66 protein-coding genes (1 of these 66 cut by a window edge) are annotated in these 52,909 nt (G+C 60.0%); 39 read left to right on the top strand and 27 right to left on the bottom strand.

Annotated features, from left to right (window positions below; genetic code table 11):
• From arsH to HKD21_RS12565, 7 genes are all read right to left on the bottom strand, one after another.
• Nucleotides 1-500, bottom strand: partial view of an arsenical resistance protein ArsH gene (gene arsH, locus HKD21_RS12595; protein WP_010505757.1) — the 5' portion only. 199 nt of this gene lie to the left of the window's left edge; 500 of the gene's 699 nt are visible here — the first part of the coding sequence; its start codon is at nt 498-500; its stop codon lies beyond the left edge, outside the window.
• Between the two features lie 21 nt (nt 501-521).
• Entirely contained in the window at nt 522-1,817 is a 1,296-nt protein-coding gene (locus HKD21_RS12590) for an arsenic transporter (protein WP_288144835.1), read from the bottom strand.
• Nucleotides 1,817-2,239 (bottom strand): arsenate reductase (glutaredoxin), encoded by a 423-nt coding sequence (gene arsC / locus HKD21_RS12585; protein WP_062499621.1) that lies wholly within the window; start codon nt 2,237-2,239, stop codon nt 1,817-1,819. Before arsC ends, HKD21_RS12590 begins: the two co-directional genes overlap by 1 nt.
• The gene (locus tag HKD21_RS12580; protein ID WP_194255977.1) at nt 2,236-2,589 is read right to left on the bottom strand and encodes an ArsR/SmtB family transcription factor; all 354 of its coding nucleotides are present in this window, start codon (nt 2,587-2,589) and stop codon (nt 2,236-2,238) included. The genes arsC and HKD21_RS12580 overlap by 4 nt, the downstream gene beginning before the upstream one ends.
• 118 nt (nt 2,590-2,707) lie before the next feature.
• Nucleotides 2,708-2,953, bottom strand: a complete 246-nt coding sequence (locus HKD21_RS12575; protein ID WP_099282474.1) for a hypothetical protein — start codon at nt 2,951-2,953, stop codon at nt 2,708-2,710.
• Nucleotides 2,946-3,374 (bottom strand): type II toxin-antitoxin system VapC family toxin, encoded by a 429-nt coding sequence (locus HKD21_RS12570; RefSeq protein ID WP_194255976.1) that lies wholly within the window; start codon nt 3,372-3,374, stop codon nt 2,946-2,948. The genes HKD21_RS12575 and HKD21_RS12570 overlap by 8 nt, the downstream gene beginning before the upstream one ends.
• Nucleotides 3,374-3,628, bottom strand: coding sequence for a type II toxin-antitoxin system Phd/YefM family antitoxin (locus HKD21_RS12565; protein WP_062106886.1), 255 nt, complete (start codon nt 3,626-3,628; stop codon nt 3,374-3,376). The genes HKD21_RS12570 and HKD21_RS12565 overlap by 1 nt, the downstream gene beginning before the upstream one ends.
• A gap of 161 nt (nt 3,629-3,789) precedes the next feature.
• Between HKD21_RS12565 and HKD21_RS12560 the strand changes: the two genes are divergently transcribed.
• Nucleotides 3,790-3,978, top strand: a complete 189-nt coding sequence (locus tag HKD21_RS12560; protein ID WP_194255975.1) for a hypothetical protein — start codon at nt 3,790-3,792, stop codon at nt 3,976-3,978.
• Nucleotides 3,979-4,117: 139 nt separating this feature from the next.
• The gene (locus HKD21_RS12555; RefSeq protein WP_228121456.1) at nt 4,118-4,771 is read left to right on the top strand and encodes a hypothetical protein; all 654 of its coding nucleotides are present in this window, start codon (nt 4,118-4,120) and stop codon (nt 4,769-4,771) included.
• Nucleotides 4,772-4,845: 74 nt separating this feature from the next.
• On the opposite strand, the gene HKD21_RS12550 is transcribed toward HKD21_RS12555, so the two are convergent.
• On the bottom strand, nt 4,846-5,292 hold the full coding sequence (locus HKD21_RS12550) for a hypothetical protein (protein WP_194255974.1): 447 nt from the start codon (nt 5,290-5,292) through the stop codon (nt 4,846-4,848).
• A gap of 112 nt (nt 5,293-5,404) precedes the next feature.
• Between HKD21_RS12550 and HKD21_RS12545 the strand changes: the two genes are divergently transcribed.
• Together HKD21_RS12545 and HKD21_RS12540 are read left to right on the top strand one after the other, a co-directional pair.
• Nucleotides 5,405-6,853, top strand: a complete 1,449-nt coding sequence (locus HKD21_RS12545) for a site-specific integrase (RefSeq protein ID WP_194255973.1) — start codon at nt 5,405-5,407, stop codon at nt 6,851-6,853.
• A gap of 457 nt (nt 6,854-7,310) precedes the next feature.
• Entirely contained in the window at nt 7,311-8,246 is a 936-nt protein-coding gene (locus HKD21_RS12540; protein ID WP_081105731.1) for a replication protein RepA, read from the top strand.
• Between the two features lie 355 nt (nt 8,247-8,601).
• On the opposite strand, the gene HKD21_RS12535 is transcribed toward HKD21_RS12540, so the two are convergent.
• A complete protein-coding gene (locus HKD21_RS12535; RefSeq protein ID WP_062499868.1) occupies nt 8,602-9,264 on the bottom strand; it encodes a ParA family protein in 663 nt (220 codons plus the stop codon).
• A gap of 638 nt (nt 9,265-9,902) precedes the next feature.
• Between HKD21_RS12535 and HKD21_RS12530 the strand changes: the two genes are divergently transcribed.
• Nucleotides 9,903-10,280: a hypothetical protein gene (locus HKD21_RS12530; protein WP_062499591.1), complete on the top strand. Its 378-nt coding sequence runs from the start codon at nt 9,903-9,905 to the stop codon at nt 10,278-10,280.
• Nucleotides 10,277-10,597: a tRNA lysidine(34) synthetase gene (locus tag HKD21_RS12525; protein ID WP_228121454.1), complete on the top strand. Its 321-nt coding sequence runs from the start codon at nt 10,277-10,279 to the stop codon at nt 10,595-10,597. Before HKD21_RS12530 ends, HKD21_RS12525 begins: the two co-directional genes overlap by 4 nt.
• 10 nt (nt 10,598-10,607) lie before the next feature.
• On the opposite strand, the gene HKD21_RS12520 is transcribed toward HKD21_RS12525, so the two are convergent.
• Nucleotides 10,608-11,794 (bottom strand): IS3 family transposase gene (locus HKD21_RS12520; protein ID WP_194255972.1). Its coding sequence is split into 2 segments (ribosomal slippage): nt 10,608-11,524 and nt 11,524-11,794, totalling 1,188 coding nucleotides; the frame shifts between segments, so codons are not numbered across the junction.
• Nucleotides 11,795-11,972: 178 nt separating this feature from the next.
• Between HKD21_RS12520 and HKD21_RS12515 the strand changes: the two genes are divergently transcribed.
• Complete coding sequence (locus HKD21_RS12515; RefSeq protein WP_407646575.1) at nt 11,973-12,563, top strand: phosphoadenosine phosphosulfate reductase domain-containing protein; 591 nt, start codon at nt 11,973-11,975, stop codon at nt 12,561-12,563.
• A 2-nt stretch (nt 12,564-12,565) separates the two neighbouring features.
• Here the strand turns inward: HKD21_RS12515 and HKD21_RS12510 are convergent, their stop codons facing one another.
• On the bottom strand, nt 12,566-13,078 hold the full coding sequence (locus tag HKD21_RS12510) for a MucR family transcriptional regulator (RefSeq protein ID WP_062499595.1): 513 nt from the start codon (nt 13,076-13,078) through the stop codon (nt 12,566-12,568).
• A gap of 363 nt (nt 13,079-13,441) precedes the next feature.
• Between HKD21_RS12510 and HKD21_RS12505 the strand changes: the two genes are divergently transcribed.
• From HKD21_RS12505 to HKD21_RS12495, 3 genes are all read left to right on the top strand, one after another.
• Nucleotides 13,442-13,705 carry a hypothetical protein gene (locus HKD21_RS12505; RefSeq protein ID WP_062499596.1) on the top strand — a complete coding sequence of 88 codons (264 nt, stop codon included), beginning with the start codon at nt 13,442-13,444 and terminating at the stop codon, nt 13,703-13,705.
• Nucleotides 13,706-13,827: 122 nt separating this feature from the next.
• Nucleotides 13,828-18,924: a DEAD/DEAH box helicase family protein gene (locus tag HKD21_RS12500; protein ID WP_194255971.1), complete on the top strand. Its 5,097-nt coding sequence runs from the start codon at nt 13,828-13,830 to the stop codon at nt 18,922-18,924.
• Between the two features lie 225 nt (nt 18,925-19,149).
• Entirely contained in the window at nt 19,150-19,767 is a 618-nt protein-coding gene (locus HKD21_RS12495; protein ID WP_194255970.1) for a hypothetical protein, read from the top strand.
• 190 nt (nt 19,768-19,957) lie between these two features.
• Here the strand turns inward: HKD21_RS12495 and HKD21_RS12490 are convergent, their stop codons facing one another.
• Together HKD21_RS12490 and HKD21_RS12485 are read right to left on the bottom strand one after the other, a co-directional pair.
• Complete coding sequence (locus tag HKD21_RS12490) at nt 19,958-20,371, bottom strand: hypothetical protein (RefSeq protein WP_228121452.1); 414 nt, start codon at nt 20,369-20,371, stop codon at nt 19,958-19,960.
• On the bottom strand, nt 20,368-20,622 hold the full coding sequence (locus HKD21_RS12485) for a type II toxin-antitoxin system prevent-host-death family antitoxin (protein WP_016738627.1): 255 nt from the start codon (nt 20,620-20,622) through the stop codon (nt 20,368-20,370). The genes HKD21_RS12490 and HKD21_RS12485 overlap by 4 nt, the downstream gene beginning before the upstream one ends.
• A gap of 221 nt (nt 20,623-20,843) precedes the next feature.
• On the opposite strand from HKD21_RS12485, the gene HKD21_RS12480 reads away from it, so the two are divergent.
• The 9 genes from HKD21_RS12480 (at nt 20,844) to HKD21_RS12440 (ending at nt 26,177) form a co-directional block, all read left to right on the top strand.
• Complete coding sequence (locus HKD21_RS12480) at nt 20,844-22,706, top strand: ParB/RepB/Spo0J family partition protein (RefSeq protein ID WP_194255969.1); 1,863 nt, start codon at nt 20,844-20,846, stop codon at nt 22,704-22,706.
• Nucleotides 22,707-22,894: 188 nt separating this feature from the next.
• Nucleotides 22,895-23,575, top strand: coding sequence for an LPD29 domain-containing protein (locus HKD21_RS12475; RefSeq protein WP_194255968.1), 681 nt, complete (start codon nt 22,895-22,897; stop codon nt 23,573-23,575).
• 71 nt (nt 23,576-23,646) lie between these two features.
• Nucleotides 23,647-24,054, top strand: coding sequence for a hypothetical protein (locus tag HKD21_RS12470; RefSeq protein ID WP_194255967.1), 408 nt, complete (start codon nt 23,647-23,649; stop codon nt 24,052-24,054).
• Between the two features lie 195 nt (nt 24,055-24,249).
• Nucleotides 24,250-24,378: a hypothetical protein gene (locus HKD21_RS14540; protein WP_263595676.1), complete on the top strand. Its 129-nt coding sequence runs from the start codon at nt 24,250-24,252 to the stop codon at nt 24,376-24,378.
• 54 nt (nt 24,379-24,432) lie between these two features.
• The gene (locus HKD21_RS12460; protein ID WP_194255965.1) at nt 24,433-24,783 is read left to right on the top strand and encodes a hypothetical protein; all 351 of its coding nucleotides are present in this window, start codon (nt 24,433-24,435) and stop codon (nt 24,781-24,783) included.
• Nucleotides 24,780-25,301 (top strand): hypothetical protein, encoded by a 522-nt coding sequence (locus HKD21_RS12455; protein WP_194255964.1) that lies wholly within the window; start codon nt 24,780-24,782, stop codon nt 25,299-25,301. Before HKD21_RS12460 ends, HKD21_RS12455 begins: the two co-directional genes overlap by 4 nt.
• A gap of 26 nt (nt 25,302-25,327) precedes the next feature.
• The gene (gene ssb, locus HKD21_RS12450) at nt 25,328-25,678 is read left to right on the top strand and encodes a single-stranded DNA-binding protein (protein ID WP_172493778.1); all 351 of its coding nucleotides are present in this window, start codon (nt 25,328-25,330) and stop codon (nt 25,676-25,678) included.
• 92 nt (nt 25,679-25,770) lie between these two features.
• The gene (locus HKD21_RS12445; RefSeq protein WP_061500341.1) at nt 25,771-25,992 is read left to right on the top strand and encodes a hypothetical protein; all 222 of its coding nucleotides are present in this window, start codon (nt 25,771-25,773) and stop codon (nt 25,990-25,992) included.
• Entirely contained in the window at nt 25,989-26,177 is a 189-nt protein-coding gene (locus tag HKD21_RS12440) for a hypothetical protein (RefSeq protein ID WP_194255963.1), read from the top strand. Before HKD21_RS12445 ends, HKD21_RS12440 begins: the two co-directional genes overlap by 4 nt.
• A gap of 33 nt (nt 26,178-26,210) precedes the next feature.
• Here the strand turns inward: HKD21_RS12440 and HKD21_RS12435 are convergent, their stop codons facing one another.
• Nucleotides 26,211-26,489, bottom strand: a complete 279-nt coding sequence (locus tag HKD21_RS12435) for a helix-turn-helix domain-containing protein (RefSeq protein ID WP_010505506.1) — start codon at nt 26,487-26,489, stop codon at nt 26,211-26,213.
• A complete protein-coding gene (locus HKD21_RS12430) occupies nt 26,458-26,760 on the bottom strand; it encodes a BrnT family toxin (protein WP_228121449.1) in 303 nt (100 codons plus the stop codon). Before HKD21_RS12430 ends, HKD21_RS12435 begins: the two co-directional genes overlap by 32 nt.
• A 668-nt stretch (nt 26,761-27,428) precedes the next feature.
• Here HKD21_RS12430 and HKD21_RS12425 point away from each other — a divergent pair.
• The 7 genes from HKD21_RS12425 to HKD21_RS12395 all read left to right on the top strand — a co-directional run bounded on the left by HKD21_RS12425 (nt 27,429) and on the right by HKD21_RS12395 (nt 33,179).
• Nucleotides 27,429-28,409, top strand: a complete 981-nt coding sequence (locus HKD21_RS12425) for a DUF3991 and TOPRIM domain-containing protein (RefSeq protein ID WP_194255962.1) — start codon at nt 27,429-27,431, stop codon at nt 28,407-28,409.
• A complete protein-coding gene (locus HKD21_RS12420; RefSeq protein ID WP_194255961.1) occupies nt 28,406-29,077 on the top strand; it encodes a hypothetical protein in 672 nt (223 codons plus the stop codon). Before HKD21_RS12425 ends, HKD21_RS12420 begins: the two co-directional genes overlap by 4 nt.
• Entirely contained in the window at nt 29,074-31,122 is a 2,049-nt protein-coding gene (locus HKD21_RS12415; protein WP_194255960.1) for an ATP-dependent helicase, read from the top strand. Before HKD21_RS12420 ends, HKD21_RS12415 begins: the two co-directional genes overlap by 4 nt.
• A 282-nt stretch (nt 31,123-31,404) precedes the next feature.
• Entirely contained in the window at nt 31,405-31,896 is a 492-nt protein-coding gene (locus tag HKD21_RS12410) for a MucR family transcriptional regulator (protein ID WP_194255959.1), read from the top strand.
• A gap of 86 nt (nt 31,897-31,982) precedes the next feature.
• Nucleotides 31,983-32,354, top strand: coding sequence for a hypothetical protein (locus HKD21_RS12405; RefSeq protein WP_061500330.1), 372 nt, complete (start codon nt 31,983-31,985; stop codon nt 32,352-32,354).
• Nucleotides 32,354-32,746 carry a hypothetical protein gene (locus HKD21_RS12400; protein ID WP_062273651.1) on the top strand — a complete coding sequence of 131 codons (393 nt, stop codon included), beginning with the start codon at nt 32,354-32,356 and terminating at the stop codon, nt 32,744-32,746. Before HKD21_RS12405 ends, HKD21_RS12400 begins: the two co-directional genes overlap by 1 nt.
• 67 nt (nt 32,747-32,813) lie before the next feature.
• Nucleotides 32,814-33,179: a hypothetical protein gene (locus tag HKD21_RS12395; RefSeq protein WP_194255958.1), complete on the top strand. Its 366-nt coding sequence runs from the start codon at nt 32,814-32,816 to the stop codon at nt 33,177-33,179.
• Between the two features lie 12 nt (nt 33,180-33,191).
• Here the strand turns inward: HKD21_RS12395 and HKD21_RS12390 are convergent, their stop codons facing one another.
• Together HKD21_RS12390 and HKD21_RS12385 are read right to left on the bottom strand one after the other, a co-directional pair.
• On the bottom strand, nt 33,192-33,785 hold the full coding sequence (locus tag HKD21_RS12390; RefSeq protein ID WP_194255957.1) for a nuclease-related domain-containing protein: 594 nt from the start codon (nt 33,783-33,785) through the stop codon (nt 33,192-33,194).
• A gap of 221 nt (nt 33,786-34,006) precedes the next feature.
• Complete coding sequence (locus HKD21_RS12385) at nt 34,007-34,360, bottom strand: hypothetical protein (RefSeq protein ID WP_194255956.1); 354 nt, start codon at nt 34,358-34,360, stop codon at nt 34,007-34,009.
• Between the two features lie 255 nt (nt 34,361-34,615).
• Here HKD21_RS12385 and HKD21_RS12380 point away from each other — a divergent pair, with 255 nt between their 5' ends.
• Nucleotides 34,616-35,425, top strand: a complete 810-nt coding sequence (locus tag HKD21_RS12380; protein WP_228121447.1) for a hypothetical protein — start codon at nt 34,616-34,618, stop codon at nt 35,423-35,425.
• 160 nt (nt 35,426-35,585) lie between these two features.
• On the opposite strand, the gene HKD21_RS12375 is transcribed toward HKD21_RS12380, so the two are convergent.
• Complete coding sequence (locus HKD21_RS12375; protein WP_194255955.1) at nt 35,586-35,936, bottom strand: hypothetical protein; 351 nt, start codon at nt 35,934-35,936, stop codon at nt 35,586-35,588.
• 239 nt (nt 35,937-36,175) lie between these two features.
• Between HKD21_RS12375 and ssb (HKD21_RS12370) the strand changes: the two genes are divergently transcribed.
• The 6 genes from ssb (HKD21_RS12370) (at nt 36,176) to HKD21_RS12350 (ending at nt 39,844) form a co-directional block, all read left to right on the top strand.
• Nucleotides 36,176-36,670 carry a single-stranded DNA-binding protein gene (ssb, locus tag HKD21_RS12370; protein ID WP_194255954.1) on the top strand — a complete coding sequence of 165 codons (495 nt, stop codon included), beginning with the start codon at nt 36,176-36,178 and terminating at the stop codon, nt 36,668-36,670.
• A gap of 27 nt (nt 36,671-36,697) precedes the next feature.
• A complete protein-coding gene (locus HKD21_RS12365; protein WP_194255953.1) occupies nt 36,698-36,976 on the top strand; it encodes a hypothetical protein in 279 nt (92 codons plus the stop codon).
• Nucleotides 36,969-37,094 carry a hypothetical protein gene (locus HKD21_RS14535; protein WP_255494207.1) on the top strand — a complete coding sequence of 42 codons (126 nt, stop codon included), beginning with the start codon at nt 36,969-36,971 and terminating at the stop codon, nt 37,092-37,094. Before HKD21_RS12365 ends, HKD21_RS14535 begins: the two co-directional genes overlap by 8 nt.
• A 151-nt stretch (nt 37,095-37,245) precedes the next feature.
• Nucleotides 37,246-37,479 (top strand): hypothetical protein, encoded by a 234-nt coding sequence (locus HKD21_RS12360; protein WP_194255952.1) that lies wholly within the window; start codon nt 37,246-37,248, stop codon nt 37,477-37,479.
• Between the two features lie 708 nt (nt 37,480-38,187).
• Nucleotides 38,188-38,856 carry a hypothetical protein gene (locus HKD21_RS12355; protein WP_062028005.1) on the top strand — a complete coding sequence of 223 codons (669 nt, stop codon included), beginning with the start codon at nt 38,188-38,190 and terminating at the stop codon, nt 38,854-38,856.
• Nucleotides 38,857-39,169: 313 nt separating this feature from the next.
• Nucleotides 39,170-39,844, top strand: coding sequence for a hypothetical protein (locus HKD21_RS12350; protein ID WP_194255951.1), 675 nt, complete (start codon nt 39,170-39,172; stop codon nt 39,842-39,844).
• Nucleotides 39,845-40,389: 545 nt separating this feature from the next.
• Here the strand turns inward: HKD21_RS12350 and HKD21_RS12345 are convergent.
• Nucleotides 40,390-41,865, bottom strand: a complete 1,476-nt coding sequence (locus HKD21_RS12345) for a Fic/DOC family protein (RefSeq protein WP_194255950.1) — start codon at nt 41,863-41,865, stop codon at nt 40,390-40,392.
• Between the two features lie 7 nt (nt 41,866-41,872).
• Complete coding sequence (locus HKD21_RS12340) at nt 41,873-42,088, bottom strand: antitoxin VbhA family protein (RefSeq protein ID WP_061489988.1); 216 nt, start codon at nt 42,086-42,088, stop codon at nt 41,873-41,875.
• Nucleotides 42,089-42,214: 126 nt separating this feature from the next.
• Between HKD21_RS12340 and HKD21_RS12335 the strand changes: the two genes are divergently transcribed.
• Complete coding sequence (locus HKD21_RS12335; RefSeq protein WP_194255986.1) at nt 42,215-42,493, top strand: hypothetical protein; 279 nt, start codon at nt 42,215-42,217, stop codon at nt 42,491-42,493.
• 108 nt (nt 42,494-42,601) lie between these two features.
• Here HKD21_RS12335 and HKD21_RS12330 read toward each other — a convergent pair whose 3' ends face one another.
• The 4 genes from HKD21_RS12330 to HKD21_RS12320 form a co-directional block, all read right to left on the bottom strand.
• Nucleotides 42,602-43,003: a hypothetical protein gene (locus tag HKD21_RS12330; protein WP_062501853.1), complete on the bottom strand. Its 402-nt coding sequence runs from the start codon at nt 43,001-43,003 to the stop codon at nt 42,602-42,604.
• 22 nt (nt 43,004-43,025) lie between these two features.
• Nucleotides 43,026-43,835: a hypothetical protein gene (locus HKD21_RS12325; RefSeq protein WP_194255949.1), complete on the bottom strand. Its 810-nt coding sequence runs from the start codon at nt 43,833-43,835 to the stop codon at nt 43,026-43,028.
• Nucleotides 43,836-43,943: 108 nt separating this feature from the next.
• The gene (locus HKD21_RS14530; protein ID WP_265588988.1) at nt 43,944-44,072 is read right to left on the bottom strand and encodes a hypothetical protein; all 129 of its coding nucleotides are present in this window, start codon (nt 44,070-44,072) and stop codon (nt 43,944-43,946) included.
• Nucleotides 44,073-44,153: 81 nt separating this feature from the next.
• The gene (locus HKD21_RS12320) at nt 44,154-47,129 is read right to left on the bottom strand and encodes a Tn3 family transposase (protein ID WP_029605691.1); all 2,976 of its coding nucleotides are present in this window, start codon (nt 47,127-47,129) and stop codon (nt 44,154-44,156) included.
• A gap of 139 nt (nt 47,130-47,268) precedes the next feature.
• On the opposite strand from HKD21_RS12320, the gene HKD21_RS12315 reads away from it, so the two are divergent.
• Together HKD21_RS12315 and HKD21_RS12310 are read left to right on the top strand one after the other, a co-directional pair.
• Nucleotides 47,269-47,853 (top strand): recombinase family protein, encoded by a 585-nt coding sequence (locus HKD21_RS12315; protein ID WP_010516174.1) that lies wholly within the window; start codon nt 47,269-47,271, stop codon nt 47,851-47,853.
• Nucleotides 47,850-48,629: a helix-turn-helix domain-containing protein gene (locus HKD21_RS12310; RefSeq protein ID WP_035979553.1), complete on the top strand. Its 780-nt coding sequence runs from the start codon at nt 47,850-47,852 to the stop codon at nt 48,627-48,629. Before HKD21_RS12315 ends, HKD21_RS12310 begins: the two co-directional genes overlap by 4 nt.
• An 85-nt stretch (nt 48,630-48,714) precedes the next feature.
• Here the strand turns inward: HKD21_RS12310 and HKD21_RS12305 are convergent, their stop codons facing one another.
• A complete protein-coding gene (locus tag HKD21_RS12305; protein WP_194255948.1) occupies nt 48,715-50,169 on the bottom strand; it encodes a hypothetical protein in 1,455 nt (484 codons plus the stop codon).
• Between the two features lie 132 nt (nt 50,170-50,301).
• On the opposite strand from HKD21_RS12305, the gene HKD21_RS12300 reads away from it, so the two are divergent.
• Nucleotides 50,302-50,745, top strand: a complete 444-nt coding sequence (locus tag HKD21_RS12300; protein ID WP_194255947.1) for a hypothetical protein — start codon at nt 50,302-50,304, stop codon at nt 50,743-50,745.
• Nucleotides 50,746-50,951: 206 nt separating this feature from the next.
• Here the strand turns inward: HKD21_RS12300 and HKD21_RS12295 are convergent, their stop codons facing one another.
• Entirely contained in the window at nt 50,952-51,473 is a 522-nt protein-coding gene (locus tag HKD21_RS12295; protein WP_228121445.1) for a helix-turn-helix domain-containing protein, read from the bottom strand.
• A 248-nt stretch (nt 51,474-51,721) separates the two neighbouring features.
• Nucleotides 51,722-51,985 (bottom strand): hypothetical protein, encoded by a 264-nt coding sequence (locus tag HKD21_RS12290; RefSeq protein ID WP_194255946.1) that lies wholly within the window; start codon nt 51,983-51,985, stop codon nt 51,722-51,724.
• Between the two features lie 236 nt (nt 51,986-52,221).
• Between HKD21_RS12290 and HKD21_RS12285 the strand changes: the two genes are divergently transcribed.
• The gene (locus HKD21_RS12285) at nt 52,222-52,401 is read left to right on the top strand and encodes a CopG family transcriptional regulator (protein ID WP_228121443.1); all 180 of its coding nucleotides are present in this window, start codon (nt 52,222-52,224) and stop codon (nt 52,399-52,401) included.
• Between the two features lie 2 nt (nt 52,402-52,403).
• Nucleotides 52,404-52,682, top strand: coding sequence for a type II toxin-antitoxin system RelE/ParE family toxin (locus tag HKD21_RS12280; protein WP_322782933.1), 279 nt, complete (start codon nt 52,404-52,406; stop codon nt 52,680-52,682).
• Nucleotides 52,683-52,909 lie beyond the last annotated feature (227 nt).

Raw genomic sequence — 52,909 nt, 5'->3', positions numbered from 1 at the left:
GGGATGGTGAACATCCGCATCCACCGGCCCAGCACCCGCAGGCCATTGACGGAATTGAAGCTCTGCGATCCACCCGAAACCTGCATGACCGCCAGCGTACGGCCCTGCGTCGGGCGGATTGAGCCTTCGGACAACGGCAGCCAGTCGATCTGGTTCTTGAACACGGCAGTGATGTTGCCGTGCCGTTCGGGGCTGCACCAGACCTGACCTTCCGACCAGATCGAGAGTTTCCGCAGTTCCTGCACTTTCGGATGGGTCGCGGGCACGGAATCCGCTACCGGCAGGTCGGTCGGGTCGAACACCCGTGTCTCGGCGCCGAGGACTTTCAGAATGCGCTCTGCCTCCAGCACCAGCAGGCGGCTGAACGAGCGGGGACGCAAAGAGCCATAGAGCAGAAGGATACGCGGCGGATGGTCCACACGCGGTTGCGGTTCCAGCCGCGCGAGATCGACCGGTTCAAGATACTCCGGATGCAAGGCTGGCAGCTCAGGTTCGGTCATATATATCGGTCCTGTCGTGTATTACGGGTGACTGATCCGGGGCAGCCATAGGGCCAGCGCCGCGAGTGTTGCCAGCAGGACGGGCGGGGTGATCACCAGTCCGACCTTCATATACTGCCTCCATGTGACCCGATGATTTTTGGATGCCAGCACATGCAGCCACAGCAACGTGGCGAGACTGCCGATCGGTGTAAATTTCGGCCCGAGATCGCAGCCGATGACGTTGGCATAGATCATCAGGTCGCGTGTCAGCGGCGTGATGTCGTGAGCCTGCTGGATCGCCAGCGCCCCGACCAGCACACTCGGCATATTGTTCATGATAGACGACAGAACAGCCGCCAGAAAGCCGGCGCCTATCGTGGCAGCGAACGTCCCCTGATGACCAAGCCAGACCAGTGCGGTTGCAAGGTAGTCGGTCAGCCCGGCATTGCGCAGGCCATACACCACCAGATACATACCCAGCGAGAAGATCACGATCTGCCATGGGGCACCCCGCAGCACCTTGAGAACAGGGATGACCCGGCCATATCCGGCGACGAGCAAGAGGATTCCGGCGGCCAGGCAGGCTACGACACAGACCGGGATATGAAACTGTGCGGTCAGGAAATAGGCCGCCAGAACCAGGGCCAACAGCGGAAAGGCCGCCCGGAATACATGGTGGTCACGAATGGCCGTGGTGGGTGCTGGCAGTTCGGCGACGGGATAGGTCGCAGGCACCTGCCGCCAATACCATAGCCACAGGACGGCAAGCGTTGCACCAAGTGCTACCAGATCGACGGGGACCATGATGGCGGCATAGCGATCGAACGCAATGCGGAAGAAATTGGCGCTGACGATGTTCACCAGATTGGAAATCACCAGCGGCAGGCTTGTGGTGTCTGCGACGAAGCCGGTCGCAATGATGAAGGCCAGGGCTGCCGTATGGCTCAGGCGGAGTTGAGTGAAAATGGCAATGACAATGGGCGTGAGCAACAGGGCCGCGCCGTCATTGGCGAAAACCGCTGCAATGGCCGCTCCCAGCACCACGATCAGCGGGAATAGCGTCCGGCCTCGTCCTTTGCCCCAGCGCACGACGTGCAGGGCGGCCCAATGGAAGAACCCGGCCTCATCCAGCAATAGCGAGATGACGATCAGCGCGATAAAGGTGAAGGTCGCGTCCCAGACGATGTGCCAGACGACAGGAATGTCGTGCCAGTGGATCACTCCAGACGCCAGGGCCACGGCGGCACCTGCCATTGCGCTCCAGCCGATGCCCAGCCCCCGAGGCTGCCAGATGACAAAAACCAGTGTAGCAATGAAAATGGCAAGAGCCAGCATCAGACGATCCGTTTTCCGGCTTCATCGACGATCTTCGCGCCGTCTTCCTTGGCGAACGCGTCACGCTGGGGGTTGGGCAGGATGTCCAGAACCGTCTCGGACGGACGGCAGAGCGCAACACCGAGGGGGGTGACGACGATCGGCCGGTTCATCAGGATCGGATGTGCGATCATGGCGTCGAGCAGCGCATCGTTCGTCAGGGTCGGATTATCGAGGCCAAGTTCGTGAAAGGGCGTGCCCTTTTCCCGCAGGACCGAGCGCACCGGAACGCCCATACGGGCGATCAGATCGACCAGTTCCGCACGGCTGGGAGGCTTTTTCAGATATTCGATGATCCGGGGTTCTTCGCCGCTGTTGCGGATCAGTGCCAGAACGTTGCGCGACGTGCCGCAGGCCGGGTTGTGATAGATCGTGATGGTCATGAGCGGGCTTCCGGGGAGGGACAGCAGGAGGACAGGGTCGCGACTAGAGGCGCGCAGAGTTCGGGACTGCCCGCGCAGCAGTCCCTGACAAGGAAAAGCAGCAGGTCACGCAGGCGCGGAAGACAGGCGCGATAGACGATCAGCCGACTATCGCGTTGCGAGGTCAGCAGGCCGGCACGGGTCAGGGTGGCGAGGTGGGCCGAGATCGTGTTCTGTGGGACATTGAGATGCCGCGCGACATCTCCGGCGGGTAATCCGTCCGGCTCGTAGCGCACCAGCAGGCGAAAGATCTCCAGTCTTGTGGATTGCGACAGGGCGCTCAGGGCTGCGAGGGTAGATTCTGTATCCATATATCCGGTATTGTGGATGTATTGTCGTAAGTCAAGCTATCCTGTGTGAGGAAACGGAGATCACGACTGTCGGCTTCCTCAACTTTTCTGCTCAGACCAGACATTCCGCTTACCCCCATTAGCGGACTTTCATTGCCTCATCTGCCCATAGGGCAATCTTACTTGCGGAGGGATTTTCAAGGTTCTCCGCTGCCTCAGCAGCGCTCGCTGCAAGACGATGCATCGTTACTGTCCAGGGGGCGTCTTCCGCTTCGTTCGGGAGGGCGGCGTTGATATACGCGCAGGCATCCACGAACTGCCTCAGTTCCTCGACGAACAGGGCTTCACAATCGGCCATGCTGCAGTCTTGCCGGTGATCAGTCATGCGGTGCTTTCCATGGATTGAGGAGTGGCACCCCCGAATACCGGAAATCATTCGTATTCCGTGTCACAACCGTCATGCCATGTACCAGGCCGGTCGCGGCGATGAGGGTGTCGCGCTCCGGGCCCGGATCCGGAACATGCAGGTGAGCGCAGCGGCGGGCGACCGCCAGATCGATGGGAAGTACCCGCTTCGAAAACTCGGGTAGCACGTAGTTCTCCAGCCAGTTCCGCAGAACGCTTCCCTGGGCGGGATCCCTGCGCTCGATCCGCATGACACCGACATCCAGCTCCATGACGGTGACGGCAGACAGGAAAAGGGTCTCGGCCTCCACCTGCTCTGCCCATCTGGCGACATTAGGGTCGGCCCTGCCCGCCCGCACCTTTCGCAGTTCGGAAACAACGTTCGTGTCCAGCAGGAACATCAGCCAAAGTCCGCGGGACGCAGGCCGAGGGTCATGGGCGTCGGATCGAAGTCGATATCTTCGGCACCAGGCAGGGCGAGTGCATCCGCGATCTTTCGCGGTCTGTGGGTCAGCCGGCGATAGTCGTCGATGCTCAGCAGAACATGCGCCGGCCTGCCGCGGTCGGTGATGAAGACAGGCCCCTCAACGGCAGCTTTTTTCGCCCGGGACGTGTCCTGGTTGAACTCACGACTGGAAAATGTGGTGACAGTCATCTCGGGAGCCTCCTGTTTCTTATGTAGCGACATTACTACAATGAAGCAGGCAGCGCCATGGAAATCGGGCTCTTCCGGTCTGCACTCACAAACGGGCCAGCCAGTGTCCTTCACAGGGCAGGTGCCCGATCTGGAGCTGACATTCTGAACGGAGAAAGCCGATGAACACGATGGAGCATGGTGGTGCAATGGCAGTCGAGCGCGTGAAACGCCTCGTGGCGGAGGCGCGCAGCCGCACAGCCTCTTCGGAAAGCCCGCGGCCGAGGGATAGTTCTGCTGACGCGACTGAGAGAAACGCGAGCGTGGCCCCGACGCGGGAGGGTGATCCGGGGTCGTCCCAGCAGCAATGACGGGATATATCCCGAGCGCCCCGACATTCCCTCTTTCCACGGCGGCCATGCTCGGCCGTCCCTTTTGTGGTGATTGCCTTGACGACACTCATTCCTCTTTGCGTCCCGTTTGAGCGCCGTAAGGAAGCAGCCCGGGGCGGTGCCACGTTCAACGGGGAGCAGAAGTGCTGGATGGCGCACCGGGACAAGCTCGACGCTCTACCGGTATCGGCCGGACCGCAAGGCCCCCTACATCCGCCCGTGGATGGTGCCGCAGGCTCTGTGGGGCTTTAATCTTCGCGCCTTCCTGGCGCCCGAAGACTGGAACCGGATCCGGAAGGATGCCTATGCGCGATCCGGATCCCGTTGCCGGGTGTGCGGAGGACGGGGCCCCCAATGGCCGGTCGAAGCTGACGAAGGATGGGCGTATGACGACGAGCGGCGGATCCAGACCCTCAAAGGGGTGATTTCTCTCTGTCCGGACTGCCATGGCGTGCGTCACTGGGGAAAGACCATGACCGAGGGCCGGCAGGATGCCGCTTTGGCCTGGATGGCAGAGGTGAATGGCTGGAACCACACCGAAGCGGCGCGATGCGGAGAACAGGCCATGAAGCAGTGGCATACGCGCAGCCGCCATACCGACTGGCAGTGCGATATCTCCTGGGCAATCAGAACCTACAGTGCTGTGCCGATCAGGGACGGCGAAACGCTGGCCCGCGAGCTGAACCGGAAATTCGTGCGGCAGGCGCAGACGCGCGTTGGCGTCAGGGCCGGGCACGTTACGCACATTGAACATCTGATCGGTGAGCGATAGGAAACAGATCACTCCCTTCCCCACTCCGGCTGGAGATCAACGTCGCGGCCCAGTCGGGTACCTGATCTGACCCGTTACAGGCGCAGAGGCGGGACCCCGGCCCGATACAGACCTTCGAACAGATCCCCGAGCGCCAGGCGCCGTCGCAAGGTCAGGCGTCGTTGAGCCAGATGATACATCCGGTCGTGCAGCAGATGGCAGCGCTGACACAGCGCGCGCAGATTGCGCCGCCGGTTGCTGGTGGGATCATGATTCAAATGGGCCGCTGCCAAAACCACCTTCGTCTGTCGTATTTGCAGGTGCTCGATCAGGTCCGGAGGCGAGATGCGCCTGCCCCGGCCATTGAACCAGTGCCCCGTCTCCGGATGCTTCCACCGGCCACCCGGCAGCACCTGAAGGTGATGTCCATGCGGCCGGCCGCAGCGCTGACAGACACCCCCTGCCCGCTCGAACCGCACCTGTCGGCTCAGTTCAGGCCAGTTAGAGGGGTAAAGCGGCTTCAGTTCCGGTCGGATCGGCATTCAGTCTTCGTTAACACATTTCCGGCCTGCGTTGGACAGTGTTTGTTCTCCTCTCTGCCCTACCCCGGCTTCGTGCTATCAGAAGTCAGGTTCTGGTTTCGCGGAGGCGTTCATGCTCAGCCATCTTCACATCGCAGGCTCGGCAAAGGCTGCCCGTGAGGCCCTCCTGGACCGGCTGGACCAGAAGACCCGCCAGCAGCTTCCTGCCGGCGATCTGACAGAAGCGGTGGCCCTTCTCTCGACCGGTCGCTTCTCCCCTCATCTCTCTCTGGTCATTCGCGGCATCGAATACCGCGACAACGAATTTGCCGAAGACACGGTCCTGTCCACCGATGTTGAGACGGCAGAGGAGGCACTGGCCATCGCTAATGCCCATCTGACCGCCCTGCCCTCCGGGCACGAACTGGCGATTGCTCTGGATCTCGAACCCGAACCGGTGTTCGTCGCCTGGCTCAGGCCGAAGGCCGCCAGACGGCGCAAGGCGGGATCGCAGGCGGCCACGCTGGCGCCGCAGGCCTCTCCTCTGGGTCAGCAGTCTGGCGCGGTCCTGCAGTGGTTCGATGCCCTGACCGACGAGGCCCTGCCCGATTATGACGGGACGCTGGTGACGGCGGAGCGCGCCTCGAAGACCTATTCCCGGGCGGCGAAGGCAGTGAACACACGCCGGACCTATCGCTCGGCCGTGCGCTCCTGGTGCGCATGGGCGGCAGGACATGGGCTCCCTGCCCTGCCCGCCCGCAGCGAGGACGTCGCCGCCTATCTGGCTGATCTTGCGCTGCAGAAGAAGCGACCCGCGACGGTGGATCTGCACCGTGCTGCACTGCGCTATCTGCACCATATCGCTCAGGTTTCCGTCCCGACATCCCATGCCCTGGTGTCCGAAACTGTTGCCGGTATTCGCAGGACGTCGACGGGAAGCGCGTCCCGTCAGGTCAAGGGACTGACCTGGGATCTGCTGAGCGAGGTCATCGAGCAGATCGATACGGATGATCTGGTGGGCGTTCGGGACAAGGCCATTCTTCTGCTCGGCTTTGCTGGCGCCCTCCGACGGTCCGAAGTGGCGGCGCTGTGCCTGGAGAATGTGGCGCTCGATGATGACGGGATGCGGATCCGGCTGGACCGCTCAAAGGGCGATCGCACCAGTCAGGGTGTCGAGGTGGCGATCCCGAGGGGGATTACCGGTCTCTGCCCGGTTCGGGCGTATGAGGCGTGGCTACGCGCGGCCAGACTGAAAGAAGCCAAGGGACCGGTTTTCCGGCGCGTGTGGCTTCCGCCAGCCGCCGAGGCCGGTCAGCCCCCTGCCCTGCCCGCCATGGGTTCAGAGGCGCTGTCTGACAGGTCTGTGGCCCGCATCATTCAGAAGCGCTGCCTCGATGCGGGACTGACAGGCGATTTCAGCGGGCACAGCCTGCGACGTGGCGCGATCACCACAGGAGCTCGTGACGGCACGGATCTGGTCTCGCTCAAGCGTTTCTCCCGCCACCAGACCTTCGGCGTGGTGGAAAAATATATCGAGGTCGAGGATGCCATGACCAAGCATCCAGGGCGAAGTCGGTTCTAAATTTGACCCTATGTGTGTGTTTTGGTGAGGACGAAAAGAGCCTTCTCCCAACCCAGTCAGGCGTTTTGGTGATGATAGCGTGTGTTCTGGTGAGAAGGTGGGCACGGGAAACAGCGACTTTTTGATGTTGCTACGTGTGTTTTGGTGAGGAAACTAATAATAGAATCACTAATAAGAAATAGTTCGTCTCACCAAATCACACAAAAGCGGTCGTTTAGCCCGACGAGCCACTAAATATCGCAGTTTTGGGAAAACGCTCACCAAAGCACACACACTTTTCTATCACGCTTGGGGAGGCGCAGCGTTAGAAGCGGGCTTTCGGCTACGGTTATCTGCAAAAACCATGCCTCTCACCAAAACACACACCACAAACCTCTATTCCTCACCAAAACACACACCTCCATTCATGCGATGGTGTGCAATAAAAACTCTATGAGGATGCTCAAGGGCTAGCAGTGTGACGACTATCCATAAGCTTTTAGAAGCTCAAGGTAAGCAAGGCGTCCTAGCCTTAGGTTTAGATCGAGACGTAGTCGAAGCCGCATCAGCATACATGGCTGATGAAGAGAACGGCCTAGGTTTCATTTACTCAGGGTGGGCTCAATGCGCTTTACCTCACAGACGATTGCCCGCCCATGAAGCGTGGCAAATGTCCTCGGATCGCGTAAAGCTAATCATTCAGCCTGGGATAAAGCCTATCCCAAATTCAGATGAATTAGAGCATGTAGGCGTACCCTTTGGGGCGCATGCTCGGCTAATTCTACTTTTCCTGCAAACTGAAGCGATAAGGACGAACTCTCGAGAAATTGAATTAGGTAAAAGTCTTCGGCAGTGGATTAAGCGGATAGGTATTCAGCCTAGTGGCTCTTCAGCACGCTCAGTCCGAGACCAAGCCGAACGCATTAGCAGATGTCGCCTGAGCTTCCACATCCATAACAATGAAACGGGAACAAGCGCTCTCGTAAATCAGGCCATTGTTGATGGAGCACTTTTCGTTTCTGAAGGCGGAGCGCATAGTGACAAGAGTTATCTCGAAGTAGCAAAGCTTTCAGAAGGATATTTTGAGCAGCTTCGTAAGCACCCTGTCCCCGTTCAAGAAGCGGCTGTTAGGGCCATCGCTAATAATTCGGCTGCGCTGGACATATATATATGGTTGGCATACCGGCTCCATGTTCTAACCCAAAAACGTCTTGTAACATGGGCGGCACTGAAGGCGCAGTTCGGCCCTAGCTATAAAGAACTGTATCACTTCAAGGCGAAATGGCAGAAGCCGCTGGCTTTGGCGCTAGCCGTTTATCCAGATGCAAAAATAGAGGTCACAGACGAAGGACTCATTCTTCATCAGTCCCCTCCTCCGGTAAAACCTCGGCTTCTCACGCGAAAACCAGCCTAGCGATCGCGCCAGGGGGTTATTTTCCCATTCTCGAGATCTGTTGGCGCGACAGCAACTCCTTTGTCCGCAACAGCTCGCATAATAAACTGCTTCACGGTCATACCGTGCTCTTCTGCGGCTTTCCCCAAAGCCCGGAGAGTGCTCGTCCGCACACGCATGTTGTGGTTAACGGCTTTGTCCTCTGGGACGACCTCCGCTGGCGGAAGCCGCGGGTTTACGCTGCGAGCGGTCTCGAGTGCCTGGTCTGCTCGGGTCTTCGGTACTGGCACCGATTTTCCACCGTCAGTGCTGACCCTGCCAAGGGCTGCAGCAGTGATTTCGCTGGCATCCGGTCTTTTTCGAGGTTTAAGCGCCATTAGATACCCTCCCCTTTCAGGGTTTTAGTGCGTTCCGGAATCCAGCCAATCGCCTTCAACTCGGCTATAAGAGCGGTTACTTCGTCGGCTGCCGCACCTTTAGCCGGAATGGTACCCGAGTAGGAAATCTCTCCGAACGCTGTGCGATGTGAGACTGACGCCTTCAAGGTGGGAATACCTGCGTCGCGCAGCTCCTGTTCAGCGTGCTTTGTAAGGTTTGTGCGAGAGAGGCGGTTCATTATCGCGCGAACCTCGATTTTGCGCCGCGCTGCCGACGCAAGGCCCTTCGCCTGCTTGATCGTCTCTTCAGCTTGGTTCAAATCGGCTGCGCCAGCGGTCAACGGAACGAGGATCTGGTCTGCCACGGTCATCGCTACTGCTCCGGCCAAGTTTCCAAAGCCTGCAGTGTCGATCAAGACAAGGTCAGAGGTGTCGTCTAGCCTCAAAGCGAGATCAGCAATGGAGCGCTCAGAAGTTTCCGCCACGCACGTAAAGGGCTTTCCTTCGTAAGTGCTGCTATGCCAGTCCGACATTGCCTTAGTCGGGTCGGCGTCAATGACAGCGACTGCGAGACCGTCTGCTGCGCAACGCGCGGAGATTATTTGACACAGGGTGGTTTTTCCGGGCCCCCCCTTAAAGGAGGCAATAGTTAGGATTGGCATTTATCTATATCTCTCCCTTGATATGAAGACCTTCTACAATGGCGTTACGTCATTACGCAACCCCATAACGACGTAATCACGTAATGACGCCGTTACGTCATTACGCTCGCGCGGAAGTGGGCGCCCGCCGTGCTGGGCAGGGACGGCGTCATTGCGTAAAGCCGTAACGATACGCTGCGGACCGGCCCGCGCCGTTGGGCCTGTGGCCTGCGAGTGCCCCTGCGCTGTAATGACGCCGTTACGTCATTACGCTCGCGCGGAAGTGGGCGCCGGCCGTCCTGGGCAGGGACGGCGTCATTGCGTAAAGCCGTAACGATACGCTGCGGACCGGCCCGCGCCGTTGGGCCTGTGGCCTGCGAGCACCCCTGCTCCGTAATGACGCCGTTACGTCATTACAGCCGTGCCGCGTTACTCAAGGAGATGAAGAAAGAAGGAGGATAAAAGAAGGAGCCGCTGCCTGTCGGTCGCCCGTGCTGCAACAGGTGGGTCGCCGTCCGTCCTCCCCATGCTCGCCGGCTGCGCCGCCTGCGCGTGGGTCCGGATGACGCCGATCCTGCCGCTGCGCGGCACTGTTGCACCCCGGTCGCCCGACACGCCGTCGCAAGGATGTCTGAAGAACCAGAGATGGATCGAGCATCATGCAACGCTATCAGTTTCCCTATGTTCCAACCCCCCGTGGCCGGCCTCCGATGCGCTGGACCGACACGCAGGAGCCCACAACCTGCCGCCGCTGCAACACGCACTGGAAAGAGGGCGATCCAGCGTTGACGATTGCCTGCGCCGGCTGTGGAGCACCAGCGGATGAGCCGTGCCGCCGCAGTTCAGGTGGCAATGAGCGTGTGTGTGCCTGTCGCGACGAAGCGGCCGTCCAGATGGGGCTGCTCAAACGGTGCGACGGCCTGACCTGGGACGGTCGCCACGAAAAGCCGCTGCTGCTGCGGGAACGCCCGATCGCCCAGGCTCTGATGTGCCGCTCTGTGCGGACAGGCTCCCCGGTCAGTCGGTGGGCATCATGAGCCCTGATCTCGCGTCCTATGACAGAATCATCGTCGCTGTGTCCGGAGGCAAGGACGGCACAGCCTGTTTGCTTGCGCTGCTGGAAGCCGGTGCTCCGGTCGAGCGCATCGAACTCTGGCACCACGAGGTGGATGGGGCAGGGCGGTCCTTCATGGACTGGCCCTCCACAGGTCCGTATGTCGCTGCCCTCGCATGCGACTTCAACCTGCCGCTCTATCGCTCCTGGCGCGAGGGTGGCTTCGAGCGCGAAATGCTGCGGGATACTAAGAGGTGGCCCCGTCCGTTCGGACAGTTTTGTGGGCTTGATAAGCTATAGCCGGTTGTTGTCATGCCGCCTGTTTGACGGCGTTGCTGTTGGCCATCTGGTTTGGGGTTAACCCCAAACCAGATGGCGTCGGCACGTCATGATACGCCTCGTCGGGCGTTCGTCCAGCCAATGCTGAATGTGGACGTTGCCCGTTGTAATGCGCGATCCATGATGTGAGCCCGACCCGTAGTTCCGAACCGGTCTCAAACGCGTGCAGGTAGACGCATTCGTATTTCAGGGATCGCCACAGGCGCTCGATGAAGACATTGTCCAGCCAGCGTCCCCGCCCGTCCATGCTGATGCGGATCTGACGCTTCTCCAGCACCTCGGTGAACCGGGGGGTCGTGAACTGCGAGCCCTGGTCGGTGTTGAAAATCTCTGGTGCGCCGTAGTGGATCAGGGCCTCCTGCAACGCCTCGATGCAGAACTCGGCATCCATCGTGTTCGACAGCCGCCAGGACAGGACCCTGCGCGAGGCCCAGTCCATGATGGCCACGAGATACAGAAAACCCTTCCGCATCGGGATGTAGGTGATATCGGAGCACCACACCTGATTGGGCCGATTGATCACAAGATCCCGCAGCAGATAGGGATATTTTCGATGAGCCGGATGCGGCACTGTCGTGCGCGGCTTCTGGTAGATCGCCCGCAGCCCCATGATCGTCATGAGCCGGCGGACACGCTTGCGCCCGACATCATGCCCCAACCTGCGCAAATGCCGGGTTATCTGCCGCGACCCGTAATACGGCGTCTCCAGAAACTGCGCGTCGATCAACCGCATCAGCGCGAGGTTCGCGTCGCTCTCCGGCACGGGCCGGTAGTAGACGCCTGACCGGTTAAGCTGCAACAGCATGCACTGCCGCACCACGGAAAGCCGAGGCCGTTTCAGGTCAATCATTTGCCGCCTCTGATCACGCCCAACCGAACAGAGGCATCCCGCAAAAAATCCCGTTCCACCAGCAATTGCCCAATCTTGGCGTGAAGCTTTTCCACATCGGCCGGACTGGCCGCCGTCTCCGGTGTTGCCTTGCCAGAGAAAATGCCCGCCATGCCCTCAACTGCCTGGCGCTTCCACTGGGCAATCATCGTCTGATGCACGCCGTGCTTCGACGCCAGTTCCGAAAGCGTCTGCTCGCCCCGGATCGCCTCCAGCGCGACCCGCGACTTGAACTCGCCCGAATACCTCTTGCGCGTAACCTTACCCATAAATCCGTCCTCTCTCAGGCCGGTCTATAGCTTACGCCCCTGTCTGAAAAATGGGGTCCACCTCTCTACGCCCACAGCTCCGGTTGTTTTTGAAACGCCTGACGGGGTCGTCAGAACAGGAGGGCAGGGGCCAGAGGGGACACGCCTGCGCTTCCCCCAGGTCTCAGCCAGCCTCTCCGTGCGCTGGTGCTCGGCGAGCCTCAAGGTTGATGTGGCGGATCGCGCCTTGCGCGGACAGGACAGGTTTCTCAATCGTCGTACCCTGGTCGTGACAGGCGAGCGCGCCGAGGAAAGTCCTGCACGGGCGCGCTATGCGGCTTTTGAGCCTCACCGCACCGACACGAGAACCGGGACGCGTCGTCGTCGGTATGTCGACCACTGGAGGCCCGTGCACGCCTGGTCCGAGGCGGAGGTCTGGGACATTCTCAAGCGCTGGCGCGTCATGCCAGCCTATCCTTATCAGGCCGGATTTTCGCGCCTGTCCTGTGCGTTCTGCATCTTCGGCAATGCAGACCAGTTCGCCACCCTGAAATGGATGGATGCGAACCGGTTTGCGAAACTGGTCAGATATGAAAAGGACTTCGGCTGCACAATCAAACGTGACAGGGGGCTCGAACAGCTGTCGTCCGAGGGGACGGTCTTTCAGGCAGCCCGGTCGCGGCCCGACCTGGTCGCCGCCTGCCTGTCAGACCGTCCGTTGCAGACAGTTCTGACAGAGGACTGGATCCTCCCGGCCGGAGCCTTCGGCACCGGGGGAGGGCCGGTCTAGTCTCAGGCGCGAGCCGGACGGACGCGACGTTTCTCGGGAAGCTTCTTTACCGGAGGATGTTCTTCCTCCTGCGTTACAGGCTCCTGAGGCTCCGAGGCACGGGGCGTAGAGCCCAGGCCAATTTCGCGGGCGAGGGACGACCGCTTCTCGGAATAGCTGGGTGCGACCATCGGATACTCGCGCGGCAGGCCCCACCGGGCCCGGTACTCTTCCGGCGTCATATTGTAGGCCGTCTTGAGATGACGGCGGAGCATCTTCAGCTTTTTCCCGTCTTCCAGGCAGACGATGTAATCCGGAAACACGGAGCGCTTCGGGTTCACTGCGGGGATCGGGGCTTCTTCCGCGACAGGCTCCCGCGTGGTCGGGGTCGCGAGAGCGTCGTGCACGCTGCGGATCAGCGCGGGCAGATGGTCGGCGGAAAGCTCGTTCTGCGACAGATAGGCGGCCACGATGTCGGCGGTGAGTGGCAGAAGATCAGCATGAGGGTGTGCAATGGTCTCAATCAGGTCGGTCATAAATGTCCCTCAAGGTTCTGGAAGAGCTTTGGACATGGCGCTTTCAGGTCATGACTGCAAGTCGTTACGAGTATTACTGCTTCAGATCTTAACAGTTCCCTGAGCCGCCTCGAAACACGGTCATGTTTCTTTGATCGTGAGAGCACACATCGCAGAAGACGCGGACCGTAAAAGAAGAAGAGGAAAGAAAAGGAAGGGGGAGGAGGGGAGGCACCACGGGATCGCCCTGTGCCGCAAGGGGTGGGTCCGTCCGTGTCCTCGCTGGCGCTGCGGGCCGGGCGGTCCCGACGCTGACGCGTCGCCCTTGCCCCCCAGCACGACGCCGCGGTTGCCGGAGAGGGTCAGGAAAGGAGAAAGACGACGATGCCGAGCTTGGCCCTTACGTCCCCGGACACACAATCGCAGTTCAGTCTGGTTCAGGCCCATCAGGAAGGCTGGACCATCCTCGAAGGCTGCGGTCCCGAAAACATGGACACCCAGATCCGAGGCGTCACCTGTTCGGACCAGCACGCCTGGTGGCGGGTGTCACAGAAGGCGCGCTGCGGTTCCGAATACCATCGCGAGGCTCTGGCGCGTCTTTCCGACAATGAACGCGAGCAGATCAGCCTTCGGTTCGGACCGCTCTGATCCCCTGATGCCGCACGCCTGAGCCGGGCGCGGCCCCTCACGCAGTTCCACCATTCTGTTTTTCTGGCCCCCCGGTCTGCCGAGCGCAGCACCGGGCGCGGCCGCTTGTCCGGAGTATTCCCATGAGCAAGACACAGCTGAGCTTCTTCGACACATCCGCCCTCGGCGGCGCGAACGCCAATCTTTTCTGGGGTGAACTACCTGGAGACAAGGCGCTTGAAGAGGCAGCAAAGGTCGTTGCACAGGCCGCCAGCACTCCGCTTATCGCGCCAAAGATTGATTTCCGTCTCTGTGGCACACGTGCCCTGTCCCAGGGCTGGAAAGCGCGCGCACGGGACAACCTTGCCGCCATCCGTCTCGTGAGCGAACTGGAGACCGAGGGGCGCAATGCAACGCCCTCCGAACAGGCTTTGCTGGCGAAGTTTACGGGATTTGGAGCCGGGGAGCTGGCCAACAGTCTGTTCCCCCGTCCGGGCGAAGCCTTCCGTCAGGGCTGGGAAGAGATCGGCAGCCAGCTTGAGGAACTGACCAGCCAGCAGGAGCGGGCGGGTCTGGCACGGGCGACACAGTACGCCCATTACACGCCCGAGCTGATCGTCCATGCGATGTGGGATCTGGCCGCACAGATGGGCTTCCGGGGCGGCCGTGCGCTGGAACCGGGCTGTGGCACAGGGCTTTTCATGGCGAGCGTGCCCCCGAAGCTGGCCCCGAAAACCGCGTGGACCGCAATCGAGAACGATCCGCTGACGGCCCGGATCACGCGCAAGCTGTTTCCGAACCAGTGGGTCCGGTCCGAGGATTTCACGACGGCCAAGCTGGCGGAACGCTACGATCTGGTCATCGGCAACCCGCCATTCAGCAACCGCACGGTCCGGGGCACGGACGAGCTGGGCCGCCTCGGCCTGTCGCTGCACGATTATTTCATCGCCCGCTCCCTCTCCCGTCTGCGTCCCGGAGCCGTGGCGATGTTCGTGACGTCGCGGTGGACGATGGACAAGTCCGATGCCGGCGCACGGCGCACAATATTCGAGACGGCCGATTTCGTGGGCGGCGCACGGCTGCCAGCCGGGGCCATGCGCGACGATGCCGGAACGGATGTCGTGGTGGACGTGCTCGTGTTCCGCCGCCGCGCACCGGGAGAGGATGCGGGCGATGCCACCTGGCTGGACGTGGCGGCGCTGGAGGACACCGATCAGGGCGAAGGCCCACTGCGGATCAACCGCTATTTCGCGGAAAACGGTCAGCAGGTTCTCGGCCGGCACGACTGGACGAGCGGTCAGTTCGGACCCGAATACACCTGCAAGGCCAATCCGCTCCAGATGCTGGACGAGGCCCTGCCACTGGCCCTTGGCCGTCTCTCTTCGCTGGCCCGCTTCCCCGTCCCGCAGACACTCGATGTCGCGGCGGTGCAGGATAACCACGCCGCCGAGGTCGGAACGGCCGCAGACGGTGCCCTGCTGAAAGAGGGGAGCTACCTGCTGCACAAGGGCGTGCTGCACCAGATCATTGACGGCGAAACCGTGCTGGTGAAGGTGAAGAAAGGCGAGCAGAAAGAAGGGATCTTCCAGAAGCACGCCGCGATCATCAAGGGTCTGATTCCTGTCAGGGACGCGGCCCGGCTCGTGCTTCGGGCACAGGTGGAAAACCTGCCCTACAGCGCCCATCAGGCGGATCTCAAACGCGCGTATCAGGCCTTTGCCCGTCAGTTCGGGCCGATCAACCTCACCAACACCACAACGCGGGTGGATGAAGAGACGGGTGAGGAGAAGTCCACACAGCGGCGCCCGAACCTTCAGCCCTTCTACGACGATCCGGATGTGTGGCTGGTCAGCTCGATCGAGGAGTATGACGAGAAGAGCCAGACCGGCCGTCCGGGTCCGATCTTCAGCGAGCGCGTGATTCAGGCGCCGTCCGAGCCCGAGGTTCACGGCGCTCATGATGCGCTGGCGGTCTCCCTGCATGAGACAGGCGGCGTGGACGTCGAGCGCATGGCGGAGCTTCTGGGCCGCCCGGGTGAGGAGGTGCTCGCCGAACTCGGATCCTCGGTCTATCTCGACCCGATCCGCAGCACAGGTGGCCGTGAGGTCTGGGTGACGGCAGACGAAGCCCTGTCAGGCGCGGTTCGCACCAAGCTGGCGCAGGCCCGGGAGGCGGCCGAGCGCGACCGACGCTATCAGCGCAATGTCGCCGCCCTTGAAGAGGTCCAGCCCGAAGACCTGCGCCCGTCCGACATCACCGCCCGTCTGGGAGCCCCGTGGATCCCGGTGCCGGATGTCGAGGCTTTCGTCGCAGAGGTCATGGGCGTTCGCACGACCATTCACCACACGATGGAGGTAGCGACCTGGAGCGTGGACAAGAGCGGGTTTTCCGGCAAGGCGGAGGCCACCTCGGTCTGGGGAACACAGCGCCGCCATGCCGGGGATCTGCTGGACGATGCGCTCAATCAGGCCAGCCCGAAAATCTGGGACACCTGGCGCGATGAGAACGGCGAACACCGTGAGCTGAATACGAAGGAGACCGAGGCCGCCAAGGAAAAGCTGGCCGCGATCAAGACCGCGTTTGAGACGTGGGTGTGGCAGGACACTGACCGCGCCGAGCGTCTGGTGCGGCTGTATAACGATGCGTTCAACAACCTTGTCCCGCGCACGTTCGACGGCTCCCACCTGAAACTGCCCGGAGCGAGCACAGCAATCAGCCTGCGCGACCATCAGAAGCGGGTGATCTGGCGGATCATCGCCAAGGGCAGCACCTACATGGCCCATGCGGTGGGGTCCGGGAAGACGTTCTCGATGTGCGCGGCCGTGATGGAGCAAAAGCGCCTCGGCCTGATTTCCAAGGGCATGATCGTGGTGCCCGGGCACTGCCTTGCGCAGATGGCGCGTGAGTTCATGATGCTCTACCCGAACGCCCAGATCCTTGTGGCGGACGAGACGAACTTCGTGAAGGACAAGCGCCAGCGCTTCCTGGCCCGGGCGGCCACGGGGAACTGGGACGCCATTGTCATCACGCATGACGCCTTCAAGTTCGTGCCGGTCGAGAGCGCGTTCGAGCAGGAGATGGTCGAGGACCAGATTGCCTCCTACGAAAGCCTTCTGGAGAATGTGAGACGCGATGACCGTCTGTCGCGCAAGCGCATCGAGCGCCTGAAGGAAGGGATGGAAGCCAAGCTGAAAGCCCTGTCCAGCCGCAAGGACGATCTGGTGCATCTCGGCGAGATCGGGGTGGACCAGATCCTCGTGGATGAGGCGCAGCAGTTCCGCAAACTGTCTTTCGGGACCAACCAGTCCGACCTGAAGGGGATCGACCCGAACGGCAGCCAGCGCGCCTGGGATCTGTTCGTCAAAACGCGCTACCTCGCCAAGCGTAATCCCGAGCGCGTTCTGGTCATGGCGTCAGGCTCGCCGATTACCAACACCCTGGGGGAGATGTTCTCGATCCAGCGGTTCATGGACCTGCCAGCCCTTGTCGAGCGTGGTCTGCACGAGTTCGACGCCTGGGCCGCAAGTTTTGGCGAGACCCGCACGGAACTGGAGCTTCAGCCGAGCGGTCTTTACAAGCCTGTCACGCGGTTCTCCGAGTTCGTGAATGTCGCCGACCTGATGGCGATGTATCGCGACTTTGCCGACGTCGTGCAGCAGGACGACCTGCGACGCTACGTCAAACTGCCAGAGGTGGCGGGCGGCAGGCGTGAGATCGTCGTGGCCGATAGTGGGGATGCCTTCCGCGAGTATCAGAAGACGCTTGCCGAGCGGATCAAGACGATTGAAGAGCGCACGGGCAAGCCCCAGAAGGGCGACGACATCCTGCTGTCCGTCATTACCGATGCCCGGCACGCCGCCATCGACCTGCGTTTCGTGCGGAACTGGGCGGCCAATGACAACAGCAACAAGCTGAACGTCATGATCCGCAAGGTCTTCCAGATCTGGCAGGACACGTCGGCCAATCGCTACACCGACCCGGAAACGGGACGGGAGTACGAACTGCCCGGTGCCACGCAGATGATCTTTTCGGATCTGGGCACGGAATCCGCGCTGGAGACACGCGGTTTCTCGGCCTATCGCTGGATCCGCGATGAGCTGATCCGCATGGGCATCCCGCGCGACGAGATCGCGTTCATGCAGCACTACAAGAAGAGCACGGCCAAGCAGGCGCTCTTCCGCGACATGAACGCGGGCCGCAAGCGGATCCTGATCGGATCGTCCGCGACCATGGGGACTGGGGTAAATGCGCAGCAGCGGCTGATCGCCCTGCATCACCTTGATGTGCCCTGGCTGGTCTCGGACATCATCCAGCGTGAAGGCCGCATCGAGCGGCAGGGCAACCAGAACCCGGTGATCCAGCTCTACGCCTATGCCCTGAAAGGGTCGGTGGACGCGACCAACTGGCAGATGCTGGAGCGCAAGCAGAAGTTCATCTGCCTTGCCATGTCCGGAGACCGGACGATCCGCCGTCTGGAAGACGTGGGGGCGGAAGCCAACCAGTTCGCCATGGCCAAGGCGCTTGCGTCAGGAGATGAACGCCTGATGCAGAAGGCGGGACTGGAGGCCGAACTGGCGCGTCTGGAACGGTTGCAGGCCGCGCATCACGACGACCAGTATAACGTCCGTCGTGCCATTGACCGTGCCGAGCGTGACCGTGAGACGGCAGAGGCTGTGATCCCGCGTCTTCAGAACGACATCGCACGGCGTGAGCCGACACGCGGTGAAGCGTTCCGCCTGGTGCGCAAGGATAGGGAGATGACCGAGCGTGACAAAGCCGGCCAGTGGCTTCTCTCGCAGGCCCGTCTCGCCGCGCAGTCCGGGGAGAAAGGCAAGTGGACTCTCGGCACGATCGGCGGTTTCGAGATCCTGTGCGAGACCTGGCGCACCCGCTTTGACGGCGAGGAGACATGGGACGCGACCCTCGGTCTTGTGCTGGACGGGCGGATCCTCGGCATGGACTTCGACCGCGAGACAAGCCCGGTCGGGCTGGTCAGCCGGATCGAGAACGCATTGTTGCGGTTCGAGGCGGAGCTGGCGGACGCGCGCCGTCAGGTGGAGGAAGCCGAGCGCAAGCTGCCCGGCTATCGCGCCCGTGTGGGTCTGGCGTTCCCGGAGGCGGCTTTGTTGCAGGAGAAACGCGAGGCCATGGCGGCCCTTGAGGCGGATCTGGCAGCCGATACACAGCGCCGTAAGGAAGCGGAAGAGGCTGAAGCAAAGGCCGCGCTCGAAGCTACGTGAAAATTGGGAAGATAGTCAGAAATGCGGGGAGAGCGGAAAGTCGCCTTACAGAAAGGAACGACAAAGGAGCGAGCTTGTCGGAATAGATAGCAGACGCCTTCGCTCTTGGCGTTTGGTACCCAACGAGAACACCACTACAGTAGGATAGAAACGACTTGTCGCAACCGGAACCACTTAGATATACAAAAATACAGATTTTGGAATTGATACCCTATGGAGGTAACTATGACCACTTTTTCGGAATTGCCGTTCAACTCACGCCCAGATTTGACTCCGTATCTACTACACATGACAAAGAATACGAAATCTATAGGCGGTCAGTCTGCGTTCAAAAATCTTATAAATATTCTTAAATCTGGAAAAATTATCGGGAGTGGAAACAGGGGGTTTATAAAGGGTCCTAATAAAGCCACATGTTTTATGGATGTGCCATTTTCTTCGTTGAAGTATGTTCTAACCCCAGAAAATTCTGATCCAGAAAAGCCCCGGTACGAGCCTTATGGGATTGTATTAACCAAGGCGACTTCCTACAAAAAAGGATGCCGTCCTGTTTTGTATCTTTCAGACGATGAAAAAAGATCCCTTAAAATACCCGATGATGAACTTTGGCGGGTGGTGAGATTTGAAGTAAAAAATGAGCATTGGATTAGCTGGGTTCATGAGAGAGAATGGAGAAGCAAAGGGGATCTCAAGCTTCCATCTGAGATACTCGCTGTTTTAGTCAAAACAACCAAAGAAGCGTCCAAGCTGCATAGAATTATGCAAAACTATCCAAATAAATTTAAGAGTAAACCACGATCTATAATACCATTAAATCTTATATGCCAAGGACTTATTTCATAAAAAATGAGAATCCTGTAGAAGACAAAAATATTTTGGGAATATCGAATATGAGAGTGCAAGGGGCACGTCACTCATTGAAGGCGACACTCGCCTCCATTGGGACAATGATAAAGTGCCTTCAAACTACGTCCGCTTTTGGAAACCTTCTTATCCCGATTAAACGACCGCTATGTAGGCGGAAGCGGTCTTCTCAAGGATAGCGAGAAACGCGTCGTGCCGTAGGCAGAAGCTTCCGGAATTGTGTCAGTACGGGACGCATGAACGCATCACTGAACTGACCGAGGGATGACGTGTGCTGCAAGTAATACGAGGTAGCGGTCGGATCCAGGTTGTATTCGTCCAACAGGATCCATTGGCGCAATTCCTGATCAAGGCCTGCCCGCTTTTTCTCGGTTGCCGGGACTTCGACTGCAATGCGTGCCCCAGAGGGTTGTTTCGTCGTCAGGGGAAGGAGCAGAACGTATTGACGATCATCACGTCCCACAAAGACTGCGGCCACGGCCGTTGGACGATTTTTGCGTCCTTCTGTTTCGCCACTCCCGCTCTGCCAATGCCAGAGATAGGGGTATCGCAGAACCATCCCGGGCCTAAAAGTCTGACTCATGGTTCTGTGCGGGTTTCCAGCAGGTAACCATCAATCGCATTTGCTACGTCGTGCACCAGATCCTGAGGCATTTCCGTAGTGGCACCGGCAGTACGCTCTGGTGCGCTTCCCACCAATGCCTCGTATTGTTCGACACTTAGCATGACCAACCGTGGTTTGCCGCGCTGATTAATTGAAATTGGCCCTTGCAGGGCGCTGGCGATGATGTCTCCGGATTTGCGGGACAAATCGCTTGTCGAGAATGTGCGCATAGCGTTCTCCTTTATTTACATAAAATACAGCATTCACGGATTTGATGCAATTTCTGAAGGAAGAGTGTTTTGAAAGGGGGAAGGACAAGAAGGAAAGGCCGGGCTGTCACGAACCAGCCAGCCGCGCAAGGCTCAGGCCGGGCGCGCTTCGCGCGGCCTTGCGCGGCTGGCTGGCCCGTGACGCGGGAGGAACCTCTGAAAAATCATAGAAAGAGCGTTCCATGGCCGAGCTTCGCCGCGTTGATCCGAAAACCCTTGTGCCCAATCCGAACAATCCGCGCTCTTCCATCGGAAGCCTTGAGGAGCTGCGCAAACTCGCGCTCAACATCAAGGCGATTGGTATCCTCCATCCCCCGGCCGTCCGGGAACTGGAAGACGGACGCCTGATGATCGTGGCAGGCCACCGTCGGACAGAAGGCGCCATCTATGCGGGCCTTTCCGAAATCGACGTGTATGTCGGGGATCAGAGCGAAGACCTTGATGCCCTGGCCGCCGTCAGTGAGAACTTTGTCCGGCTCGACATGACCGAGCCCGAGCAGTGGCGGAGTGTCACGCGCCTGCGAGAGGAGCTTGGCTACACGGATCCGCAGGTCTGTTCGACGCTGATGGTGACGCCGACCTATCTCAAGCGCCTCAGCCTGTTGGCGAAGCTGCACCCGCCCATCCTCGACGCCATTGCCCTTGGGCGTGGACCGGATGACCGCCAGCGCAAGATTATCGCCCAGGCATCTTTGGACGAGCAGCGTAACGCATGGGCGGAAATGTTTTCCGAAAGCGTGGAAGACGACGAGGATCCGGCCGAGTATCGCGTGAAGGCGAAAGATCCGGAGGACACCGTGGCCTGGGGCGCCCTTGCCCGGAACCTCGAACAGAAGGAATGGTACGCCCGCGACGCCCGGTTTGGCGACGAGCTTGCCCGCAGGCACAATATCGTCTGGATGGAGGACCTGTTTGCCGAAGCCGATACGGACAGCCGCTATACGCTCGATGCCACGGCTTACGCGGCCGCACAGCAGGACTGGCTGGACAATGAGCGGCCCGAAAACTCCATTGTCCTGACCACGGACGAGTACGGATACATCCGCGCCCCCGAAGGCTTCATTACCATAGGAACCTGGATGGCGACACAGGAGGGTGAGGTCATGGGGTACGGCCTCAATCCCCGAAACCTGAAGATCGTGGAAGAACGCTGCCGTCCGTCTGTTGCCTTTACACAGAGCCACGCGAACGGACCCGCAGAGCCCGAGGCCCCGAAAGAACGACCGGATGTTTCCGGGACCGGCCACAAGATGATCGGCGAGATCCGCACCGTCGCTTTGCGCGAAGCCCTCGGCGAGGTGGCCGAGACAGCCGATCCATGGGAGCTGATCGCAGCCCTCCTGCTGGCGCTGGAAGCCGAGAACGTCCGTGTGCATGGCGATGCCAGCGGAAACAACTGGTCAGAGCCAACCGCCCGCACGCTTGCGATGGCTGACCTGTTCCCCGAAGGCAGCCTTGTCCGGGACGAAAAGCTGATCCGCCGCCATGCCGTCACCGTCCTGCAAAGCATCCTGAACTGCGACGTGTCGATGCACAGCGGCAGTGGCCTGCCCGCGCAGCTCGTGGGCGTTCTGTTCGGTGCCGACCAGAAGATGCCGAGCATGGCCTTTGAGGCGTTCCTCAAATGCTACAGCAAGCCCGGCATCACCAAAGCGGTTCAGGCCGAAGGCCTTGCGCCGCAGAACACCGGCAAGGAGATGCGTGCGGTCCTTATGAACCATGTCGGGGAAGGCCACTGGCTGCCCGAAGTCGCATCGTTTGCGCAGGCGCAGGACGTCTGGACGCAAAAGCAGAAGAAAAAACAGGCGAAGATCCGCGAGCTGGAAAGCGTGGTGGACGATGAAGACCTGGACGAGATGCCTGAAGATGATTTCGATGGAGCAGCCGATGATGAGGCCGACCTGTCGCACGGCCCTGTCGTGCCAGTGACGGAGCCGGACTCCGAAGAGACTTTCTCTCTGCAAGCGCCCGAGCCCGAGCCGTCGGAGCACAACGAGGCCATGCAGTTCATGCGGGACCACCTCGAAATCGTGGTCGTGGCCTGAAGCAGGGAGCGGGAAAAGAAAAGGAAAGGAGGGGAGGGGCGCTGCCATCGCGCTCCGGCCGGGTCAAAAGGTGGCTCCTTACCGGCTTCGCCGCCTCCGGTGCCGGCGCACGCGCCGCTTTTGACCCGGCCGTCCCGCGCTGACGCTGGAGAAGACATCACGAAAATCCAAAGGAAAAGGATCAGACGATGTTCGTCCCCTCTCTCGTTCCCGTTCAGGTCGGCACCCGCGTTTACACGCATCTCTACAGCCGGGGAGCCGGGATCGTCATGGCCGTTTACGGCAAGGCCAGCCCGACCACCGTCCGGTCCCTGTCGCGTGGCGGGGCCATCGTGTCGGGCGGGAGCGCCTCCTACGATATCGTCTTTGCCTGTGGCTCGATCTCCCGTCGTCTGCCCGAGGCCATTCTGCGCGGTGTCCAGTGGCGGATCGAAGCCGACAAGAAACTGGCAAGCGCTGAGGAGATCGCCTTCCTCCGCACCCATGCCGAAGAGGTTGAGGCTGAGAAGGTGGCAGTCGAAGCGCGCGCGAAAGCCGAACATGCCGCCGAGGTCGCAGCACTCCGCGTCAATCCGGACTATGCCCATCTGGAGCAGGGCGACGACAGCAGCGGCACGCTGGCGGCCAAAAACATCCGCCGGATGCTGAAGAAGGCTTTCCCGAAGGTGAAGTTTTCCGTCCGCAAGAGCCACTACGGCAGTGTGACCGTGCGGACCGAGGAGGATCTGGACGAGACGGCGACCGAAACCCTCAAGGCCATCACGTCGCGGTTCAAGTCCGGTTATTACGACTGGCAGTCTGACTGCCACCTGACGAGCAACAGCCCCTGGCAGGATGTGTTCGGCTGCTCCGAATTTGTGAGCGACTGAGCCTCTCTTTTTTCGTCCGCCCTTCAAGGCCGCCCGCTCCGGGGCGGCCTTTTCCATTTCTGGAGCCCGACATGCCTGTTTTTATTGTGACGCTCAGCGAGCGCCAGCTTCTCTCCGATCGCGTCAACTTTCAGGTCGAGGCCGAGACGGCCGAGGCAGCCGGTCAGCTTGTGCTGGACGCGACGGCCGACGAGGCGAATGAAAGCGGGCTGCGCCCGGTTCACCTACCGGACGGTCAGAAGACCGTTCTCGAACCTGAAAATGTGTCCGGGACCGAGATTTCCGTTTCCGTCCGACCCGCTGACGAGCCACAGGCGGTCGCCGTCGAGATCGGCGCAGGCTGGCATCTCGACCTGACAGCGGCCGAAGCGCGGCGCCTTCTGCCCGTTCTGACGGGAGCCGTCGTGGACGAGGATGATCCACACACCAGCGCCCTCTGTGCCCGCCTCGCGCGGCAGCTCGCCAATCTCGCGCAGTAGGAAACAGGGAAGAAAAGAGGGGGAAGGGGAAAGGGAGGGAGGGGGCACCACACCGGAGCCTGTCCGGCAAAGGGTGGGTCGGCCGTGTCCTCGCTGCGCTGCGGGACGTCCGATCCCGCTGCGTTGCAGCGCCTTTGCCAGCCAGTCTCCGCTGCGGTCGCCGGAAGAGGTCATGAAAGAAAACAGGAGAATGACATGGCCGACTTTTCCGATCTGCGTCCCCGCAACCGCACAGAATGGCTCGAAGTCGCGGGCTTCGTAGGAGGTGCAGCGCTGTTCGCAGCCTTCATCGTTCTGGTGGTGGTGCTCCCCGCCTTTCTCTGACCGATCCGAGATCAGCCGCCCTCACGGGCGGCGCTGTCCTGTGTGGAGATCACCATGCCGACATACACTCTGGCTGCCATTCCTGCGGCCTCTCACGGGAGCTTCATCTCCTGTTCATCTCCGGACCGTTACAGAAAGACCCGGATCGAGGCGCCTGATCTTGCCGGGATCCGGGCGGCCGTCGCCGAGTATGGCACGCGCCTGCGCGGCGACTATCCGGAGGCCTCCTTTCTTGTGTCTGTGACACCCGAGCGTGGGAGCGATCATCCCGAGGGCTTCTGCGAGACCCGGTGGAAGGGATCCCTCGGTACCGAGCAGTGGATCAGGATGATCCCTGAGGAGACGCCGTTCAAAGCCTACCTCGCCAAGGTCGAGGCGATGCTCGCCCGCGAGGTGCGGTCATGAACGGCTTGGAGCCAGCGTCCATTGCGTGCCCGTCCCTGCGGCGGCCGCCGATCGAGCCTCAGGGCCTCACCGCAACGCAGTTCAGTGACACGGTCGAGAAAACGAAAATCGGTAACGCGCTCCTGTCTTTCATCGCGCGCGGGTTTCCGCAGAGCGCGTGGAACCGCACACTTTACAACCGCCTGAGCCAGATGTTCGGGCATATCGCCCATTTCGACATCCACGGCTTCTGGGGCGCGCAGTTCTCCACGACACAGGCGCGTCTGGGCTTCCTGCGCGGCATCGTCCTGCACGGCTGTTATGGCGATCCGGCCTGGACCTGGTCGGACGTCGAACGCGACATCCGCAACCGCGTCATCGGCAGCGGGCTGATCGACGCTTACGCGCGCGCCCTTGCCGCCGAGCAGGAGGCACGCGACCGGGCCGATCTGGCCCGTCTGGCACAGCGCTTCAGGATCTCCCTGCCATCCGAACACCAGCCTCTCCCTGCCGCGCCCGTGCAGGCCGAGCTTTTCTGACACGGGCCAGAGAAAAGGACAGAGCAATGGCTCAGACCCTCAGCCTTGCCATCGTCATTGGCAACCTTGGCGCGGATCCTGAGATCCGCACAGGACAGGACGGACACCGCGTGGCCCTTTTCCGTCTGGCGACAGACAGCCACCGCACCGACACACACACTGGCCGCCGCGTCCCGCAGACCGTGTGGCACAGGATCGTCTGCCACAACGACTTTCTGACGGATCTTCTGGAGCGACGCGCCCGCAAGGGTCAACTCGTGTTCGTGCGCGGCGCTTACGAAGTCCGCCCGGGTACCGATCAGGGGCCGCCTGAACCCGAGATCGTCGTGAGCGCCCAGGACGGGGACGTGAGGATCCTCACCGACACAGGCCGCTGACGCCCTCTTTCTTCGAAACACGCACGTAAACCGGCCCTGGAGCCGGTCTTTTTATACCCGCTTCCTGACAGAGGCGGGTCTCAGGAGGTTTTATGTTCTATTCGACGCCCGCTCCTCTCACAGTCCCTCGCAGTCAGGCGCGCGCCCTGAGTGTCCGCCTCATGGCTGAGGCCGTGCTCCTGGAGGACACGGATCAGTCCCTCATGCTGCCATCGCGCCTGACGGCCGGTTTCCGCCGCAAGGCCGCGACGCTGCGCCGCCGCTCGCAGGAGAAGCTCCTGGACAGCCTCGATCGTCCGGAAGGTGTGGCATGAGGACGGCGACGGTGGACCGCCGCGCGTACTCACGCCGTTTCTGGGAAGGAAAAACGCGGTTCTCACAGGCCGTGAGACGCACACTGGCGGAACTGGAACGACAGAAAGGGCAGACGAAGAAGGACGAAGACGGGATGGCCGACATCGAGTCTTCGAAAAAAAGGCTATCCGGCGTTTGGGGTTGATGGGCTGAATCCCCGGCTCGTTGTGAAGGTAGCTCAGGCCACTGCCTGAGCTACCATATCGGGGTGACGTCCGATGACCCGGACGTAGGCTACAGCGAAGTCGGGGGCCATCGCCCGTGCCTGTTCCCAGTCACGTAACGTGCCGACAGGGACGCGGAAACGGCTGGCAAATTCGACCTGAGACAAACCGAGATCGTTACGGGTTTTACGGATCAACCGCGCTCTTTGCCCACGCTCCATGCCTTCGGTGGATACCGCACGGTCTTCGGAATCCGCCGGATCAGCAGGCAGAATGATATGCTTTCTCTTCACCTTTGTTGCTCCTTCTCACGGAAATGAAGCGGGGCAGATCGTCCCGCCAGACAAACACACCGGTGAACAGCTTCTCGCCCACGACGCCAACCACTTTGTAGCGATCCTCCTCATCCTCGATGCGGATGGTGGGCAAGATCAGGTGATTATCGTCCTCGAAAATAAGGTCGCCAAAGGCCAGAGACAGCTTGTGCTTTTTTTGGTTGGCGAGGTCTTTTGCGAGGTCAAACCTGTTATCCACGAGACGGTAATACGGGATACCCGTAGCCATTGTAAAGAAAAAAACTATGGGTGTCCCGTAACTTTTGGGCATTTCGACAGGTCGCCATCAACCTCATATGCCGGATAGACAAAAAAAGCTGAGGCCGAGGGCTTCAGTCGCAGATGGCACGGGCAGACTGATGACACTTCTTGAAGGATCCGTTCATGCCGAACCATCAGACGTTGCCGCTTCAACCACCCCTTGCGGGGTGGCACGGAGCTGTGTTCCGACCTCGCCGTCATGCGATCAGTGTGACAGTCACGGTCCGAGGGTCTCAAGACAACCCTTCGGGCTCCAGACCGCGTCTTTCGTCAAAAGAGGGCCGCGTTCATCGCAGGACGTTGTCCCGCGCTGCCCGCAACCCGCTTTTGCCGATCCGCAGTCTTCCGGTCCTGACACCCTCGGCCCGCAACTGTCGTGTTCCTGGCAGGACGGGACGAGAAAAACGTCTCCACACAGCTCCTTTCAGCGGCAACACCGGGGGCTGCGCTGCCCCCGAAACCCCCGCAGGACGAACAAGAAAAACCGGTTTTTGTCGCTCTGGACGCAAGAACTATTTCAATCAATCAAGTAAATATATTGCATGGTATTCCGTTGTATTCAGTGGATATTGTGACGTTAATTTACTATACTTTCCAAAGATCGAAAGTAACGGACGTTCGGGAGGATTTTCCGTCATGGCTTACCAGAACTCGCCTCAGCAGATGAACGACGAACTCCAGAAGTTTCGTGACGAGATCAGTTGCATCGTTGTTCTGGAACATGCCGGTTACAGGTTCGCCCGGTCCGAAAGCTCCGCCCGGCACATGCGCTTTCGTCGCCAGAAGGGCGAGAGCATCATCGTGACCCACGGCGGCAAGGGCTGGTGGGATCCGCACAATTCCTCTTCGATCGTCAAAGGCTCGGTCATCGACCTGGTCCGCTTTCTCAATCCGGGCATGTCCCTTGGCAACGCGCGCGTGGAACTCCGTGGAATGCTGGGCCTTGCGCCGAGCGGGGCCGAGTACGTGGCAGAACCGAAGGAGCGCAAGCCCGCGCGTGATCCGAAATATATGTGGAAGAACCGTCAGGCTCCCCAGCCGGGTTCGGCCGCCTGGATCTATCTGACCCGCGACCGGGCGTTGCCGGAAAGCATCCTGCGTCTGGCCATCGAGCAGGGTCTCCTGCGGGAAGGTATGAAGGGCACGGCCTGGTTCGCCCATAGCAACAATGCCGGTGAGCTGACCGGCATGGAAATGCGCGGGCCGGACTATCGCGGCTTCTCCTCGGGCGGCGGTGGCAAGCTGCTCTTTCGGATGAGGACTGGCGAAAAAGGTGAAACGCCCGTTCGTCTGGTCATCGGTGAGTCTGCCATCGACGTGCTGTCCTATGCCGCCATGGACCCGTTCAATTTTGAACCCAGCTTGTATGTCTCATCAGGCGGCGGCATGAGCCCCGAGGCCCTGGAGGAGTTTCGTGCGCTTCTTGGCACCCTTGAGGCAGGCGGCCGCGTCATGATTGCCGTGGACTGCGATGCCCAGGGCGACCGTTATGAAGAGATCTATGCGCCCATGATCCGTGAGGCCGGGCTGAAACCCCTGCGGTACTCACCCAGTGCCCGGGACAAGGACTGGAACGCCGTCCTGCAGCGCCGCGCCCGTCAGGACGTGGCCGCATGAAACAGAGTAAATCTAGTCTGAGCTGGCAGGCCATCACCCTGATCCTGTGGCGGCAGGACGCAGAGGCCATGAAAGTCTGGAAGCGTGCCGGGGTGGGATCTTCTGCCCCTGAAGTCTTCTGTGAGGCGCAGACGCCCGAGGGTCTGGTGCAGGGGGTCGTGATCGGCGGTGATCGCCTGAACGACGCCTGGGACCGCGACGGCGAGCTGGTCGTCTTCACCCGCAAGTCCATGATCGTCCGTCTGAACGGACCTGAACTCCCAACGCTCACTTTGTCAGCCTGCCCCAAGGCTTTTGAGGACGTCATGATGTATAACGACACCCGCTCTGCGGCCCGCCAGCATATCGACCAGATGGTTCTCAAGAGCGGCCTGACCTTCAACATGCTGGGCCACGAAAAGGCCTCTGCGATCTGGATGGATCATGCGCGCCGTCTCGGCTGTACGGATCCGGAAGCGCCGGAGATGCCGGTCCCGCATCAGCTTGTGTGGCTGGGCAGCGGCCTGAACCGCGCACTGGCCCTCGTCATTGCCGGGCGTTGGGATGGCCCTCATGAGGGCTTCAATCTCTATCATCCGCTGACCCTCTTTACTGACAGCAGCAATGTCGTGGCCGTCGAGGATCCGGTGGCGTCTGAAGTCTATCCGGTTGAGCAGGTGCCCGCATGAGCGCCTATCCCCAAACCCTCGCACCCGTACTGGATCCGCTGACCCCAGTGCAGCGTGAAGCCGCCATGGCGCTCGGCCGCGTGCTGGTCCTGGCCGGGGCTGGAACGGGAAAAACGAAGACGCTTACGGCTGGTGTGGCGTGCCGGATTCAGATGTATGGGATGCGCCCGTCACAGATCCTGTGCGTGACCTTTACCAACAAGGCTGCTCAGGAAATGCGCGAGCGCATCACGGGCGTCTTGGGCGAGGGGCAGGCTCCGTTCTGGCTTGGCACCTTTCACGGCCTCGGCGCGCGGCAGCTCCGGGCGGAGCCTGAGGTGGCGCAGTTGCACCCTGGCTTTGACATCCGCGATGCGGACGATGCGACGGCGCTGATCCGTCGTCTCATGAAGGCCATGGACCCCGACACTGTGCCCGAACCGGACACAGGCAAGAAGTGTGACGTCCGGCAGGTCAAGACAATGGGCGAGCGGATCGGGCATCTGAAGGAGAACCTCGTCACACCTGAGGCCGCACCGGCCTGGGTGCGCGGGCTGATCGAGCGCCGCCGTGCAGCGCGTCAGATGGTCGATGTCGAAGGCTGGGAGTTTGCCGTCCGGCTCTACCAGATCTATCAGGCGACCCTGCGCGAGCAGAATGCCGCCGACTTCTCCGACCTGCTGATGTGGCCAACGCTTGCGCTGATGAACGACCGATCCTACCGCGACCGGTGGTCGCAGCGCTTCACATCCGTGATGGCCGATGAGTTTCAGGACGTGAACCGTGCACAGATGCTCTGGCTCACCTATATGTCTGAATACTCACGAGAACTCTTCGCTGTGGGCGATGATTCGCAATCAATATATTCCTGGCGTGGGGCCAAAATTGGCTTCATCCGAAACTTCGTTCGGGAGTTTGACGGGGCCAGACTTTTCAAGCTCGAAGAGAACTTCCGCTCGACGCATCATATCCTCCAGGCCGCCAACGCCATCATCGCGCGAGACCCGGGCCGGATCCCGAAGACCTTGTTTACCCAGAAGGGCGACGGTCAGAAGATCGAGGTGCTGAGCTACGATTATGCGTCAGATGAAGCTGACGCGATTGCAGCCGAGATGGGACGTCGTGCGGCAGAAGGTGTGGCCTGGCATGACATGGCGATGATCTACCGGATTAACCGTCTGTCCCGCTCTCTGGAAGAAGCGCTGCTCAAGGCGCGTATCCCCTACGAGATCATCGGCGATGTCGGCTTCTATCATCGCGCCGTGGTGAAGGACGCGCTCGCTTTCCTGATGCTGGCGGCCTGTCCGGACAGTCGCCAGTCCGATGAGGCGTTCCGGCGCGTGGCCAATGTGCCCAGGCGAGGCCTTGGCGCCAAGGCGCTTGGCCAGATAGAGCAGGAGGCGCAGGATCGCGGCCTCAGCCTGTGTGCGGCCGTCACTACGGCAACGCTTCCCGCCAAGGTGCGTGACAGCCTGCTTGCCTTCCGTGAGACGGTCTCGCGGATCGGCCAGATCCCGGACATGCGGCTTTGTGATCGCCTCGATACGCTCCTGAAGGAGACCGGCTACTACACGATGTGGCGGGAGGCCGCGTCTGAAGAAGGGGAGACGGCCTTGCAGAACCTGTCCGAGCTGGTCGGGCTGGCCGAGGGCTTTACCCGGCTTCAGGATCTTCTGGAGCACGCGGCCCTGGCCACGGCCTCACCGAACGAGCGTGGGCGCGATCGGGTGCAGCTCATGACCATGCACCGCGCCAAGGGTCTGGAGTTTCCCCACGTTTTCCTGCCAGCCTGGGAAGAGACAGTCTTTCCGGGGATGGGCGAGCGCAATTATGAGGAGGAGCGCCGTCTGGCCTATGTGTCGCTGACCCGTGCGATGCAACAGGCCACGATCAGCAGTGTCGGCTATCGTCAGGGTGTTTCAGCGAGGCCGTCAGGCTTCATTGAGGAAATCCCAGCCGAGCATCGCGTGACGGGCTGGCTGCGCCAGCAGGGGCAATCGAAGAGAAGAGAGACAGGGGGCCGGTTCCGGCACACGGCGGCCACTCTTGATGCCATGGGGTTTTAAGGCATGCCCGATCATCACAGTCCTGACGACAGGCCATACACCTCCCTGCGGCCCAGGACGAAGTCTGGCTGGCTTTATGACTGCGACGTGTGCGGGAAGGGGGCGGCTTTCGGGTTCATCGGACCGAAAGGCGATACGCACTACTGCTCCGAACACCGTCATCTGGGACGAGGTGTTGCCCCGGCTCCTATGCCGCGAGCGACGCGACCTCAGTGACCTGTCATGTTATCTTGCGTATAGACAGACACTCTACACAGTCAAAATTTGAAAAAGGCATTTGAAATGACCACAGACGTTGAAACAGATTTCCGTCATCTAACGGCCGATATTGTCGAAAGCTACGTCAGTGCTCATGAGGTACCGGTAGAGCAGATTCCCGAGCTGATCCGGACTGTCCATGCAGCCCTGGCGTCGGCCGGTCAGCCGCCCGAGCCAGAGCCAGTCGAGCTGGTCCCGGCCGTCAATCCGAAGCGGTCTGTGTTTGAGGACTACATCGTCTGTCTCGAAGACGGAAAGAAGCTGAAGCTTCTCAAACGGCATCTCATGAGCGCATACAATCTGACTCCGGATGAATATCGCGCCAAATGGGGACTGCCCTCTGACTATCCCATGACCGCGCCTGCTTACTCCCGTCACCGCACGGATCTGGCTCACAAGATCGGTCTGGGGGCTACGAAGGGCGGTCGGAGCAATCCGGCTTCCGAGCCAGAAGAACCAGAGATTCCCGTGCGTCAGATCCCACAGAAGCGTCGCGGACGCCCTGCAAAGGTCTGAGTCTCTTTTAGGAAGTCGCAGAAGCGGTCTTTACCTTTGCGGGGTAAAGCGATCTTTTCAGATCCAATGAACCGCAAGGATCGACCGTGACCCGTTATTTTTCTTCTCTTGCCCTGGCAGCCGGCCTCACGGCCGCTGCTCTTTCGCCAGCTTTTGCCCTCGATCCCGCGCTCGGGAGTATGGGGCCTGCGACACCCAACCTGTCGGGCAAAGGCCATACGGCCTCTGTCGCGACCGCATTTGAAGTCGTCCCTGACAGTCTTCAGGATCTTCTGAACAAAAATTACCTCATCCATTCCAGCGCGGGCGAGGAAGGCAACATCCTGATCCTTCAGAAGGACAATGGCCCGGCACGACCCTACACCTGGGTGCGGTGCGAGCTGATCGGTGATCACAATGGCAATACGCGTCTGACATTCAGTCAGCATGTGACGTCCACCTGCTGGAAGCTGAACTGATGTGTGATGCGATGCCTGTCTCAAAGACCGGGCCGTTTCGCCCGCAGACCCAGCAGGTCGTGGATGCGTTGAACACGGCCTTTCCTGGCCTGTATGCGGGTGTCTGCAAGGCTTCCGATCTGCCGTCCGAGGCCGAGGGGGAGCACGACGACGATCTTGAAGAGGACGGCCTGCTCAGCGATTTCGTATTTCTATCGGATGGCTGGGCCGTCAGGGTCGATTACGATCCTGAAGATCCTGATCTTTGTCTCGGCCTGTCGGCTGGCAGCACGGAGACGTCGGCCGAAGGCCTGGAAGTCGATCTCGATGACGGCGAGGAAATTCCGGATGGCGTCCTGAAAGACGTCACGGACTTTATTGACGAGCAACGCCAGGCGTCGGCAAAACACTGACCTGTCCCGATAAGGGAGGCACCTTTGGCGCTTTCCTTATCCATCTCAGCAAGGAAGGACTGGCCGCGTGACTGGTGAACCGATCTATCCCGCCCCCTGCACATATGAGAGCCTGACCGAGCCGCAGAAAGAGGCTGTTGGTCAGTTCATGTCAGAGCGTTTGAAGCAGAAAACCCGAGGGATTCTCCCGGGAACGCTGCATACGGTGGTCGAAAAAGGGCGGATTCATGCGTTCGTCTCCTGGGACGAGCATCATGTTTATGAAGTCAGCCCGATCACCAGCCTTCGCCTGGTGCTCGATCCTGATGGGCGCCCTCTGGGCTGCCCGAAAGACGGGCTTCTCTATCTCTCCGACGTTAGCGGGGAGGTGGTAGTCAGGATCCTGCCAACAACCCGGTATACAGCGGCCGCCATCGGTATTGCCGTGGAATAAGGCGCTGCGCGCCTATTTCTTTGTGTGATGGGCGACGCGCACGATCCTCTGCCACAAGCCCATCATCAGTCCTGACGCCTCTCCGCAGTTGTGTCGCAGTTCGTCGGCGAGGGCGTCCGGAGTTCTGACACAGGCCTGAAGGGCCGGGCTGACGCTAGCGCGCCCTGTCAGGACCACGCGATTCAGGATCTCCACATCCAGACAGGCCTGTGACGTCATAGCGCGGACGGCTGCGCAATGGCCCGCATTCTGGCGAAGAGGGCTGTAGATCAGCCGGCCATCCTCCTCTTTCCCTAGACGTTGGCGCCAGTATTCGTCATTCGGATGCCCGCTCAGATGGCCCGCATAGTGCTTGGTCTCGATGACCATGAGGGCACGGGGCAAAAGGACGAGATGGTCAATCTGGGTTGTGCCATCACCAGAGGCCTTGGGAAGACGAACGTCATGGAGGCTCGGCCGTCCCAGTTCGTTCAGGAGGGTTCGGATCCTGTCCTCGCCTTTCGCACCTTTGAGTTCGGCCTGAAGGCTCTTCCAGGCTGCGTGCGCGGTGTCACTGCGCTCGATGCGGGACGGACCGCCACGCGGCCGTAGTCTCAGGCGGACCACTGGTGGTATTCCCGTTTGTGAGAATAAGTCGTCATCCTGTTCTCCCCTGTATCTGCACTGTGGGTAAGACTAGGCGTTCGGCCTGCGACTTATACGCTGAGGGACAGCGCTCTTACGGACCGGTATCCAAAAACTCATCCAGCAGCGCCAAAGCAGAAAAAGAAGACAAAAAAAGCCGGGGCAAAGCCCGGCCTTTCTGATCCCATACGGGAGAGTGGCTTTTACTGCGGCTGACCGCTCGGCGCTTCGGCAGCAGTCCCATTCATCTGACCCGGCTTCGTGGAGTGCTCCACGTCATAGGCCGTGGCCTTCTCTTCGTAGGAGCCTTTGGCTCCTGGATGATCCTTGTCATAGAGCGCAGCCTTCTGGCGTGCTTCCTTCCGATATTCATGTCGGACGTACATACCGGTGATGCATCCGCCCGTGGCGCCCAGAACACCGTGATGGTTGGCAACATGGCCGCCTACGGCGCCTGCGGCACCGTACTTGAGGCATCCACCCGGCTCTGCCTGGGCGGAAGCAAGTGTTGTTCCCAGAAGTCCGGCAGCAGCGGCAATCATCAGGGAGGTTTTCATAAAAGCATCCTGTTTCTCAATAGGCTCCGGCAAGGCCGGATCGTTGAACATCCATAGAAACAGATGAAGGTTAGAGGAGTTGCAGGTGGGGACAGGAAGGGAAGAGGCGGGAAAAGGAAGTCCAGTCGCCACAGGCCGTCCGGCCGCCACAATGGTTCGGCCGCACGCGGCCCGCGCCCTGGAGGGCGCGCCATTGTCCCGTCCAGCCGTCTGCGCCTGAGGGAAAACATCTGAACAGAGAAAAGGATATTTTCCGTGGCTACTCCCGTCACAACAGTCTTCACGCTTACAGGCCCGCAGGACCGTCTGCGCCAGATCGCCGAAGAGCGCGCCTACCGGACCTGCGCACCGGACCAGATGGCGTGGGAGACCGACACCACACTGGTGATGACCCTCGAAAACGGGATCGGAACGTCGTTCCTTGACCACGGCCATGGGCTGTCCGACGACTTTCCGGACGTCAGTATCCGGGGCATGGAGTATTTCGACTGCTTCGATGATCCGGGCTTTGCCAAATGGCAGGGCGGTCAGCTCGTCTATGAAGCAGACCTCATCACCGTTTTCTCGATCCTGTTTCCAACAGACCCTTCGAAAGACTGGGCGGGTTGTTGCGCCAGCTTCTGGCACAGGTCTCAGCCTCTCTCGGCGGCCATAGCCGAGAACTGTCCGGACTTAGACCTGATGCCATTGAGGCAACTGGCAGGGCCAGCGCCCGGATGGGTCCAGACCTCGGATGGCTTCGCCACCCTTTTCCTCCGGCTGCCCTCAACACCCGATGCGCAGGATGGTCTCGGCGTGATCTTCTATCCGGGGATCGGCAGATGCACCCTGCTGACAGGTATCGACCGCTTCGGCGGCGTGGCCCTGTTTAGGCGTCAAGCTTATGGACAGATAAGCGCACAGTGTCCCGAACTGCGTGCCGTCCTGCGAGAGTGCTGGAAGGCTGATGAGAAGAAGAGGCGGAAAGCGCGCCAGAAGCAGAAGGTGCTGAGGAGGAGATTGAAGAAGGCAGAGCAGGAGAGAGGGATAATGTGTTTTCTTTCTTCGAGACTGACCCGTGGGTGATCTGAAGGGCAGAAGAAGGGAAGGATTCGGGGCGGCCCTGACGGGTTCGTTCACCCTATTCCGCTAGGCTCCTGCGTCGCCAAGCTCCACCGAGCCACAGGGTTCAGCCGCCCTTGGTCGGGCGTCTGGCCCCTGCGTCTCGGCCCTTCCGGGTAACGGTTCACCCGCATTCTTTTCCGATGACGGACGGTCCTGGTGTGGGTGATCTGTTCGTGAGACGGCTCCTCAACCTCCCCGGCCAGTCCTGCGGACCGTCCGGGGAGGCACGTTCCACGACGGCGGCCTCGCATCCAGCGTTCAGTCTGACAGTCGCCGTGCCAGTCCGTAAAGCCACTGCACATCCCTCGGCGGCAGGTGTCAGGCCCGCGTCTGCTGGCAGGGCCGCACGCGACCCCGCAGCAGCCGCAAACCTGCCCCCCTTGCTCAGGACGCTCCGGGCTTGACGGCCTGTCCCGTCGCCCGTCTTGGCCGGTGGCAGGATGGGCTCAGGAAAACGCCACCGTCGTTCCACTCTCGTCTCCGTCAATGCGCTCGCCGCACGGGCAGGATGGGTCTAGGAAAACATCAAATACCTATTGAGCAATCAACAAGTAAATCGCACATTTCTGCGGCTTTATTTCTTCGTAAATGGCGGTTTTCTGCCGTTTTTTGTTGACTGTCACCAAGTAAAAACCTATTATCTATTCATGGACAGAGGCGATCGCGCCGAACAAGTCCAGTCGATACGTTCCCTAATTCTTGGAGGCTCTCATGGCTGGTTCCGTTAACAAAGTCATTCTCGTTGGCAACCTTGGCAAAGACCCGGAAGTTCGCAATACGCAGTCCGGGTCCAAGGTCGTGAGCTTTACGCTGGCCACGTCCGACACCTGGAACGACCGGCAGAGCGGCGAACGTCGTGAGCGCACCGAATGGCACCGGATCGTCATCTTCAATGACCGTCTGGGTGATGTGGCCGAGCGCTTCCTCCGCAAAGGCCGCAAGGTCTATCTCGAAGGCGAACTCCGCACCCGCAAATGGACCGGTCAGGACGGTCAGGAGCACTACACCACAGAGGTTGTTATTGACCGTTTCCGGGGTGAGCTGGTGCTGATCGACAGCAACCGGGGCAACAGCGATGAAGGCGAGGGCGGCTTTGCTGGTGGAAGCAGTGGCGGCCGGTCAGGTGGATCGTCTGGCAACGGAAACCGCAATGGCGGCTGGGATGCGCCCGCAGGGAACGATCTTGACGATGACGTGCCGTTTTGACGCTGGGAAAAAGGAGCCTAGCGCCAGATGAACAAAGACCGCCTCATGGCGCTGCTGCCCCCACCGCAGCGCTCCAAACACAAGGAAGACCGCTATAAGGCGATTGCCAGCGTCCTTCAGACATTCGCCCTCAGCGCGTGGGGGCTCGGCATCGTGACCCCACTCATCTCCGGGACAGGACCGTTGACCTCCATGCGTGCCGTCACCTGCTTTTTTCTGGGAGCCGTCCTTGAGGCAATTTCTTTGACTTTTCTGGCTTATATCCCCTATCCTGAGGACAAGACGGAGGCGAAAACCAATGGATAACGTAACCCAGAGTATCCTGTTTATTCTTCTTCCTGCCGCTGCTTTCACCATCGGTCTGGGGCTTGCGATCGGACCCATCGCGTCCCGGCTGGCAAAGCTGCGAACGTCCCACCATTGACACCGACAGGCGGCCTCCGGGCCGCTTTTTTTGTCCGCTCGCCCGGTTCAGTCAGGCGGGCGCGCCTCGTCGGCGCGAAGTGTCTTGCCCCCAATGCTCGCCCCCCACAGGGGGGCTGCGCCAGGACAGAGAAAAAGACTAGACTGGCCCCATGTCACGACAAACCGTAATCCGCATCGGTGCGCTGAGTATCCAGCTCGCCATTCTTCTTCTGATCTGGCAGGGCTTTCTGCATCCCATCAAGGGAGGTCTGCTCGTGCTTGCCGTCGGGTTTGCCGCGTTCTTCCTCACGCGGGACTCTTCACGCAGAAATCAGGCCGTCAGTAGAAAAAGCAAAAGAAGGATCGGGGCGGCCCTGACGGGTTCGTTCACCCTATTCCGCTAGGCTCCTGCGTCGCCAAGCTCCACCGAGCCACAGGGTCCAGCCGCCCTTGGTCGGGCGTCTGGCCCCTGCGTCTCGGCCCTTCCGGGTAACGGTTCACCCGCATTCTTTTCCGATGACGGACGGTCCTGGTGTGCGTGATCTGTTCGTGAGACGGCTCCTCAACCTCCCCGGCCAGTCCTGCGGACCGTCCGGGGAGGCACGTTCCACGACGGCGGCCTCGCATCCAGCGTTCAGTCTGACAGTCGCCGTGCCAGTCCGTAAAGCCACTGCGCGACCCTCGGCGGCAGGTGTCAGGCCCGCGTCTGCTGCAGGGCCGCACGCGACCCCGCATCAGCCGCAAGCCTGCCTCCCTTGCTCAGGACGCTCCGGGCTTGACGGCCTGTCCCGTCGCCCGTCTTGGCCGGTGGCAGGATGGGCTCAGGAAAACGCCACCGTCGTTCCACTCTCGTCGCCGTCAGTGTGCTCGCCGCACGGGCAGGATGGGTCTAGGAAAACGACAGGTATTCATGAAGTAATCAAGAAATCTTTTTACTTGTCCTACAAAAATAAATCGCGTTTTATGGCGGTTTTCCGCGCTTTTTCTCTTGTCATGAAAGGCCAAAAAGGCTATCTTTTACTTGTCGAGAGGGATTGGCCCTCAAGACAAAGCGCCCCGAACGGTGTTTCGACCACCGAACGGGACTTCGCTAGACTAGAAAGGTGATTTTCATGTCCGACGCAGCAACCACAATCGCACCGAAGGCCCAGAACCGCAAGGCTGCAAACAAGGCCAGCCCCGCCGCCGTCCGTCGTTTCAACGAAGCCCGCGAGCGCACCAAGGCCATTGCCGCTCCCACGCTGGCAGACGTCATGCGCCTTGCCCCCAACGATGACAAGATCGCCGCTATCGTTCAGCATTTCGGTTTCGAGGCTGGCGACTATGACGAGCTGATGGGGGCCGGTCTCAGCATGATCCGCGACCAGTACACGCTTCTTGAGGATGTGCTTGTCGTCACCGACTTTCGGGGCGAGCGCAATTTCAAGGCCATGGAAATGCACCTTGGCCGCATCGTGGACGGCCTGATCCGCTCTGCCTATGGTGCCGCCAACTTCTATGAGAACAAGCGCCAGATTGCCCGAGACGAACAGAACTCTTTCAGCAACGAAAGCCGCGACGAAGACCGCCAAGGCATCGACGGCGGGGAAAACCGCGTAGATCGGGCCGTCCGTTTCGCTGCACAGCAGGCCCCTAAGGCTTACGCGCTCGCCGTCATGGCTCAGGGCGCATGTGACGCCTACCGCGAACTGATCGGGGAAGACTGGAAGCCTTACGTCAAGGACAACGCCCGCAGCCTCACCGAGAACGTCCGCGCCGCACAATGGGGGGCCGTTCTCTAACCCCCACAGGCCGGGCCAGCAGGTCCGGCCACTCACCGGGGCCGCGCTGACGGCCTCGGCGTTGCCCTCGGCCTCTTCTCCCGTCCGCCCTTTTCTTTCTCCCGTCGTTTTTTCCAGGAAGGCGGACGCGCCTCGTCGGCGCGGAGTGTTTTGCCCCCAATGCTCGCCCCCCACAGGGGGGCTGCGCCAAGGCAACCGAAAGAGGCAAGCGTGGAATTGCCTCCCTTAACGCGATTTCCTAGTCTCGAACGAAGTTAGTTCCAGAGAGGCCATAATGCTTTCAAGAAATGCGTCGTTCGTTAAAGGTCACACGATGAGGCTGGACGACTACCGGTTTGACGGGCCGGGAGATATTGGAAGCGCTGAAAAGCCTTCCACCTGGCTCTGTGGCATTGAATTTGGTGACTCCGAAAATACAAATCCTGCCCTGGTCGCGGAAGAAGGTTTTTCAGTCGAAAAGCAATGGGGATACCCCGGAGGATACAATCGAAAAGCCCACAAGCTGCTCTGTTGCATCGAGGGTTATCCCATCCGCGAAGCCTTCGAGTTTGCAAAAGAAAGAAGCATTTTTGCGTCTCCAGACTGCGGCTACATGCTCACAAACCTCTTCCCGGAAAACTGCCTGACCGTCGATACATGGTCCGCTGAAGCGCAGGAGCGCACAGGCTTCGCAAGCAAGGCCGATTACATCGCATATGTCAGAAATGTTTGCTTCAAGACAATGAGAGCGCAGGTCAAGGAGCATAGACCAAAACTGTTTATTGGCGTCGGCGTAACACACGAGCGAGATTTCGTGAGCATCGCATCTGAGCCAGAAATCAAGTGTGAACTCGCCGAGTTCAAGGTTGGAAACCACACAAAGCGGATCAGGCTCTATCCCGGAGAGACACCTCTCGCCGTGGTCCCGCATCTGACCAGTGCTGGTGGCCTCAACAGCAATGAGTCCATCGAAATGACCGGAAAAATCATCCGAGAACGGCTCCTTTAACCGGGCGGCCCCCGAAGGGTTCGCGCGCTCTATTCCGCTAGGCTCCTTCGTCGCCAAGCTCCACCGAGCCCCGACGTCCAGCCGCCCTCAACCGGGCGTCTGGCCCTCGGGTCTCGGCCCTTCCGGGTAACGGCTTGCCCGCGTCTTTTTCCAACGTCGGATGGTCCTGGTCTGGGTGATCGGTTCGTGAGACGGCTCCTCAACCTCCCCGGCCAGTCCTGCGGACCGTCCGGGGAGGCCCGTTCCACGACGGCGGCCTCGCATCCAGCGTTCAGTCTGACAGTCGCCGTGCCAGTCCGTAAAGCCACTGCGCGACCCTCGGCGGCAGGTGTCAGGCCCGCGTCTGCTGCAGGGCCGCACGCGACCCCGCATCAGCCGCAAGCCTGCCTCCCTTGCTCAGGACGCTCCGGGCTTGACGGCCTGTCCCGTCGCCCGTCTTGGCCGGTGGCAGGATGGGCTCAGGAAAACGCCACCGTCGTTCCACTCTCGTCGCCGTCAATGTGCTCGCCGCACGGGCAGGATGGGTCTAGGAAAACAGGGGGCGATCAGCCGGGGCCGGGTGTTCGGGCAGACGAAAGAGACGGGCGGCCTGTCGGGTCTACCGTGGCGTTTAGGGCGGGCTGGCCGGTCAGGGTCTGAATCAGGGCGCGGCCCGGTTCAGAGGTGGGAGTCCGGCTGGCATGGCGGGCTATTTCCCGATCCGTCCCGGCCAGGTCTGTCAGGATTTCTGTTTCCCGACCGTGAGCGGCCCCAAACGCAAAGGCCTTTTCCCGACTGTCGCCATAGGCTGCCATGTCCTTCTGCACCTTGCCCAGCTCGTGCGCGAAGGTGGGATTATGGCGCAGTTCCTTTTCGATCTCTTTCCCGAGCGCCGCATGACGGCCCCCGGCCTTCATGCCGTTGAAGGCCTGTGCTGCATCGCCGCCCTCCTGGCGGATCGCGGCCTCGATGTCGCGGCAGACGAGGGACGGCGGGGCCGACCAGAACGCATGAAGAGATGCGGCGGCCTTGCGGCCTTCTTCTTTGGCCTGCGCCAGGAGCGCGCTTTCGCGCTTCTCTTCCGCAGGCCCGAAGACAGCCGGGATGACCGGACGCGGCACGGGCCGAAGCGTTGGAGCAGCAGAGGCCGTCAAAAAATCGGACTGCACGGTGACAGTGTATCCGCCATCCTGTCGGACGGCGTTTCGAAGATCCGCGACAGGCACCGCCACGATCCCGTCAGGCGTTTCGAACGCACCGGAGAGGCTGGTCCGTGCCTTGAAGATCCCCGAGACCGTTTCCCCAGGCGCGGCCGTGCGGATGACGAGGTCATCCAGCGGCCTTGCGGCAGGGCCAGAGCCCATGTCCTGCATCAGCTCCTTAAGGGCACGCGCACGGGTGGGATCGGTGGCATCTGTCAGCAAGGCCGGCATAGCAGGGTGATCCGGATCCTGCGTGCCGGCAATGGATGCGGACACCATGCGGGCTCTTGTGATGACGGAAAGGTCCACGTTATGCCCGTAATGACGGCCGAGTTCCGCGATGAACGCGTCCTGCGTTCGGCCGTTGCCCTCCCTGTACGGGTGGACATAATTGAGTTCGTTTAGAACCTTTCCGGCGACGGCCGCGAACTGCTCCGGCGTGGAGTTCTTCAGCACATCCGGGTTGCGGATGGGCTTGAAGGCCTCGTTTAGCCCCATGTCGATATGGGAGCCGGGCAGGAAGGTTGTTGACCCTTTCCGCATGGAGCCGATCGGTTCGACCCGTGCCCCGTCCACGACCGGCCTTTCGTGGCGCATGTGACCAGCCCACTCATAGACGTCCTGGAAGATATGCCGATGGATGGCCTTCAGGTGGTCGGCATCGAAATGGCCGGACGGCCCCAGACCCATCCGGATTTCCAGAATCCTGTGACTGGTGCGGCGGTACTCTTCGGGGTGAAGCTCGGAATGGCGGCGCAGGCCGAGACGGTTTCGCAGAACGTCCGTCTGGTCAGGATCATCCGAGACATTCGGGTAGGTGTAGCCGTGGGCAGGAGGCATTGACGCGTCAGAGGGCGGGATTCAGTCTCCGCCCCAGTTCGGCGAGGTCGATCTGTCCCGCGACGAAAGACTGGCAGGCAGCCTCGATAAGGGGATCATGCGTGTAGCCCTGCCGTCTCTGGGCCGCGAGAGTCCATTCGACCGCATCCTGACGGCGCGCGCGCTCTTCATCCGAAAGGGCGGAAAAAGGCGTCGGAGCGAAAAGGGTCTTGGCTGAACTCATAAGAGGGAATTAGCAGTTTTTGCGAGAAATGGCAAGGTTTTCCGGGCTTTGCGGCCTATCTGGTGGCGTGTTTTTAAGGCGCGTTTTTTTACGTTCAGTCGCAGAACGCGGCGGCAGGATGCTCTTATGACGAAGAGCCTTTCCCCTCTCGATAGCCGCCCGAAGCGCCTGACCGGGCCGCGCCTGTCTCTTGCCCTGTTCCGGATCGGATGGTCCGAGCGTCAGGCCGCCGAGAAATGCGACATGCACCGCAACCAGTTCCGGCGCTGCCTGGAGGGCACGTCCTCTCTTCCGGCTGATCTGTCTTTATGGTTACTGGATCTGGAAGCGGCCCATGTGGCCCATCCCTGTCCCCGGCAGAGAAAGGCCGATCCCATTCTCGCCGAGATCCGCAAAGCCGGGTGACATTGCCCGTGACGTGGTGGCTTCCGGTGTCTCCACGTCCAGGCTCAGGGAATACGAAAAAGGCAGCCCGGAGGCTGCCTGATCGTCATCAGTCGTGATGATGGCGGATTAATTGTGGGGATACATGAATCCCTGTGTGCCATCAGACATCACGGCCGGGACACAACGGGCTTTTGGGTCGGCTGCGGCTGCATAAGGTTTGACCAGCGTGGCTTTCACCCATGCAGGCTTAAAATCAATCCGCAGCGTGGGGAGATACCCGTTTACTGGTGAGGCCCCGGTCTTGATTGCCATTTGGACGTCAGCAAGTCCTGCATCGCTGGCTGTATCGGACGGTGCTGATTTGAACATCGCCGGATGGTTGAAGTCCATCGCCTGTTCGTCGGTTTGGTTGATAGCCATGCATGTGTAACCTGGCAGAACTCTGACAGGGTGCTTGCCAGCAGCATGGGCGGAGGACAGGCTGGCTAGTGCCAGACCGAAGGTCACAAAAGTGAAAGCTTTAGTCATCAACATATGATCCCTCTGTTTTTTAAGAGAGTACAGAGGCGTTCGCCCCGGTGCCCATTTTGTTTGCGGTAGCCTGTCTCCATTGGCCCACCGTCTCTCCCGCCGAGATTCCATTTTTCGCGAGTTGGTCCGAAGAATAACTGGTCAGAACATCGCTCATCGGTGCATCGTCTGATGCAACGGCAATCCGCTTTCCGGCTAAGGGGCCGAAATTATAATAGCTTCGTGTGTCTAGCGCGGTAGGATTGGTGACGCCTGCCGCCTGAAGGGACTGGGCGGCATCCTTTAGATATTGTGCGGCTGCAACGGCTTGCGTAGCAGGATCCTGCTGACCTGCTGTTCCAGACGTAATGCTGGTGGCTAACCCCGGATTGTCCGCAAGGGCTTTGCTCATCTCTTGGGAATATGTGCCATTCGACATCTGGAAGGCGCCAGTGATCGTGTTTCCTGAACTATTCGCCGTATGGACATTTTGGCAGCCGGACTCCACTTGGCAAGTCGCGGCCAAGGCAGCGGGGTTTACACCGATGGCGGAAGCATTGTCGGCGGCCTGATAGCCCCACGCTTTACTATAAAGCGTTTGCAGTGAGTCTGACCCCGTCGAGACCGGCTGAGTGGTCTGGATGACCTTGCCGTCTCCGCCGATCTGCTGGACGGTCCCGGCCGGTACCGTAAAGTTCGGCAGGCCGACTTCCGGATAGACGACATGCGGGACTTCCGGGAGGCCGTTCGGCACTTCAATCGACTGCGCCTGGCACGAACCGCTGAGGCCAAGTCCGGCCGAGAAAGCCAGACCTGTAATCAAAAAGGATTGTTTGAAGGGCGGCGGCATTGAGCACTCCTGTGTTGGGGTGGTCAGTATCCGCCCGTAGTCTGCGACTTTGAGTATTGTCTGAACAGCGCTTATTGGCCCGAGGTGGTGTGTCCGTTTTGGACACACCTAAATCAGGTGATCGAGGATAATTCCGAAGACGGTTCCGCCCACGATCATGGTGGCGAACCATCCGGCCCGCTTGCTGATTTCGTCCCGTCGAACACGAGTGCCCGCCATCACGATCTGCGCTTTCATGCTTTCGGCGATTTCGCCTTTGAGAGGCCATCGTGTGGATGGTACGCTAAACAACGTTTGGCATGAACAATAAAGGAACGATCAGGCGGCACGAGCCTGTTTCGACAGATTGAGCGTCTTGCGGCCCGCAGAAGCTGCGGCTTTGTCCCAGAGGAAGTCTCCGGAAAAGGCGATGTGCTCCCATCCCACCGGGGAAGTATGCGCCAGCAGGTCCTCCGGGACGACCGCCGATGTTGAGCGCAGATGTGTGACGGCGGTTTGCAGATAGACTGTATTCCAGTAGACGATCGCCGCGATGACGAGATTGAGGCCCGACGCCCGGTATTGCTGGGCTTCATGGCTGCGGTCGATGATCCGTCCCTGGCGGAAGGTATGGATTGCCTGGGTCAGCACATGCCGCTGCTCGCTGTTGTTGAGCCCTGCCTGACATCTCTGCCGCAGATCAGGGGTTTCGAGCCAGTCGAGCATGAACAGAGTGCGCTCGATCTTGCCGATTTCCTGGAGTGCGACGTCGAGCCGATTCTGGCGCTCATAGGCAGCAAGCTTGCGCAACATCCTGGAGGGCGCGACATGCCCGGCCTTGATTGATCCGACAAGCCGCAGCACGTCCTCCCATTGTTCCCGAATGATGTCGGTGCGGATGGTTTTGCCAAGCAGCGGGCTGATGGAGGGATAGGAACTGGCCGGTGCGATGGACGCCAGGCGTCTATCCGGAAAGTCGCGCAGGCGTGGGCAAAAGCGAAAACCCAACAGGGCGCAGAGCGCGAAGACATGGTCGGTGGCACCACCCGTGTCGGTATAATGCTCGGTGATTTTAAGCCCCGTTCCATGATTGGTCAGGCCGTCGAGCACGTATGGCGCTTCGTGTGTCGCAGCCGAGATGACCTTCACATGGTATGGGGCGCGCTGATCAGACACATGCGTGTAAAAGCTGAACCCATGGTCGACGCCATAGCGGGCATTGACGTCTCCGCCTGAGGCACCGCGCTTGGCCCCGCGAAAGAACTGTCCATCGGAGCTTGAACTCGAACCCTCACCCCAGATGCGGGAAAATGGCAGACGATGGTGAGAGTCGATGAGGATAGCCAGCGCCTTGCGGTAATTTTCGTCGCGGACGTAAGCGTCGTGGGTCCAGAAGAGCTGATCACGGGTAACGCCGTGACTCGCGGCAGCCATGCGTGACAGCCCCAGATTGGTAGCGTCCGCCAGAATGGCAGCAAGCAACGCGTTCTCGTGGGGGCAGGCTTCGCCCGTGCGCAGGTTGGTAAAGGCGTTCAAAAAACCGGTGGCCTGCGCCACCTCGTGCAGCAGCTCCGTGATGCGGATTGGCGGCATCAGGGCGTTGAGCTGTTGCGCCAGGTCTTCCGCCTTGGGAGGCGTTGTTGCGCGTATCGGCGATATCTGGAGGTGCCCGTCTCGGAATCGTACGCCTTGCAAAGCGTCGCGTTTCAGGCTTTGCGCAAACTTCTTCAGGCGTTTATCCAATTCGCGAGCGCGCTGATCCAGCCATTCATCCGCCGACAGGGGAAGGTCAAGTTCGGCAATGAACGGTTTTGCCTGCTCCGTACTGAGCATGTAGCTGTCGAAGCGACGATAATTGGCCGACCGCTCGATCCACACATCACCGGAACGCAGCTTGTTGCGCAAATGCGCGAGCGTCGCGATTTCCCACAGACGCCGGTTGGGCTTGTCATCCTGATCGATAACGATCTTCTGCCATTCCTTGCGAAACGGCATCGGTGCGTCGCCAGGTAAATCGCGTTTGCCTGCTCTGTTGAGGTTCCGCAACAACGTGATCGCAGCCAGGGTCTTGGCGCCTCCTCTTCCTGCCTGGAATTCCAGCGTTTCCAGCAGATCGGGCGCGAATTTTCGAAGGGTAATATAACGCTCCGCAGCGGCTGTCAGAGGATCGAGGTCGGCAGTCCTGGCGATCGCCCCAACCTCTGACCTTGCTTTCAACAGGGTCGCCCATCCGACCGTGGCATCCAGAGTTTCCATGGGATCTCTGCCGTCGCTGGCCGCCTCGGCCAAGGCATCGATGGTCGCCTGAAACAGGCGCATCAGGCGTGCGACGTTCTTCGACGTTGCCGAAAAGCTGCGGGCCTTTGTGTTCCGTGCCCGGGTAAAGATGCTGCCGACCAGCTTGTCAGCCATGTCCAGGGCGCTGTCCGTCAGACGTTCCTCGGCATCGATCAGGAAAGCGACGAGCGTGGCGTAACGGCGTGATGGCGTGTAGCGCTCGATCATCGAGGCCGGAGATATCCGGCCTTCCCGGACGTATTGGTGAAAGCGGTCGATGTGAATGCGCTTGGCGACGACGGGATCAATCCCGATCTGTCGAACCTGTCTCAACAATTCCAGAATGCGCTTGATGTGATCCGGCTTGACGGCAACCGGTATGGTCTTGAGCGAGGCAAGTTGGCTGATGCTCCCTTCAGGCGTTGTGGCGAAAAGCCGATCCAGCGCCGTGACCTGATCGCCTGTGAGGCCCTGCGTTAACGCCTGCGCGGTCTTCCGTCGGGCCCGCGCCCGTCCCGCAATGCTGGCGCGTTCGATGGTTGAAATCGAAGGGAGTGCGATTTTGGCATGGCGTAGCGCGTCCATCACGGCCCGGACGATTACGATGCCGCTGTCCGTGGCCCAGGCTGCGTTTGCCGCAGCCTCGATCATGAACGGGATATCGACTCTCTGGGGCGCGCGCAGGCCAAGGATCGTCATCAGATCGCGGGCATGATCGGTCATCGTCTGCTCCCGCGCGGCGTAATCGGCGAGGTCGCTGCCGGAAAGCTCAAGTTGGTCTGCCACGAAGGCGACCAACGCGGATGGCGTCGATCCGACGTCCTGCACAAACTGAGCCAGTGTTGTTCCCGGGTGCCTGAGTAACGCCAGTTGCACGGCAACGCCCATCTGGGTGCGTCGCCTGCGCCGGGAACCGATGATATCCAGATCCGATGGCTCGAAAGTGTAAAGGCGGACCAGACTGTCCCGGTCTGTCGGGATGGCGAGCATCTGATCCCGTTCCTGGGCTGTCAGCAGGTGATGTTTGAGCCTGGTCACGCTGTCATTCCGTCCACAAAAGGTCAGTCTCGGCTATGGACAGCGGAGAGTAAAGAGACGCATTATGTGGACGGATATTGTCGATCCGGAATGGTCATTCACTCAGTGTCCACAGAACGGTCGTTTGGGAGACGGTGCCATGGGCGGCATTCTGGGATACGCGCGTGTCAGTACCGGTGATCAGGATGTGGCCGGGCAGCGTATGCGATTGGAAGAAGCCGGTACGATCCGTGTGTTCACCGATGTGATGTCGGGCAAGAGCATGGAGCGACCAGGACTGGACGAGCTGCTGGAATACGCACGCAAGGGCGATACGCTTGCGGTTGTGCGGCTCGACCGCCTCGGTCGTTCACTGGGAGAGTTGCTGACAACGGTGACCATGCTCCGCTCACGCGGAATAGCGTTGCTCAGCCTGGAGGAGAAAATCGACACTTCCTCCGCAGCCGGAGAGCTGATCTTCCACGTCTTCGGCGCCATTGCGCATTTTGAGCGGCGACTGATCTCAGAACGTACACGCGACGGGATTGCAGCGGCGAGAGCAAAGGGCAGGCTGCCGGGGCGGCAGCCGCTCGACAACGACAAGATCAGCGCGGCGCTAAAACTTATCGCGGCGAGCGTGTCGCCGACTGAAGCGGCGCGTCAGCTCGGGATCGGGCGATCGACTGTCTATCGCGAGATGAAGCGTCTTGGCGTCGCGCGGCCGACACCATCGGCTGTATCATGACAACAGACGATCAAGTGGTTCTCAGCGCGCGCGAGAAAGAAGCTCTACGTCTGCTTCTGGTCGGCCATGACGCGAAATCCATCGCCAATACGCTTGGTCTGTCGGTGCACACAATAAATGACCGCCTACGCGATGCGCGGCGCAAGCTGGGCGTTTCGAGCAGCCGTGAAGCTGCCCGACGTCTCGCCGAGATGGATGGGGGCACCCCCAATAATGTCGGCCCCAAAGAAATTGGGGGTGCCGAAGCAACTTCTTCGGTGGATAGAGCCAAAGAGCCAGCACCGCCGCGATCGTCGGGGCATCGCCTGGCGTGGCTTACCGGAGGAATGCTTATCATGTCTCTTATCATTGCGGCCGCAGCGCTTTTGACCATCAGCGGGCAGGACGACGCCCGGGTTTCCGCCCAGAATATTTCGACAAGCATTGCCCGTCCTGCCGAAACAAAGGCATCGGCCGATGCCCGCAAATGGGTCGAATTGCTTGATGAAGGGCAGTGGGATGCAAGCTGGCAAGCCGCAGGCACACTGTTCAAGGCAAAGATCACCCCGGCGCAGTGGGCCACTACGATCCAGTCTGTACGACAACCGTTGGGACGCCCGTCATCACGCACTTTCCAAAGCGTGATGCAGACAAAAACGCTGCCGGGCGCGCCAGCGGGTGACTATCAGATCATTCAGTTCCAGACGCGTTTCGCTAACAAACCCAACGCGGTTGAAACCGTCGTACTTTCGCGTGAACAGGCATATTGGCGCGTTAGCGGATATTTCATCCGCTAACTTCCGTGCTGCTTGCCGTTGTTCAACAAAGAAACAGCGGCTTGCCCTCAGGCAAGATCACGCTACCCAGACGTTCTTCTACTGTTCATGCTAAACGTTGTTTAGCGTACTTTCCACACGATGGCCTCATACCGAGCGAGGGGCCGCTGGATGATGCGCCGGACGCCTCACCCGGCCCATCTCCTACACCGTTCCATTCTGGCGCATAGCCACGCTCAACAGCCTCTGACCATTCGGCCTCGAACTCAGATCGGGCGGACGGGGAAATGTATTGCAGAACCCCATTAACCATTTCCTCAAACTGCTGCGCCATGAAGCCTACCATTTCCCCGACACTCCGAACGCAGGCTTGCAGCCGGTTCTTCCGGGCAACTGTCAGGCCCTCAGCTAACCACCAGCGCCAGTCCCCTGACGTGCTGACGTTATAGGTCGCCTCATTGCGCACCCATGCCCGCTTGAGAGTGTCAAAGTCCTCTCGAAGTGCTGCAATCGCCTCAGCTTTTGCCTTCTCAATCGCTACTTCCGGCTCCTTTAGCGCTTGGCTTCGCTCCTCAACCGCCAGCGCAGCACTGGACACCTCTGCCAAGGCCTCCCGCACAGGCAGGGCAGTTAAACGCCATGCCGCCCGCAACTCCTCACGTCGTGCCTCTGGCATATCTTTGGCTGCCCACCACCCCAGCCGGTCAGGTACTTTCGGTGACGGGCCAACCCTGCGAACCTCACCGGCCCGGAATGCCGCAGCAAACTGGTTTGAGCCAGCCCGAACCTCCTGCGCCTTCTGCTCCCGTTCCGCAAAGGCCGCTTCCCGCTCTGCCAGAGCCTCTTCCCGCCTCCGAAGATCGGCCTCTTTCTGCTCGGCAATTCGGGCATACAGGTCAGCATTTTGATGAACGGCACCCGTCTCTATTTTCGGTTTTCCGCGCTCTAGACGGCGATCCAGCCTCTCCCGCGCCCAACGTGCCCAACTGGACTGCATAGCAGCCCCAGAGGTCTTTAAATCAGGCTCTAGGGCACGTTCAGAGGCCAATAGCTCCTCCTTCGCCTTCCGACACGAAATAACCGGCTTGGACTTCCCGCTTTTGTGCCGTTGTTCCCGGACTGGCGACATGAACACATCAACCACCCCGGAGCCTTTTTCGTCGGTGTCATAGCGCAGCCCCCAGACGGCACCGGCACCACCCCAACTTTCGGCCCATGCCTTCGCTTCATCGACGAGCTGCTGCACCCTCGGATTAGCCGCGTCATGTGGGTCTCCGGTTTCGGCCAGCCATTCAGGACTGACCACCACCTTGAACTCCATCCCGAGATCCGCACCCTTCCGCTCACTGGCACCAGTGGCCCGCTTGTGCGCCTTGAACGCTTCCACGTAATCCGTGGGGCCTTCCGCCTTGCTCCACGCTATCGGATCACTGTCCCGAACGTGTCGTTTCTGGGAGACCGGATCGAGACGCTTGGCGTGATATTCCGTTGAGAGGATTCCGCCTCGACCCGTCCCGATGGACTTGAGAGCACCCGCACGAACCGCCGCGAAAATTGCCACCTGTCATTCCTTCCTGCTATGCAAGAAGTAACACACTACCGATTGGCCCTAAAGGGCCGCTCCGCTTCAATCCGTGTGCAAGGGGAAACCCCCTTGACCCCTTCCGATTACCCACGAGAAATTCGGTACGACATGACCCCCATCGAGCGCGCCCGTGCACTGCGTCGGGACTATGACGATCTGACCCGACAAGCACAGGAAACCGGCCACTACTCCGACCCACCGGCGGAGATGGTGGCATCCCCGTCCCTACCATCGGTCGATCACTGGCAGATCGTCAGGATTCCGAATGTCGGCCCGGTTCTGGCAGGATGGGCGCGATCTCATCCAGTGCTCGGCCCGTCTGACTGCTGGTTCGTCTCAACACCACTGGAACGCATCGACCCAGCCGGAAAATGGGCATGGTCAAAGAACCACCTGTTCCGGCTGCTCCGACCGGCTGACCCACTCAAAGAGGCCGAGCGATGGGCGGGAACGCTCAACAGTCCTCGTGAAGCTACGTCCAACTCCATAGAGCATTCAGAAGATTGGAATGAAGCAGAAGCCTACGACCAGTCAGGACTTGCGGCCTTCTAGGTGAGGCTCTGCCGGTCTCGCTGCCGCCTCACTTCATACCCCTTGAGCAAATCCCCTCTTGCCCGGTTTTTCCGTCCTTCCAAGGCCGGAGCGAGCGCAGCGCGGGAGCGGCGTAGCCCGCCCGTCAGGGCGTCCGGACATGCGTTTGCACTCAGGTCAGACTGGCTTGCACTTAGGTCAGAATGAGGTCTTGCACTTAGGTGCCGTCAGGTGGCTTTCGCTTCCTTCAGACACCATGCGACCATCTCCGCATGGGTCATTTGGGGGGGCTGAAAGACCCTTTCAGGTCTTAAAAAAGAACTAGAAGGACGTTCCTGTGCAGGTCTTGCACTTAGGTGAGCACGCACTGTCCGCATGAAGTGCCGGGCCGCCTGCGCCACCTGCTGGAGTGCCGACAGAACGATCTCATATGCGTTCGATGTCCGCACCCGCTTCCCAAGCTGGCGATCATACTGATAGCGGGGCGTGTGCTTCACGATGCCGAGCGCATAGGCCCGATTCAGAGCATTGATAACCGTCCGGCGGCTGGCGCCTGACTTCTCTGCCATTGCTTCGTGACTAGGGAACATAGCCCCATCGTCCCCCATGAACTCCGGCAGAACCGCCAGCGCATGTGCTTCCCCAAGAGTCAGCTTACCTTCCGACCGGAAGCGACGAAGCACAGCCTGAAACCGACGGATGATCTGCCATTTAGTCAGGGAATGGGAAGTCTTGGAAGCGATGGTCATTGTCTATCCTCACTCGGACTGACCATCTTCTCTTGAGGGAACTACCCAGTTTGGGTTATCGTTCTCTCGGAAAGCTGGCCCGTCCACTCGATCTGGCGGGTCAAGCTGAAAGGCCGGAGTTGCTGCTCCGGCCTTTCGCCGTTTCTAGGTACAATGTTCGCCGTTTCCGAAGAAAAGGCAAGACATTGAGTTATAGGATGGGCGACAAAATAAATTTCATCTCTTACAAGAAAATTTACGAGTAAAAATTATAATTCTGGAGCAGATTCATAGTCTCCAATTCTATCCATATGATTTGTTACATCATTTCTTTTATATTTACCACTAACTCCATAAATATCACCGTCTTTGCATTTGGGGCACTTAGCATTTTCAAATGTTATCTTCCCTCCTACTGACATTTCTTTTATATTTTTAGGAATTTCTATCGTTCCAACGCCAGACCAGTCGCATTTCGAACAAACAAGATCGAATGATGTTGGAACATTTTCTGAAATGATATTGATATCCATTTTCCACCTTATTGGTTTGTTTCAATCTTTAAATACACCCTCTGATTGAAATGAGAACTATGTCCGGACGCCCTGACGGGCGGGCTACGCCGCTCCCGCGCTGCGCTCGCTCCGGGTCTGAACCAATTTTTTGCCGTGTTAGCCTGCCTGCTTATGAAGCAAAGAGATTTTAGCGGCTAAAACTACCGTTTTCCGGTAGTATCAATGTCTGAACTTGATTGAGCGACAGGAGCGGCATGATGAGCGCACACCCGATTGTCCAGCATGACGACGCCGAGACGACAGCTTTTGCTGACGCCGTTCGAGACGGAATCCGCGCCGCAGATGAAGGGCGCAAGCGTCCCTATTCTGAGGTGCGTAACTGGCTCCTCTCTTGGGGTACGGAACACGAAAAACCTGCACCACAGCGCGGGTAATCGTGCAAAATTTCATCGTTGATATTACCGATCCAGCGGTCGATGACCTCCAAAGTATTAGAAATCACATAGGGGAAGAAAACCCCGCAGCAGCAAGCCGTGTTGCTATTCAGATAGTCGCAGCCTGTGACCGTCTCGAATATCTACCGGAACGAGGCCGACCGGGCCTTGTCCCTGGCACGCGAGAACTGGTGTCCTGCTGGCCGTATGTAATCGTCTATCGCATCGCAGATTCAACGGTCGAAATCCTGCGCATCTGGCACAGTTCTCAAGACCGATAGACCGCTAACTCGTATCGAGTTGTGTTTACTTGTGCTGAGTTATGCCTACTAAAATATGAGGCAGTTCCTCTGGGGTAGTGTGGAAGCTGCCCCATTTTCGTGACCTGTCACATACCGAGGCCATCGTGTGGATGGTACGCTAAACAACGTTTGGCATGAACAATAAAGGAACGATCAGGCGGCACGAGCCTGTTTCGACAGATTGAGCGTCTTGCGGCCCGCAGAAG

It is taken from the genome of Gluconobacter cerevisiae, assembly GCF_015244675.1.
Taxonomy (GTDB): Bacteria; Pseudomonadota; Alphaproteobacteria; order Acetobacterales; family Acetobacteraceae; genus Gluconobacter; species Gluconobacter cerevisiae.
The sequence above is the reverse complement of the archived record's forward strand: the minus strand, read 5'-3'. Positions and strand labels throughout refer to the sequence as shown.

What these genes read in the sequence shown, in the direction of transcription:
- ssb (WP_194255954.1), top strand. Translation starts at nt 36,176, where the DNA reads ATGGCTGGTTCCGTTAACAAAGTCATTCTCGTTGGCAACCTTGGCAAA.
- HKD21_RS12445 (WP_061500341.1), top strand. Translation starts at nt 25,771, where the DNA reads ATGTTCTATTCGACGCCCGCTCCTCTCACAGTCCCTCGCAGTCAGGCG.
- HKD21_RS12425 (WP_194255962.1), top strand. Translation starts at nt 27,429, where the DNA reads ATGGCTTACCAGAACTCGCCTCAGCAGATGAACGACGAACTCCAGAAG.
- HKD21_RS12295 (WP_228121445.1), bottom strand. Translation starts at nt 51,473, where the DNA reads ATGACCATCGCTTCCAAGACTTCCCATTCCCTGACTAAATGGCAGATC.
- HKD21_RS12340 (WP_061489988.1), bottom strand. Translation starts at nt 42,088, where the DNA reads ATGAGTTCAGCCAAGACCCTTTTCGCTCCGACGCCTTTTTCCGCCCTT.
- HKD21_RS12485 (WP_016738627.1), bottom strand. Translation starts at nt 20,622, where the DNA reads ATGCGCACATTCTCGACAAGCGATTTGTCCCGCAAATCCGGAGACATC.
- arsC (WP_062499621.1), bottom strand. Translation starts at nt 2,239, where the DNA reads ATGACCATCACGATCTATCACAACCCGGCCTGCGGCACGTCGCGCAAC.
- HKD21_RS12475 (WP_194255968.1), top strand. Translation starts at nt 22,895, where the DNA reads ATGTTCGTCCCCTCTCTCGTTCCCGTTCAGGTCGGCACCCGCGTTTAC.
- HKD21_RS12490 (WP_228121452.1), bottom strand. Translation starts at nt 20,371, where the DNA reads ATGAGTCAGACTTTTAGGCCCGGGATGGTTCTGCGATACCCCTATCTC.
- HKD21_RS12345 (WP_194255950.1), bottom strand. Translation starts at nt 41,865, where the DNA reads ATGCCTCCTGCCCACGGCTACACCTACCCGAATGTCTCGGATGATCCT.
- HKD21_RS12570 (WP_194255976.1), bottom strand. Translation starts at nt 3,374, where the DNA reads ATGTTCCTGCTGGACACGAACGTTGTTTCCGAACTGCGAAAGGTGCGG.
- HKD21_RS12500 (WP_194255971.1), top strand. Translation starts at nt 13,828, where the DNA reads ATGAGCAAGACACAGCTGAGCTTCTTCGACACATCCGCCCTCGGCGGC.
- HKD21_RS12330 (WP_062501853.1), bottom strand. Translation starts at nt 43,003, where the DNA reads ATGACTAAAGCTTTCACTTTTGTGACCTTCGGTCTGGCACTAGCCAGC.
- HKD21_RS14535 (WP_255494207.1), top strand. Translation starts at nt 36,969, where the DNA reads ATGGATAACGTAACCCAGAGTATCCTGTTTATTCTTCTTCCTGCCGCT.
- HKD21_RS12530 (WP_062499591.1), top strand. Translation starts at nt 9,903, where the DNA reads ATGCAACGCTATCAGTTTCCCTATGTTCCAACCCCCCGTGGCCGGCCT.
- HKD21_RS12510 (WP_062499595.1), bottom strand. Translation starts at nt 13,078, where the DNA reads ATGACCGACCTGATTGAGACCATTGCACACCCTCATGCTGATCTTCTG.
- HKD21_RS12535 (WP_062499868.1), bottom strand. Translation starts at nt 9,264, where the DNA reads ATGCCAATCCTAACTATTGCCTCCTTTAAGGGGGGGCCCGGAAAAACC.
- HKD21_RS12285 (WP_228121443.1), top strand. Translation starts at nt 52,222, where the DNA reads ATGATGAGCGCACACCCGATTGTCCAGCATGACGACGCCGAGACGACA.
- HKD21_RS12325 (WP_194255949.1), bottom strand. Translation starts at nt 43,835, where the DNA reads ATGCCGCCGCCCTTCAAACAATCCTTTTTGATTACAGGTCTGGCTTTC.
- HKD21_RS12590 (WP_288144835.1), bottom strand. Translation starts at nt 1,817, where the DNA reads ATGCTGGCTCTTGCCATTTTCATTGCTACACTGGTTTTTGTCATCTGG.
- HKD21_RS12350 (WP_194255951.1), top strand. Translation starts at nt 39,170, where the DNA reads ATGAGGCTGGACGACTACCGGTTTGACGGGCCGGGAGATATTGGAAGC.
- HKD21_RS12545 (WP_194255973.1), top strand. Translation starts at nt 5,405, where the DNA reads ATGCTCAGCCATCTTCACATCGCAGGCTCGGCAAAGGCTGCCCGTGAG.
- HKD21_RS12565 (WP_062106886.1), bottom strand. Translation starts at nt 3,628, where the DNA reads ATGACTGTCACCACATTTTCCAGTCGTGAGTTCAACCAGGACACGTCC.
- HKD21_RS12430 (WP_228121449.1), bottom strand. Translation starts at nt 26,760, where the DNA reads ATGGCTACGGGTATCCCGTATTACCGTCTCGTGGATAACAGGTTTGAC.
- HKD21_RS12385 (WP_194255956.1), bottom strand. Translation starts at nt 34,360, where the DNA reads ATGAAAACCTCCCTGATGATTGCCGCTGCTGCCGGACTTCTGGGAACA.
- ssb (WP_172493778.1), top strand. Translation starts at nt 25,328, where the DNA reads ATGGCTCAGACCCTCAGCCTTGCCATCGTCATTGGCAACCTTGGCGCG.
- HKD21_RS12470 (WP_194255967.1), top strand. Translation starts at nt 23,647, where the DNA reads ATGCCTGTTTTTATTGTGACGCTCAGCGAGCGCCAGCTTCTCTCCGAT.
- HKD21_RS12290 (WP_194255946.1), bottom strand. Translation starts at nt 51,985, where the DNA reads ATGGATATCAATATCATTTCAGAAAATGTTCCAACATCATTCGATCTT.
- HKD21_RS12550 (WP_194255974.1), bottom strand. Translation starts at nt 5,292, where the DNA reads ATGCCGATCCGACCGGAACTGAAGCCGCTTTACCCCTCTAACTGGCCT.
- HKD21_RS12415 (WP_194255960.1), top strand. Translation starts at nt 29,074, where the DNA reads ATGAGCGCCTATCCCCAAACCCTCGCACCCGTACTGGATCCGCTGACC.
- HKD21_RS12300 (WP_194255947.1), top strand. Translation starts at nt 50,302, where the DNA reads ATGACCCCCATCGAGCGCGCCCGTGCACTGCGTCGGGACTATGACGAT.
- HKD21_RS14540 (WP_263595676.1), top strand. Translation starts at nt 24,250, where the DNA reads ATGGCCGACTTTTCCGATCTGCGTCCCCGCAACCGCACAGAATGGCTC.
- HKD21_RS12495 (WP_194255970.1), top strand. Translation starts at nt 19,150, where the DNA reads ATGACCACTTTTTCGGAATTGCCGTTCAACTCACGCCCAGATTTGACT.
- HKD21_RS12560 (WP_194255975.1), top strand. Translation starts at nt 3,790, where the DNA reads ATGAACACGATGGAGCATGGTGGTGCAATGGCAGTCGAGCGCGTGAAA.
- HKD21_RS12480 (WP_194255969.1), top strand. Translation starts at nt 20,844, where the DNA reads ATGGCCGAGCTTCGCCGCGTTGATCCGAAAACCCTTGTGCCCAATCCG.
- HKD21_RS12335 (WP_194255986.1), top strand. Translation starts at nt 42,215, where the DNA reads ATGACGAAGAGCCTTTCCCCTCTCGATAGCCGCCCGAAGCGCCTGACC.
- HKD21_RS12440 (WP_194255963.1), top strand. Translation starts at nt 25,989, where the DNA reads ATGAGGACGGCGACGGTGGACCGCCGCGCGTACTCACGCCGTTTCTGG.
- HKD21_RS12580 (WP_194255977.1), bottom strand. Translation starts at nt 2,589, where the DNA reads ATGGATACAGAATCTACCCTCGCAGCCCTGAGCGCCCTGTCGCAATCC.
- HKD21_RS12410 (WP_194255959.1), top strand. Translation starts at nt 31,405, where the DNA reads ATGACCACAGACGTTGAAACAGATTTCCGTCATCTAACGGCCGATATT.
- HKD21_RS14530 (WP_265588988.1), bottom strand. Translation starts at nt 44,072, where the DNA reads ATGAAAGCGCAGATCGTGATGGCGGGCACTCGTGTTCGACGGGACGAA.
- HKD21_RS12355 (WP_062028005.1), top strand. Translation starts at nt 38,188, where the DNA reads ATGTCCGACGCAGCAACCACAATCGCACCGAAGGCCCAGAACCGCAAG.
- HKD21_RS12400 (WP_062273651.1), top strand. Translation starts at nt 32,354, where the DNA reads ATGTGTGATGCGATGCCTGTCTCAAAGACCGGGCCGTTTCGCCCGCAG.
- HKD21_RS12460 (WP_194255965.1), top strand. Translation starts at nt 24,433, where the DNA reads ATGCCGACATACACTCTGGCTGCCATTCCTGCGGCCTCTCACGGGAGC.
- HKD21_RS12315 (WP_010516174.1), top strand. Translation starts at nt 47,269, where the DNA reads ATGGGCGGCATTCTGGGATACGCGCGTGTCAGTACCGGTGATCAGGAT.
- HKD21_RS12575 (WP_099282474.1), bottom strand. Translation starts at nt 2,953, where the DNA reads ATGACTGATCACCGGCAAGACTGCAGCATGGCCGATTGTGAAGCCCTG.
- HKD21_RS12420 (WP_194255961.1), top strand. Translation starts at nt 28,406, where the DNA reads ATGAAACAGAGTAAATCTAGTCTGAGCTGGCAGGCCATCACCCTGATC.
- HKD21_RS12360 (WP_194255952.1), top strand. Translation starts at nt 37,246, where the DNA reads ATGTCACGACAAACCGTAATCCGCATCGGTGCGCTGAGTATCCAGCTC.
- HKD21_RS12525 (WP_228121454.1), top strand. Translation starts at nt 10,277, where the DNA reads ATGAGCCCTGATCTCGCGTCCTATGACAGAATCATCGTCGCTGTGTCC.
- HKD21_RS12365 (WP_194255953.1), top strand. Translation starts at nt 36,698, where the DNA reads ATGAACAAAGACCGCCTCATGGCGCTGCTGCCCCCACCGCAGCGCTCC.
- HKD21_RS12455 (WP_194255964.1), top strand. Translation starts at nt 24,780, where the DNA reads ATGAACGGCTTGGAGCCAGCGTCCATTGCGTGCCCGTCCCTGCGGCGG.
- HKD21_RS12310 (WP_035979553.1), top strand. Translation starts at nt 47,850, where the DNA reads ATGACAACAGACGATCAAGTGGTTCTCAGCGCGCGCGAGAAAGAAGCT.
- HKD21_RS12505 (WP_062499596.1), top strand. Translation starts at nt 13,442, where the DNA reads ATGCCGAGCTTGGCCCTTACGTCCCCGGACACACAATCGCAGTTCAGT.